The 56,942-nt window shown below is 61.9% G+C and carries 52 protein-coding genes, 3 tRNA genes and 1 pseudogene (2 of these 56 running past the window's edge); 8 read left to right on the forward strand and 48 right to left on the reverse strand.

The features are described from left to right. Position 1 carries a 1-nt sliver of a phospholipase D-like domain-containing protein gene (locus CDV44_RS00490; RefSeq protein WP_087686252.1) on the forward strand. The gene continues 1,223 nt to the left of window position 1, outside the view, so only 1 of the gene's 1,224 nt is visible here; its start codon lies off the left edge, out of view; its stop codon straddles the left edge of the window (only 1 of its three bases is visible, at position 1). A gap of 10 nt (positions 2-11) precedes the next feature. Next, positions 12-1,619, forward strand: coding sequence for an alkaline phosphatase (locus tag CDV44_RS00495; protein WP_170935811.1), 1,608 nt, complete (start codon positions 12-14; stop codon positions 1,617-1,619). A 145-nt stretch (positions 1,620-1,764) separates the two neighbouring features. Here the strand turns inward: CDV44_RS00495 and CDV44_RS00500 are convergent. The 3 genes from CDV44_RS00500 to CDV44_RS00510 all read right to left on the reverse strand — a co-directional run bounded on the left by CDV44_RS00500 (position 1,765) and on the right by CDV44_RS00510 (position 3,899). Further along, a tRNA-Glu gene (locus tag CDV44_RS00500) sits at positions 1,765-1,840 on the reverse strand. 17 nt (positions 1,841-1,857) lie between these two features. Continuing rightward, positions 1,858-1,933 (reverse strand) — tRNA-Ala (locus CDV44_RS00505). Between the two features lie 58 nt (positions 1,934-1,991). Next, positions 1,992-3,899: a sigma-54-dependent Fis family transcriptional regulator gene (locus CDV44_RS00510; protein ID WP_087686253.1), complete on the reverse strand. Its 1,908-nt coding sequence runs from the start codon at positions 3,897-3,899 to the stop codon at positions 1,992-1,994. 340 nt (positions 3,900-4,239) lie between these two features. On the opposite strand from CDV44_RS00510, the gene CDV44_RS00515 reads away from it, so the two are divergent. Both CDV44_RS00515 and yiaY read left to right on the forward strand, forming a co-directional pair. After that, entirely contained in the window at positions 4,240-5,760 is a 1,521-nt protein-coding gene (locus CDV44_RS00515; protein ID WP_087686254.1) for an aldehyde dehydrogenase family protein, read from the forward strand. 231 nt (positions 5,761-5,991) lie between these two features. Then, positions 5,992-7,140: an L-threonine dehydrogenase gene (gene yiaY / locus CDV44_RS00520; RefSeq protein ID WP_087686255.1), complete on the forward strand. Its 1,149-nt coding sequence runs from the start codon at positions 5,992-5,994 to the stop codon at positions 7,138-7,140. Positions 7,141-7,287: 147 nt separating this feature from the next. On the opposite strand, the gene CDV44_RS28640 is transcribed toward yiaY, so the two are convergent. From CDV44_RS28640 to CDV44_RS00570, 9 genes are all read right to left on the reverse strand, one after another. Then, positions 7,288-11,439, reverse strand: coding sequence for an autotransporter outer membrane beta-barrel domain-containing protein (locus tag CDV44_RS28640; protein ID WP_170935812.1), 4,152 nt, complete (start codon positions 11,437-11,439; stop codon positions 7,288-7,290). A gap of 1,102 nt (positions 11,440-12,541) precedes the next feature. Next, the gene (locus tag CDV44_RS00535; RefSeq protein ID WP_087686257.1) at positions 12,542-13,483 is read right to left on the reverse strand and encodes a COG2958 family protein; all 942 of its coding nucleotides are present in this window, start codon (positions 13,481-13,483) and stop codon (positions 12,542-12,544) included. Between the two features lie 26 nt (positions 13,484-13,509). Then, positions 13,510-14,868, reverse strand: a complete 1,359-nt coding sequence (locus tag CDV44_RS00540) for an McrC family protein (protein WP_087686258.1) — start codon at positions 14,866-14,868, stop codon at positions 13,510-13,512. Next, positions 14,868-17,252 carry an McrB family protein gene (locus CDV44_RS00545; RefSeq protein ID WP_087686259.1) on the reverse strand — a complete coding sequence of 795 codons (2,385 nt, stop codon included), beginning with the start codon at positions 17,250-17,252 and terminating at the stop codon, positions 14,868-14,870. The genes CDV44_RS00540 and CDV44_RS00545 overlap by 1 nt, the downstream gene beginning before the upstream one ends. Positions 17,253-17,258: 6 nt before the next feature. Continuing rightward, on the reverse strand, positions 17,259-17,891 hold the full coding sequence (locus CDV44_RS00550) for a M48 family metallopeptidase (protein WP_249277355.1): 633 nt from the start codon (positions 17,889-17,891) through the stop codon (positions 17,259-17,261). Between the two features lie 124 nt (positions 17,892-18,015). Beyond that, positions 18,016-21,333 carry a type I restriction endonuclease subunit R gene (locus tag CDV44_RS00555; RefSeq protein ID WP_087686260.1) on the reverse strand — a complete coding sequence of 1,106 codons (3,318 nt, stop codon included), beginning with the start codon at positions 21,331-21,333 and terminating at the stop codon, positions 18,016-18,018. Further along, positions 21,333-22,646 (reverse strand): restriction endonuclease subunit S, encoded by a 1,314-nt coding sequence (locus CDV44_RS00560; RefSeq protein ID WP_087686261.1) that lies wholly within the window; start codon positions 22,644-22,646, stop codon positions 21,333-21,335. Before CDV44_RS00560 ends, CDV44_RS00555 begins: the two co-directional genes overlap by 1 nt. After that, on the reverse strand, positions 22,639-25,143 hold the full coding sequence (locus tag CDV44_RS00565) for a class I SAM-dependent DNA methyltransferase (protein ID WP_087686262.1): 2,505 nt from the start codon (positions 25,141-25,143) through the stop codon (positions 22,639-22,641). Before CDV44_RS00565 ends, CDV44_RS00560 begins: the two co-directional genes overlap by 8 nt. Before the next feature lie 48 nt (positions 25,144-25,191). After that, the gene (locus tag CDV44_RS00570; RefSeq protein WP_087686263.1) at positions 25,192-26,103 is read right to left on the reverse strand and encodes a YafY family protein; all 912 of its coding nucleotides are present in this window, start codon (positions 26,101-26,103) and stop codon (positions 25,192-25,194) included. A gap of 660 nt (positions 26,104-26,763) precedes the next feature. On the opposite strand from CDV44_RS00570, the gene CDV44_RS00575 reads away from it, so the two are divergent. Next, a complete protein-coding gene (locus CDV44_RS00575; protein ID WP_087686264.1) occupies positions 26,764-27,042 on the forward strand; it encodes a hypothetical protein in 279 nt (92 codons plus the stop codon). Between the two features lie 5 nt (positions 27,043-27,047). On the opposite strand, the gene istB is transcribed toward CDV44_RS00575, so the two are convergent. From istB to petA, 9 genes and pseudogenes are all read right to left on the reverse strand, one after another. Beyond that, a complete protein-coding gene (istB, locus tag CDV44_RS00580; protein WP_087686265.1) occupies positions 27,048-27,845 on the reverse strand; it encodes an IS21-like element helper ATPase IstB in 798 nt (265 codons plus the stop codon). Further along, positions 27,838-29,316 carry an IS21 family transposase gene (istA, locus tag CDV44_RS00585; protein WP_371328715.1) on the reverse strand — a complete coding sequence of 493 codons (1,479 nt, stop codon included), beginning with the start codon at positions 29,314-29,316 and terminating at the stop codon, positions 27,838-27,840. Before istA ends, istB begins: the two co-directional genes overlap by 8 nt. A gap of 134 nt (positions 29,317-29,450) precedes the next feature. Further along, positions 29,451-29,918, reverse strand: a pseudogene (locus CDV44_RS00590) (tyrosine-type recombinase/integrase); the annotation flags it as partial. A gap of 226 nt (positions 29,919-30,144) precedes the next feature. Further along, positions 30,145-30,220 (reverse strand) — tRNA-Thr (locus CDV44_RS00595). Between the two features lie 126 nt (positions 30,221-30,346). Then, on the reverse strand, positions 30,347-30,808 hold the full coding sequence (locus CDV44_RS00600) for a ClpXP protease specificity-enhancing factor (RefSeq protein WP_058376311.1): 462 nt from the start codon (positions 30,806-30,808) through the stop codon (positions 30,347-30,349). A gap of 99 nt (positions 30,809-30,907) precedes the next feature. After that, positions 30,908-31,519, reverse strand: coding sequence for a glutathione S-transferase N-terminal domain-containing protein (locus CDV44_RS00605; protein WP_058376312.1), 612 nt, complete (start codon positions 31,517-31,519; stop codon positions 30,908-30,910). 83 nt (positions 31,520-31,602) lie between these two features. Continuing rightward, positions 31,603-32,322 carry a cytochrome c1 gene (locus tag CDV44_RS00610; RefSeq protein WP_058376313.1) on the reverse strand — a complete coding sequence of 240 codons (720 nt, stop codon included), beginning with the start codon at positions 32,320-32,322 and terminating at the stop codon, positions 31,603-31,605. 29 nt (positions 32,323-32,351) lie between these two features. After that, positions 32,352-33,737, reverse strand: a complete 1,386-nt coding sequence (locus CDV44_RS00615; protein WP_087686266.1) for a cytochrome bc complex cytochrome b subunit — start codon at positions 33,735-33,737, stop codon at positions 32,352-32,354. 2 nt (positions 33,738-33,739) lie between these two features. Beyond that, positions 33,740-34,354 (reverse strand): ubiquinol-cytochrome c reductase iron-sulfur subunit, encoded by a 615-nt coding sequence (petA, locus tag CDV44_RS00620; protein WP_087686267.1) that lies wholly within the window; start codon positions 34,352-34,354, stop codon positions 33,740-33,742. 306 nt (positions 34,355-34,660) lie between these two features. Here petA and mscL point away from each other — a divergent pair, with 306 nt between their 5' ends. After that, on the forward strand, positions 34,661-35,107 hold the full coding sequence (gene mscL, locus CDV44_RS00625; protein WP_058376316.1) for a large conductance mechanosensitive channel protein MscL: 447 nt from the start codon (positions 34,661-34,663) through the stop codon (positions 35,105-35,107). A gap of 87 nt (positions 35,108-35,194) precedes the next feature. Here mscL and CDV44_RS00630 read toward each other — a convergent pair whose 3' ends face one another. Then, positions 35,195-35,944, reverse strand: coding sequence for a Nif3-like dinuclear metal center hexameric protein (locus CDV44_RS00630; protein ID WP_087686268.1), 750 nt, complete (start codon positions 35,942-35,944; stop codon positions 35,195-35,197). Positions 35,945-35,962: 18 nt separating this feature from the next. Here CDV44_RS00630 and CDV44_RS00635 point away from each other — a divergent pair, with 18 nt between their 5' ends. Continuing rightward, positions 35,963-37,180, forward strand: a complete 1,218-nt coding sequence (locus CDV44_RS00635; RefSeq protein ID WP_058376318.1) for a Do family serine endopeptidase — start codon at positions 35,963-35,965, stop codon at positions 37,178-37,180. Between the two features lie 217 nt (positions 37,181-37,397). Here CDV44_RS00635 and tatC read toward each other — a convergent pair whose 3' ends face one another. From tatC to CDV44_RS00765, 26 genes are all read right to left on the reverse strand, one after another. Next, the gene (gene tatC, locus CDV44_RS00640; RefSeq protein WP_087686269.1) at positions 37,398-38,183 is read right to left on the reverse strand and encodes a twin-arginine translocase subunit TatC; all 786 of its coding nucleotides are present in this window, start codon (positions 38,181-38,183) and stop codon (positions 37,398-37,400) included. 65 nt (positions 38,184-38,248) lie between these two features. Further along, positions 38,249-38,791 (reverse strand): Sec-independent protein translocase protein TatB, encoded by a 543-nt coding sequence (gene tatB / locus CDV44_RS00645; protein ID WP_087686270.1) that lies wholly within the window; start codon positions 38,789-38,791, stop codon positions 38,249-38,251. A 12-nt stretch (positions 38,792-38,803) separates the two neighbouring features. Continuing rightward, the gene (gene tatA, locus CDV44_RS00650) at positions 38,804-39,049 is read right to left on the reverse strand and encodes a Sec-independent protein translocase subunit TatA (RefSeq protein ID WP_058376321.1); all 246 of its coding nucleotides are present in this window, start codon (positions 39,047-39,049) and stop codon (positions 38,804-38,806) included. 268 nt (positions 39,050-39,317) lie between these two features. Continuing rightward, complete coding sequence (locus tag CDV44_RS00655) at positions 39,318-39,692, reverse strand: histidine triad nucleotide-binding protein (protein WP_058376322.1); 375 nt, start codon at positions 39,690-39,692, stop codon at positions 39,318-39,320. A gap of 96 nt (positions 39,693-39,788) precedes the next feature. After that, positions 39,789-40,202, reverse strand: coding sequence for a hypothetical protein (locus tag CDV44_RS00660; RefSeq protein ID WP_249277356.1), 414 nt, complete (start codon positions 40,200-40,202; stop codon positions 39,789-39,791). Between the two features lie 126 nt (positions 40,203-40,328). Beyond that, positions 40,329-40,685 carry a phosphoribosyl-ATP diphosphatase gene (locus CDV44_RS00665; RefSeq protein WP_058379937.1) on the reverse strand — a complete coding sequence of 119 codons (357 nt, stop codon included), beginning with the start codon at positions 40,683-40,685 and terminating at the stop codon, positions 40,329-40,331. 5 nt (positions 40,686-40,690) lie between these two features. Then, the gene (gene hisI, locus CDV44_RS00670; RefSeq protein WP_058376323.1) at positions 40,691-41,089 is read right to left on the reverse strand and encodes a phosphoribosyl-AMP cyclohydrolase; all 399 of its coding nucleotides are present in this window, start codon (positions 41,087-41,089) and stop codon (positions 40,691-40,693) included. A 17-nt stretch (positions 41,090-41,106) separates the two neighbouring features. Further along, a complete protein-coding gene (hisF, locus tag CDV44_RS00675) occupies positions 41,107-41,880 on the reverse strand; it encodes an imidazole glycerol phosphate synthase subunit HisF (protein ID WP_058376324.1) in 774 nt (257 codons plus the stop codon). 38 nt (positions 41,881-41,918) lie between these two features. Further along, positions 41,919-42,668, reverse strand: coding sequence for a 1-(5-phosphoribosyl)-5-[(5-phosphoribosylamino)methylideneamino]imidazole-4-carboxamide isomerase (hisA, locus tag CDV44_RS00680; RefSeq protein WP_087686271.1), 750 nt, complete (start codon positions 42,666-42,668; stop codon positions 41,919-41,921). A 188-nt stretch (positions 42,669-42,856) separates the two neighbouring features. Then, positions 42,857-43,495, reverse strand: a complete 639-nt coding sequence (gene hisH, locus CDV44_RS00685; protein ID WP_058376326.1) for an imidazole glycerol phosphate synthase subunit HisH — start codon at positions 43,493-43,495, stop codon at positions 42,857-42,859. Next, complete coding sequence (locus CDV44_RS00690) at positions 43,492-44,118, reverse strand: MarC family protein (RefSeq protein WP_058376327.1); 627 nt, start codon at positions 44,116-44,118, stop codon at positions 43,492-43,494. Before CDV44_RS00690 ends, hisH begins: the two co-directional genes overlap by 4 nt. Before the next feature lie 92 nt (positions 44,119-44,210). After that, positions 44,211-44,798: an imidazoleglycerol-phosphate dehydratase HisB gene (gene hisB, locus CDV44_RS00695; protein ID WP_058376328.1), complete on the reverse strand. Its 588-nt coding sequence runs from the start codon at positions 44,796-44,798 to the stop codon at positions 44,211-44,213. A gap of 27 nt (positions 44,799-44,825) precedes the next feature. After that, complete coding sequence (hisC, locus tag CDV44_RS00700; protein ID WP_087686272.1) at positions 44,826-45,890, reverse strand: histidinol-phosphate transaminase; 1,065 nt, start codon at positions 45,888-45,890, stop codon at positions 44,826-44,828. 110 nt (positions 45,891-46,000) lie between these two features. Continuing rightward, positions 46,001-46,615, reverse strand: a complete 615-nt coding sequence (locus CDV44_RS00705) for a hypothetical protein (RefSeq protein ID WP_087686273.1) — start codon at positions 46,613-46,615, stop codon at positions 46,001-46,003. 1 nt (position 46,616) lies between these two features. Beyond that, positions 46,617-47,939 (reverse strand): histidinol dehydrogenase, encoded by a 1,323-nt coding sequence (gene hisD / locus CDV44_RS00710; RefSeq protein ID WP_087686274.1) that lies wholly within the window; start codon positions 47,937-47,939, stop codon positions 46,617-46,619. Then, entirely contained in the window at positions 47,936-48,616 is a 681-nt protein-coding gene (gene hisG / locus CDV44_RS00715) for an ATP phosphoribosyltransferase (protein ID WP_058376332.1), read from the reverse strand. Before hisG ends, hisD begins: the two co-directional genes overlap by 4 nt. Next, the gene (murA, locus tag CDV44_RS00720; protein ID WP_249277357.1) at positions 48,613-49,953 is read right to left on the reverse strand and encodes a UDP-N-acetylglucosamine 1-carboxyvinyltransferase; all 1,341 of its coding nucleotides are present in this window, start codon (positions 49,951-49,953) and stop codon (positions 48,613-48,615) included. The genes hisG and murA overlap by 4 nt, the downstream gene beginning before the upstream one ends. After that, complete coding sequence (locus tag CDV44_RS00725; protein ID WP_087686275.1) at positions 49,950-50,189, reverse strand: BolA family protein; 240 nt, start codon at positions 50,187-50,189, stop codon at positions 49,950-49,952. The genes murA and CDV44_RS00725 overlap by 4 nt, the downstream gene beginning before the upstream one ends. 20 nt (positions 50,190-50,209) lie before the next feature. After that, on the reverse strand, positions 50,210-50,965 hold the full coding sequence (locus tag CDV44_RS00730; protein WP_058376334.1) for an ABC transporter permease: 756 nt from the start codon (positions 50,963-50,965) through the stop codon (positions 50,210-50,212). Next, positions 50,962-51,888 (reverse strand): ABC transporter ATP-binding protein, encoded by a 927-nt coding sequence (locus CDV44_RS00735; protein ID WP_087686276.1) that lies wholly within the window; start codon positions 51,886-51,888, stop codon positions 50,962-50,964. Before CDV44_RS00735 ends, CDV44_RS00730 begins: the two co-directional genes overlap by 4 nt. 350 nt (positions 51,889-52,238) lie before the next feature. Then, entirely contained in the window at positions 52,239-52,496 is a 258-nt protein-coding gene (locus tag CDV44_RS00740) for a lipid asymmetry maintenance protein MlaB (protein ID WP_058376336.1), read from the reverse strand. A gap of 4 nt (positions 52,497-52,500) precedes the next feature. Further along, positions 52,501-53,121, reverse strand: a complete 621-nt coding sequence (locus CDV44_RS00745; protein ID WP_058376337.1) for a phospholipid-binding protein MlaC — start codon at positions 53,119-53,121, stop codon at positions 52,501-52,503. A gap of 191 nt (positions 53,122-53,312) precedes the next feature. After that, positions 53,313-54,194 carry a VacJ family lipoprotein gene (locus tag CDV44_RS00750; RefSeq protein WP_087686277.1) on the reverse strand — a complete coding sequence of 294 codons (882 nt, stop codon included), beginning with the start codon at positions 54,192-54,194 and terminating at the stop codon, positions 53,313-53,315. Between the two features lie 5 nt (positions 54,195-54,199). After that, a complete protein-coding gene (mlaD, locus tag CDV44_RS00755; RefSeq protein WP_058376339.1) occupies positions 54,200-54,742 on the reverse strand; it encodes an outer membrane lipid asymmetry maintenance protein MlaD in 543 nt (180 codons plus the stop codon). A gap of 54 nt (positions 54,743-54,796) precedes the next feature. After that, positions 54,797-55,564, reverse strand: coding sequence for a lipid asymmetry maintenance ABC transporter permease subunit MlaE (gene mlaE, locus CDV44_RS00760; RefSeq protein WP_087686278.1), 768 nt, complete (start codon positions 55,562-55,564; stop codon positions 54,797-54,799). After that, complete coding sequence (locus CDV44_RS00765) at positions 55,561-56,373, reverse strand: ABC transporter ATP-binding protein (protein WP_087686325.1); 813 nt, start codon at positions 56,371-56,373, stop codon at positions 55,561-55,563. The genes mlaE and CDV44_RS00765 overlap by 4 nt, the downstream gene beginning before the upstream one ends. A gap of 338 nt (positions 56,374-56,711) precedes the next feature. On the opposite strand from CDV44_RS00765, the gene CDV44_RS00770 reads away from it, so the two are divergent. Beyond that, on the forward strand, positions 56,712-56,942 hold the 5' end (the start) of the coding sequence (locus CDV44_RS00770) for a GNAT family N-acetyltransferase (protein ID WP_087686279.1). The gene runs 255 nt beyond the window's last position; 231 of the gene's 486 nt are visible here — the first part of the coding sequence; the start codon lies at positions 56,712-56,714; the stop codon falls past the right edge of the window.

A 56,942-nucleotide genomic window follows, 5' to 3' on the forward strand; every position in this document is an offset into this window, starting at 1 on the left:
AGTGACGCATCATGATGCCGGTCGATATTGCTTCGCCCGATCGCGCACGCCGCACGCTGCTCAAGGGCGCGGGTGCCCTCGTCGCCGTGCCGCTGCTCGGTCCGTTCTCGCGGGCGCTCGCTGCTAATTCAAGCGATCCGTTCACGTTGGGTGTGGCCTCTGGCGACCCGGTGTCCGATGGCTTCGTGCTGTGGACGCGCCTCGCGCCCGCGCCCATTTCGCCCGACGGTCAGGGCGGCATGGCCGGCATGCCGGCGCAGGTGCCCGTGCAGTGGGAGATCGCCAGCGACGAGGCCATGCGTGACGTGGTGCGTCGTGGCGTCGCCTATGCACCGGCAGTGTTCGCCTACAGCGTGCACGTCGAGGTGAGCGGCCTCGCGCCGCATCGACCGTACTGGTATCGCTTTACGGCACTCGGCGCACAAAGCCCGGTGGGACGCGCTGTCACCGCACCGCTCGCCAACGCGCCGGTGGATCGTCTTCGCTTTTCGTTTGCATCGTGCTCGCACTGGGAGCTGGGGTATTTCAGCGCCTATCGTCACATGGCGCAGGAGAACCCCGATCTCGTCATCTTCCTCGGCGACTACATCTACGACTATTCGAACGATCAGAAGAAGAAGGATGCCAAGCCGATCGTGCGCGCGCACGACGGCCCGGATGCGAAGGATCTCATCGGGTATCGCAATCGCTACGCGTTGTACCGCACCGACCCCGATCTGCAAATGCTGCACGCCGCCGCGCCGAGTCTGATGACGTGGGACGACCACGAAGTCGAAAACGACTACGCCAACGCGTGGTCGCAGAAGGTCGACGTCTCGGCCACGGACTTTCTGAAGCGGCGGGCAGCCGCCTATCAGGCGTATTACGAGCACATGCCGCTACGTGCGATGTCGATTCCGCGCGGGCCCGATATGCGCGTGTACGACCGTATCGGGTACGGCGCGCTCGTCGACTTCCACGTGCTCGACGGACGCCAGTACCGCACGCCGCAACCCTGCGCATTACCGAACACTCGCGGTGGCCATGTCACGCCCGACAGTTGCACCGAGCGCACCGAAGCGCGCCGCACCATGCTCGGCTTCGAGCAGGAAGCGTGGCTGGCCGATGGATTTCGGCAATCGCGTGCGCAATGGAATGTGATCGCACAGGATCTGCTGTTCGTGCCGCTCACGCAGAAGGATCGCAAGACCGGTGTCGTCGGCCATTGGACCGACGGCTGGGACGGTTATCCGGCGACACGGGATCGCATGTTGCAGGCGATGACGCAGTCGCGCCCGAACAATCCTGTGCTCATCGGTGGCGATATCCACTCGTACTGGACGAACGACGTGCATGCGAACGCGCGTCCCGATTCGCCGGTGATTGCGACGGAGTTCGTCGGCACGTCGATCACGGCGAATCCGCCGCCGTACGAGGCATTTGCCGAGATGCTGCCGGAGAATCCGCACGTGAAGTACTTCGAGAGCCGGCATCGCGGTTATGTATCCGTCGATCTGACGCCGCAGCGGATGCAAACGCGCTTTCAGGTGATCTCGGACCGGGCCGACAAACAGGCGGCAGTCTCGACGTTGAAGCAGTTTGTGGTGGAATCGGGCGTACCCGGCGCGAAGGTGGTTTGACGTTACCGTTGCCCGTGTTGCCACAGTGATGCGTTAACGCAAAAGGCCGGATGTCGTTGAAGACATCCGGCCTTTGTTCATGCGATTCGTCGAATCTGACGCCGACGCGGTATCGATGTGTTGCTGCCACATCGACGCCGTTAGATGGCGTCCCCTAGGGGATTCGAACCCCTGTACTCACCGTGAAAGGGTGATGTCCTAGGCCTCTAGACGAAGGGGACAAAAACAGTCATTCGTTTGGTGGAGGTAAGCGGGATCGAACCGCTGACCTCTTGCATGCCATGCAAGCGCTCTCCCAGCTGAGCTATACCCCCGCGCGAAGAGGCGTGACTATAGCGTGTTTGACGGCGTCGGGCAACTGGTTTTGACCGGCTAGCGCAATAAGCCGAACCGCTTCAGCTTCCGGTACAGCGTGTTGCGGCTCACGCCAAGCTTGCGCGCCGCCGCGCTCACCTGCCCCTGACAGGCATCGAGTGTCTCGCGCAACGCCTGCCGTTCCGCCGCTTCGAGCGGGGCCTCGCGGGGCGCATCGCCATCGACGGCCTGCGCCTGTCGCACTTCGCCGGGCAGATCCTCTGCGTTGATGACGCCGTCGTCGCTCAGCGCCACCAGTGTGCGGATCACGCTGCGCATCTGCCGCACGTTGCCGGGCCAGTCGAAAGCACATAGGGCTTCGCGCGCGGCGTCTGTCACGACCACGCGATTGTCTGCCTGCGTCTGACTCAACAACCGCTGGATCAGATCGAGTTTGTCGTCGCGCTCGCGCAGCGGCGGCACCACGACGGCCAGCCCACTGAGGCGATAGAACAGGTCTTCACGGAATTGCCGCTCGACGATGCGCGCCTCCAGATCCTGATGCGTCGCGCTGAGCACGCGGATATCGAGCGCCACCGGTTCTCCGCCGCCTAACGGCAACACCTCGCGCTCCTCCAGCACGCGCAACAGCCGCGTCTGCATCGCAAACGGCATGTCGCCGATTTCATCGAGGAACAGCGTGCCGCCGTTGGCTTGCCAGAGCTTGCCGCTCATGCCCTCCTTGCGCGCCCCCGTGAAGCTGCCGCCCACGTAGCCGAACAATTCGCTCTCGATCAGCGCTTCGGGAATGGCCGCACAGTTCAGCGCGACAAACGGGCCGTTCGCGCGCGCACTGGCCGCATGCACGGCGCGGGCGAAGACTTCTTTCCCGCTGCCGGTTTCGCCACGAATCAGCACCGGCACGTCGTGCGCGAAAACACGGCAGGCACGCGAGAATTCGCGTACCAGATGTGCGTCGGTGAAGGGCGCGACGTTTGTGTCCTGACGCGGTGCGGGTTGCGACGGCATGCGTGGCGTTGGCCGCGCGGCCCGTTCGGGCGCGCGCAACATCGCCAGCAACGCCTCACCTGCTTGCGTGCGAACCGGCCAGCAAGTCTGCGGTTGCGGGTGCGCACGCGCCATCAGTGCATCGAGCGATTGCGCAAACCACTGGTCAACCCGCGTGCCGATGATGTCGTCACGCGTGACGCCCAGACGATTCAATGCACTCTGATTCGCGGCAAGCACGCGGCCGTTGTCGTCAAAGGCCAGCAACGCCTGCGCGAACCCGCCCAGATGGTCGGCTTGCTCCTGCAATTGCAGCAGCCATTCGTCGCGATAGTGCAGAAAGAAGTATTCGCTCTCGACCACCTTCGCGCTGAGATTGACGAGCGCGAGTGTGTGGAACTGGCTTTGCCTTGTGACGTCCGCACTGGTCGACGACACGTCGATCACGGCGAGCAATTCGCCGTGCGGCGCGAACACCGGACTGGCCGTGCAGGTGAGCGGCGTATGCAGCGCGCGGAAGTGGTCCTGCTGGCAGATGATCACGGGGGCCCGTTCGACCACGCACGTGCCGATCCCGTTGGTGCCCTCGCACGATTCGCTCCAGTCGGCGCCGGGCCGCAGGCCGGCACGCAGGAAGTCGTCGCGCGTGCCGTCATGCAACTGACAGTCGACGATCACACCTTCCGGGTCGGTCAGCAGCACCGCCTGGCGCGGATTCATCAACTGGCGTTGCAGACGCTCCAGCACGTGCGCCGATACATGCCGCAGTTGCTCCATCGCGTTACGCCGCTCGGTCAGTTGTGACGATCCGATGACATGCGGCGCCATGCGCGCGCCCGGGTCGAGATCGTGCGTGTCGAGACAGCGGCGCCAGGAGCTGGCAATACTCGGGTCGGTCGCCGCCGCGACGGCGGGCAGGTGACCTTGTACAACATTCAGCACACGGCGCGCGTGTGCTGATTCTGTATTCGCTGGCATTGGTTGTCTCCCCGTGCCGGATGACCTTGAAGTCGTCCCCGAAGCATGTCGCAAGCCGCAGGTGATTGCAATGAGGTATGTCAGCCATGCCCGTGGCCGGTTCGCGACCCCGCCTATCGGCAGCGCGATGCCATTAGCCATCAGTGTCACGGCGGTCGCGCGCCCGGTGTCCCGCCCGCGAGACAAGGGGTGACACACGTGTCACGGTTTCGGCGCATCGGCGAGCGCGGCTCACGCGTGTCATGCCCGTCAGGCAACGATCTGCCGGGCTGGCCCGCGACTTGCTTACCGACGTGCGTGGCCTCGATGCCACCGACACGACAATATCCGGAGACACAACATGCGTTATGCCCCGCCCGGCACCCCCGGTGCCCTGCTGACCTTGCAGCCGCGTTACGAAAACTACATCGGCGGCAAGTTCGTCCCGCCCGTCGAAGGACGCTACTTCACCAACACGTCGCCGGTGACGGGGGGAGTCATCGGTGAGTTTCCGCGCTCCGGTGGCGCCGACATCGAACTGGCACTCGACGCGGCCCACGCTGCTGCGGCGAAATGGGGCAAAACGCCGGTGCAGGCGCGCTCGCGCATTCTGCTGCAAATTGCCGACCGGCTCGAAGCCAATCTGGAGAAATTCGCCGTCGCCGAGACGTGGGACAACGGCAAACCGGTGCGCGAGACGCTCGCTGCCGACATGCCGCTGGCCGTCGATCACTTCCGGTATTTCGCCGGTTGCATTCGCGCACAGGAAGGCACCAGCGCCGAGATCGACGAGCACACGGCCGCTTATCACTTCCATGAGCCGCTGGGCGTCGTCGGCCAGATCATTCCGTGGAATTTCCCGTTGCTGATGGCCGCGTGGAAACTCGCGCCTGCCCTCGCTGCGGGCAATTGCGTGGTGCTCAAACCTGCCGAGCAGACGCCGCTCACCATCACGCTGTTCGCCGAGCTGATCGGCGACCTGCTGCCGCCGGGCGTGCTCAACATCGTGCAGGGTTTCGGGCGCGAAGCGGGTGAAGCGCTGGCGTCGAGCCGTCGCATTGCCAAGATCGCCTTTACCGGGTCGACGCCGGTCGGCGGACACATTCTGTCGCGCGCGGCCGCCAACCTGATTCCGAGCACGGTCGAGCTGGGCGGCAAGTCGCCGAACATCTTCTTTGACGACATCATGCGTGGCGAGCCGGAGTTCATCGAGAAGGCCGCTGAAGGGCTCGTGCTGGGATTTCTGAATCAGGGAGAGGTGTGCACCTGCCCGTCGCGCGCGCTGGTGCAGGAATCGATCTATGAGCCGTTCATGGAAGTGGTGATGACCAAGGTCGCCCGCATCAAGCGCGGCGATCCGCTCGATACCGATACGGCGGTCGGCGCGCAAGCATCGGAGCAGCAGTTCGACAAGATCCTGACGTATCTGGATCTCGCTCGCAAGGAAGGCGCTCAGGTGTTGACCGGTGGCGGTATCGAGATGCTCGACGGGCCGCTTGCGTCCGGGTTCTACATTCAGCCGACGCTGCTCAAGGGCGAGAACCGCATGCGCGTGTTTCAGGAAGAAATCTTCGGGCCCGTGGTCGGTATCACCACGTTCAAGGACGAAGCCGAAGCGCTCGCGATTGCCAACGACACCGAGTTCGGTCTGGGCGCGGGTGTATGGACACGCGACATCAACCGCGCCTATCGCATGGGCCGCGCGATTCAGGCCGGTCGCGTGTGGACGAACTGCTATCACCTGTATCCCGCGCACGCCGCGTTTGGCGGCTACAAGAAGTCGGGCATCGGGCGCGAAACTCACAAGATGATGCTCGATCACTACCAGCAGACCAAGAATCTGCTGGTGAGCTACGACATTCATCCGCTGGGTTTCTTCTAAGCATTCGCAGGCATTGTTAAGCCCGATTTGTAGAGTCCTTCGACGCTTTGTGCATTTGCGTCCCTGTTTGCCGCAGATCAAAGACGCGGCCCGCCGATAGGCGGAAGCTGTCTTTAATGCCTGCGAGAAGATCCCGCATTCCCCCCTGCGACGACGCGACCGGCAGTGTTGAATTTGCCGGCCGCGTGGTCGTGGTGCGCCCCTCACAGAACAGATATAAGGAGCATAACCATGAGCACGACTTTCTTCATTCCCGCCGTCAACATGATGGGCATCGGCAGCCTCGACGAAGCGATTGCCGCCCTGCCTCAATACCATTTCCGTCGTGCGTTGATCGTGACCGACGCTGGCCTCGCCAAGGCCGGTGTCGCCGAGAAAGTGGCAAAGCTGCTCACGCAACAGGACATTCAGGCGGTGATCTTCGACGGCGCCAAACCCAACCCGACGGTGTCGAACGTGGAAGCGGGTCTCGCGCTGCTCAAGCAGAACCATTGCGACTTTGTGATCTCGCTGGGCGGCGGCTCGCCGCACGACTGCGCGAAGGGGATTGCGCTGTGCGCGTCCAACGGCGGCAAGATTGCGGATTACGAGGGCGTGGACCGGTCGGCAAAGCCGCAGTTGCCGCTGATCGCGATCAACACCACAGCAGGCACCGCGAGCGAAATGACGCGGTTCTGCATCATCACGGACGAGGCACGTCACGTGAAGATGGCGATTGTCGATCGCAACGTCACGCCGTTGTTGTCGGTCAATGACCCGGCACTGATGGCGGCGATGCCCAAGGGGCTCACCGCCGCCACGGGTATGGACGCGCTGACGCATGCGACCGAGGCGTATGTCTCGACGGCTGCCACGCCGATCACCGACGCGTGCGCACTCAAGGCCGTGACGCTGATTTCAGAAAATCTGCGTCGTGCGGTGTCGCATGGCGACGATATGACGGCACGCGAAAACATGGCGTATGCGCAGTTCCTCGCGGGGATGGCATTCAACAATGCCTCGCTGGGCTACGTGCATGCGATGGCGCATCAGTTGGGCGGTTTCTATGACCTGCCGCACGGTGTGTGCAACGCGATTCTGCTGCCGCACGTGGAAGAGTTCAACGCGAGCGTCAGCGCCGCACGCCTGAAAGATATCGCGCAAGCCATGGGCGAGAAGGTCGACGGGCTGAGCGATGCGGAAGGGGCGAAGGTGGCGATTGCTGCGATTCGCCGTCTCTCGAAAGACATCGGCATCCCTGCCGGTCTGACGGAGTTGGGTGCGAAGAAGGAAGATATCCCGACGCTGGCCGCGAATGCGATGCAGGATGCCTGCGGATTTACGAATCCGCGTCGCGCCGAGCAAGCGGAGATCGAGGAGATTTTCGCGCGGGCGTTTTAACGGGTAGCGCGATTCGGACGAGTCTCGCCCGGCGCATGATCGGGTGATCATCGTCCGGATATATCTTGATGAAAAAAAGGGAGCCGCGAAATCGCGGCTCCTTTTTTATGCTTCGGATGACTTAGCAATCAGAATGTCTGAACAGCACTACCAGCTCAGACGGACCCCGGCATTGCCTTCCGCCGTGCTCCGGTGCGAGCCGCCCAGATTGAACCAGTAGCCGCCCGTCAGGTAGAGACTGACACGTTGATTCAGCTTGGCATAAACGCCAGCGCCCACGTGCCCTTGTGTCGACCCGACTGACGAATCGATCTTGGTGGTGTCGGAGAAGTTCACGGTGTCGGTGCCGCCGAAGTAGCGCAGCACGTCCAGACGCAGATACGGTTTCCAGTTGATGCCATTCGCCTGAAACTGCGTCTGAAGTCGCAAACCGAGCCGCCCGATCAGTTCGTTGGCGCTCTTGAACGACACGGTCGCCGCCGGATCGGTCAGGTCGTTGATGTGCGTGTACTGATAGATCAACTGGGCTTGCGGTTCGAGCGACAAGCCGTAGGGCAGCGGCAACGGCAGCCCGCCTTCCAGCGACGCCGTGAACGCATTCGCCCGTGTCGTTGCGGTATTGCCTTGCAGCGACGACGGATTCACCGACATGGTCGAGCCCATCAACACAGTGTCGACATACCAACCGCTCGGTGCGATACGTGTCCAGTAGGCGCCAAGGCTGTAAGAGTTGATGGCGAGGCTGCCGGCGGCCAGATCCTGCGTGGCCAATGCGAAGCCCTTCACGTCGCCACTGCCTCGGGCGAAGCCGAAGAAGAGACCGGCGTGGTCGCGGTAGCCGCTATCGGTCGTGTTCGAATAGACGTCCTGCCCGACCTGCAACCCGAAGATCGTGCCGCTGAACGACTGATTCACCGTACCCGTGTGGTCTTGAGACATATGGTCGCCCCACACACGGCCCCAGCCACCGCCCCACTTGCCGTTTTCATCCAGCAGGTCCTGCCCGCCCATACGGTCGTGGAACGTGCCGATCTGCTGCACGGCGATCTCGCGCGCCAACGCCGAAATCTGCGAGTAGACCGGGACTTCGGTTCGATACAGCGGCGTTTCGGGATCGACGGGCGGGACGGGCACGATCGGGTCGATCGGCGGACGGGTCGGGTCGAGCGTGGTCGAGCGCAGATACCAGTTGTCTTGCGTGCCGGGGGTAATGCCACCGCGGTACAGGTAGTAGGTATAAGCGCCTGCATTCGCCGTGCCGCCGGTAAATGCCGAGCCCGCCGTTGACGCCCCGTTCACCGTCTGCACGACCTGAATACCGTCACCGGTGGTTTGCCCGCCCTTGCCACCCGCGTTGGCGATCTTCAGCGTCGTGCTGCCGGTCGCCGTTCCGCCATTGATGATGATCTTGTCGGTCGGAGAATTGTCGGTGCCCAGTTGCGTGCGAAGCGATGCCGTCGCTTGCTGGCCGACGTAGTTACCTGCGACGGTCAGCGTGTTGCCGACGCCCGGGCCTGCCAATTGAAGCAGCGCGGCGTTGGTGAACGTGCCGTTGACCGTCAGGTTGCCCGTGGCACCGGAGGCAAAACCCGGCGTGGCGTTGGCAACTGCGACGGTGCCGTTGTTCTGCACTGAACCCGTGACGCTGCCGTAGCCGCCCAGCGTTGCGCCACTGGCTACCGTGACCGCGCCGCCACCGGAGAGCGCCGCCCCAGAGGACGTGGGATCGCCCACGGCCAGTACCCCGGCATTGATGCTCGTTCCCCCCGTGTAGGTGCTGTTGCCGTTGAGCACGAGCGACCCGGCGCCGATCTTGGTCAGTGCCCCGGTGCCGGTGATGCCCTGCGTGATCGTCGAGTTGAACCCGTTCGTATCGATCGTGCCGCCGGCGGTATCGAGTGCGACTGCACGACCGGCAGCGAGATTGAAACTCGCGCCGAGTTGCAACGTGCCGCCGTTGAACGTCAGCGCGCCGCCGGGGGCACCAAGGCTGCTGTCTTGGCTAACGACCAGCGTCCCGGCGTAGAGCGTCCACGGCGTGAGTGCGGTGGTACTGCCGGTGAGTGTCCAGACACTGGTGCCCGTCTTATGGAAGGCCGAGAAACCTTGGTACTGTGCTGTCGGACCGATCAGCGACGTATTGAAACTGCTGTTGGCATTGCCGCCGAGGATGAACGTGTTGGTGCCGACATTCGCGTCGACGGTGCCGGTGATGGCAGACCCGGCGCGCAGTTCGAGCGAATTGGTGCCGGCACTGAATTGAATGGCGTCGGCGACGGTGCCGTCCGCACCGGTGCCGCCGGTGATGGTGCCGCTATTAATCACCGCCACGTTCTGGCCCTGCACACCGATCCCACCCGCGCCTGATGCACCAGCGGTACCGCCGGTCCCGCCCGCACCGCCAGCGCCGCCGCTGATCGAGCCCGTATTCGTGATAGTGCCGCCGTTGTTGGTCACCAACACACCTGCGCCACCGGCGCCGCCCGCACCGCCAACACTACTGGTGCCGCCGCCACCGCCCCGGTTGCCAACACCGCCGGTAATCGTGCCGGCGTTATTCATGGAGCCTCCGGCGGTGACTACCACCCCGGCACCACCGCCACCGCCTGCGCCGCCCGCCGATGTGGCGTTCCCGCCGCCGCCGCCGGTACCGCCATCGCCGCCGGTAATCTTGCCGCTGGTGGCGTTGGTCACCGTCCCGGTCCCGGCGACGCGTACACCCGCACCGCCTACGTCACCATGACCACCGGTTGTGTTAGCGCCGTTGCCGCCATTGCCGCCATCGCCACCCGTGACGACACCGGAATTGCTGACAGTCCCGTTGCCGCTGAGGGAAATGCCGTCGCCGCCCACGCCGCCTCCGCCGCCGCCGCCCGCACTGTCGTCACCGCCTTGACCGCCCTTGATGACACCGGTCGACGCGTTGGTGACCGTTCCGGCGCCCACGAGGCTGACCCCGTTGCCGCCGGCCGCCGCCTCACCGCCCACGCCGGTCCCTGTACTGTTGCCAGCGCCGCCGCCGCGATTGCCCACGCCACCGAGGATAGTGCCGGCGTTCGTCACGACGCCGCCGCCGTTGAGCCGGACACCGTCGCCGCCCTGCCCGCCGTCGGCGCCGACACCGCCGGTAACGGTACCGGTGCCTGTACCACCGACGAAGGTCGCGCTTTGTGCGCTGCCGCCACCGCCTGTGCCGCCGTTGCCGCCGACAATCGTGCCGGTCGTCTGGTTGTTGAGTCTGCCGCTGCCGTCGATGAGCACGCCGACGCCGCCCGCGCCACCGAGCCCGCCGTTGCCGGAAACCGCAAGGGCGCCAGTGGCGAGTGCGGCGCCGCCATTTTCCCCGTTGCCACCGTTACCGCCGGTGATCATGCCGCTATTCGTTACGGTACTGCCGCCGGAAAGGGTTGCCCCATTGCCGCCCACGCCCGCGTCGCCACCGCGTCCGCCATAGGGGACCACGGCACCGTTGGCGCTGACTGACCCGCTGCCGCCACCGTTGCCACCGGCACCGCCGGTGACAACGCCTGAGGTGCCGTTCACGAACGTGCCGCCTTGTGCCGAGACGACGGCGTCGCCGCCTGAGCCGCCTGCGCCGCCGTTCCCTGCGATGAAATTGGTGCCGTTGCCGCTGCCCGGAGAGGTCGCGTTGCCAAAGCTGCCGCCGCCACCGCCGTTACCGCCTTGGCCACCGACGACGGTGCCGGTGTTGGTGGATTGCTGGCTGGTGGTGAGTTGCACCCCGACGCCGCCTGCACCGCCGCCGCCGCCATTGCCGCCGCCGCCGGTACCCGTGCTGTCGGTGCCGCCACCGCCGCCGCCGTTACCACCGCGTCCGCCCGCGATCGCGCCGCTGTTGGTTTGTCCGCCGGGGAGCTCGATACCGACCCCGCCCGCGCCGCCACCGCCGCCGCCCGCGCCGTTGCCGAGTGCACCGGTGACGTTTGTCGCGCCGCCGGTGCCACCGGTACCGCCGGTGCCACCCGAAAGCCCGGGTACGCCGGAGCCGGCCTGACCTGCGTCACCATTGCCGCCACCGCCGCCACCGGTGCCACCCGCACCGCCATTGCCGCCACTGCCTGCGGCGCCCGTGCCATCCACGCTCCCGCCGCCACCGCCGTTGCCGCCGGTGCCGTTGGTATTGCTCGCATCCGTCCCGGCGCCACCGTTCGGTGCGCCGGCGCTACCGCCTGCGCAGGTAACACCCGGCGCGGCGGTGCAACCACCGGTGCCGCCTGCGGCGAACGCTTGTGACATCGGGAAGGTGACTAGCGCAGCGGCGCTGAGCGCGGCCGCCATTGCGGTGCGTACGGGAGATGCTGAAGGGGAGGATTGATGCGAGAGGTTTTGACTGGGTGCCACACTCATCCGCATTCGGACCGCGCGAGCGATAGCGGTGGGGGAATCGTTACGTTCGGTGCGGTCAATGCGATACGACATATCGGTTCGGCCTCCAACGTAGTTTGGATGAAAAAGTCTACCAAATTTCATTCCCTTACCGATACGTCATTTCATTCATATACAAACACTCGGATGCAGTCCGAATTTGTTTTTTCCTTTGATCGTTTTTCTTAAGATTCCAGTGATGGAAAGGCCTTAACTCCGCTAAATAGAGGCAAAAATGAACGCCGAGATTCGGCATGAATCATCAGGGCGTTGAGGCGACATGAGGTCTTGTAGGAAGGCGCCTACAGGGAATCCCCTCTCAGAATTGGCGGGTTGTCAGTTTCCATGCTCTGTAGTCCGAACGTTTATTCATATCGATAATATCGAATGATGTTCGGATTTTATTTTTGAAGGGAGTAATGCGACCGAGACTCCTACATCATTCGATGCAGGCGGAATATGTAGGTTAGATGTAGGGAGTGGCGACCATTGCGGCACACTTGATATTTGATTTAATCGAGGCTTAATTAGTGTGAAGACCAACGTTCTATTTTTTTGAGGTCCACAAAAGCAAAAGGCCCACATGCGAACATGTGGGCCTTGCTTGTTTGGTGCGGCTGCAGGAATGGAATTCCTCCGGCATATTCTTGACACACAAGGCTTTTAAAAATTCCAGGATTCCCCCATGCCCCCAAATGTGCCCCCCAATTCCCAGGAACACTTTGGTTCGATTGCCCACCCGCCTTCAACGCTCTAGCGGAACCAAGCACGGCTCGCGGCAACACCTGACTATTGGACGCAATAGTAGCGTATCAGACGGCGCTGGACGGACGAACTTACAGCTGCCGACTGGGGCATCGCCATCCTCCATGCATGGACCGGCGCGATCCAAGCCCTGTGGGCCGTCGTGCTGAACTTCTGGCCCATCGGACGCGTGTTCGACCGGGTGATACCGTGCCCCAGATTCCCGGGCCGCCATCGCCCTCGCGAATCGCTTCGAGAGATTCCACACAACTTACTCGGCCTCTTTGGGCACATCCCAGTCGGCCAGCCGCGCTTCGCCGGTCTGATAAAACTGCTTCACCAGTTTCACGTACCCCAGGAAGTCCTTGTTCTCGGTCGTCAGCCGGTTGGCAGTGTCCCAGTCGATCTCCCCGCGCTCTCTGGCCGGGATCAGAACCTGACTCTCGGACGAATTTTCGACATCCAGCTTGATCAAGCCAATGCCATGAGCCGCGAACAGCATACGCAGCTCCTTCAATGTGTCCTGCCCCTCAATCTCGGCAGCCACCAGGTAGCCAAAGTTGGACCACGATGAGTTCGAGACGGACTGGAAAAAGCACTCTCGGACGTTCGACCGGTTGATCAGAAGCTTGACCTCGAACGACCACAGCTTGGTGCGCTTGTCCGAATACTGATTGACGCAATCCTTGACCTCTTGGTGCCAGTCCGCGCCCAGGTCTTCCATGCCGACCAGATCCGGGTAGAGCCAGCGGTTGCCGTTGGGCCCACGCTTGTTGGTCGAGCGCTTCTCATCGATGCGTTTCGAGTACACCCCGAATTCTGCCCAAAGATAGCTGCTCAGCAACGGGTACAGGCCGTGCTCCCCGAGCTTGGTCTCGTCCTTGCCGACTGGAGCAATGACGCCAACGCTCTCCACCGCCGCGATCTCAGCGCTGTCCGACTTCTCTGAGAAGTAGTACTTTCGGGGGCGGCCTTCAGTCGTTTTCAGGTTGGGGTGCTTTTTCTGCAGGCGTGGGCGCTGCGAGCCGATCTCCGCCACCAATTGCTGTAGCAGGTCTGCGTCGGTATCCAACGCTGAGCTGCTGGCTTTTTTAGCGTGACACTCGTCCGGGAAGGTCGCGAAAATCCACTCAGCAATCTGTCGGGCCGAGAATTTCTCATCAGGATGCGCGGTCAGGTAGTCGACGACCGATTTGCCAAGATTAAGCGCCATTTTTCTATCTTCCGTCCGTATTGTTCTCAGGCCGGTACCGCATTGAAATCCTCGGCCTGGGTTGCGTTGCTGTTCTCCACGACAAAGATCGACTGCAGTTGCAAGAAAGCTGGCAGCTTCAGACTACGCTCCTTGAGGCAAAACGGCAGCACCCAAAGGCGCATCCCGCTGGCCTTCGGAAAATCAAATACAGGCAGGGGGTTGGCGAATGCATCCGTTTTTGGGTAGATCAAAACAACATCCCCAGTGCCGTCCAGATAACTCAGCCCATAAGCTTGCAACTGGTAAAAATCGCTCTGGGACAAACCGTATTTGTCCGTTCCGTTCGCCTTCAAACCATCAAGTAACTTCCACTTAGTGTCGAGCACCAGTAAATCTTGATCTGAATTTCGAATCAGCAAGTCCGGCTTCAACCGAAACCAATTCTGTTCGCGATGGCGAACCAGGTGGTGACTGCGTGCCTGAGTCTTCAAAATGAGAGGTGGTGTCAACTGCCGCGCAAGATGCTTGGCCACATACGCTTCAAAGACGGCCTCCATCGGAAACAACAATGATGGAGCTGTGTGGCGCCCCGAGCCCGTCAGCGGTGACTCCTCGTTCAAGATAAGGCGTGCCCAAGCAAGGGCATCAACGTAGTAGCCCATGCCTCTGTCCAGTCTCACCTGCTGGAAATCGATTCGTGTTTGCGTGGAAGGAGAAACGTCCGCAAAAACGAAATCCAGCTCTCGGGCCAGTTGCTGGTTGGCCTGCGTTCCTGTTAGAAGCAATGCGCGACGTAACGCCGCATGTATTAGTCGGTTTTCTGGTCGGTCCGTCGAAAACTCATCGTGCTCTGTGAAGAAGCGGTCTGCCCGGAACAGGTTCTGCCGCAAGTGTGGCGACATCAGGAGCTTGCCGCGCAAGGCAAACAAGTTGTCCTGACGCAGGCGATAGTCGCTCCGAAGCCCTCGCTTGACGATGTGCTCGACAGCGCACAGAAACTCGCTGATGAAAATTTCCAGTAGGGGCATCCGCGCCGCAAAAAGCAGGGCGCTATTGGTAAGGACATGCCGAAAGCCATGCAGACAGCACAGCATTTCAATCAGCAACTGGCGCGCCTCGACGGCACCGCCACCGATGGCCTTGCCTACTTTCGGCAGCACCTCTATCTGGTATCCGTCCGGCGCACGAATGACGCCGACAAAGCTGGTCACCTGAATGACACGACGCCCACGACGCTGGGCCCACCGCAGCCAGGCGGCATCTCCTGTGTCCGCAGCCCGCAGGCATTGCTCTTCGAGCCAACCAAATACGGTGGCCGGAACCAGGTGCACGCCATCGATACCCGAAAAGTCCGCCCCAGCTGCTGCCAATGCGTCAAATTCGTAAATCGTCAAGCCATTCATCAGGCTGGCAGCGTCTGGTAGATGCCAATGTAGGCATCCGGGTTGTTGAACGACGCGTCCCGAACCACGTAGCGCTGCTTGGTGGCAAAGGTGTCAAGGCCGTGATCGATGCCGAACAAGCTCGCCAGATCCTCTTCGTGATCCTGGCTCTCAATCACAAACCGAGCCGCCTCGGGCTTCTGGTTGTCTGCCAACACAAGACGGATTTTTTGCCAGTCTTCGAAAAAGTATTCCTCGAGCAAGGGGACAATGCGGTTACTGAAGACCTGTGACAACGCCACCAGTCTTTCATCGCCATCCGGCACCTGTGCAAGCGCTGTGAAGTAAGCATGGCCTATGCAGTGGTCGCGATCGTAGAGTGCCTCGACGCGCTGATTGATGACGGATAGCATTCGTGGAATGTCGATCACCTGCCCACCCAGTGTCACCCGAAGGCCAAAAAGTGGCGCACCCGCCTCATCTCGCGCATCTGGCAGAACAGGCACAAAGTCGAACCTGCGACGCAGCGCCGTATCAAGCAAGGCCAGCGACCGGTCCGCTGTGTTCATCGTGCCGATGATGTCAAGGTTGGTTGGTACCGAGAATGGTTCGCCAGAGTACGGCAACGTGACCGAGATTGCGTTTTCTGCCCCCTCCCGCTTGTCGGGTTCGATCAAAGTGATCAGTTCGCCGAAGATTTTGCTGATGTTGCCCCGATTGATCTCGTCGATGACCATGGCAAATCGCTGCTCCGGTGCGAGACGCGCCTTGCGGCAGAGATCCTTGAACGCGCCTGGGCGTATTTCGTACTTGATCGCACCAGAATCAGTATCGTCATCCAGCACCGGACGCAGGCCTTCCACGAACTCCTCATAGCCATACGACTGGTGGAACGTAACAAAGCTGTAGTGACGAAGGAATCCCGAAGACTCGGTGCCAGCTCGGTACTCCTTGACCAACGCAACGAGGTCGGCGCAGGCCTCTTCCCATTCACCGGCTAGTTGCCAAACAGACTCCTCACGCTTGTCGAATACCTGCGGGCTAAAGCGCAGCTTCTGTTTGACGGTCGCGGATTCGTCAACCGTGCGTTCCTGCAGCGTCGTCCAGATCGTCTGCCGCAAGTTGTCCTTGCGACCTTTGGTAATGGCGATGGCATCGATGAAGGGGTGCGCCAACAGCTGGCTGACATTCGCCTTGCCGCCCAGATCGACCAGGGCCAGGACAGCACCTTCCCACCACTTCAGCGGGGCAATCCTTTCAGCGACAAACTGGCCACGCCATTCCTCAGCAGACACCGAGGTCATTGCCTGCTCATAGTCCCGCCGCAGCAACTTGGATACTTCGTAAGTCTTGCCTGTCCCGGGCGGCCCGTAGTAAATGCGATTGAAGGCTTGCATGACGGCTGCATCTATCGGCGGCTCCTCGTCATCGGATTCCTCGTCGGACTCCGTGGGGTCATCCCGAAGTTGGTCAGGCCACAGAGCAGGGCGTTCGGTTTCCAATACCAACCAGTCGTCCAGGGCTTCGCGTTCGGCGACCAAGGCGGCTTCAATTTTCGCCACCAAATCATCAGTCAGTGGTTCCCGATTCAACTTGGGCACCGCACCAACTTCGCGTGTCCAGGAAATCTTTCGGGTGCGAGTGCCACGGATCACGCCGAGCACGGCGATCGCACGCTCACTGCCAGGGTTCTTGCGGCCAAAGCGAACCTGAATCCCTTTGCCCATGTGCCACCAATCCAGCCCGGCCGCGTGAACGGCTCTGGCCAGCCTGCAAAAGGTGGCTTTGTCCTGCGCCGTCCAAGAGGCCCGGAAGGTTTTGAAGGCGGGCTTGCCATCGAAGTGCTTGAGCAGATCTTCGTCGCTTAGCTTTTCCGCCAAATCCAGCTTGGTCACCACCTCGTCATAACGGACGCGGAATTTGCGAATGGCCTCTACGCTCCAATCGACCAATTCAGCCAGCGATGATTTGCCGAGCCCGTCCGAGGTCGGAAGCATGGCGACGATGGGCGAAGCGTTGTCATAGCGGCCCCGCAGCGCAAGGTAGTCACGACGCGCCGGGGCGCCATCTTCAAGCCCGACCGTATCGATCTTGACCACAAAGCCATCGTCAGCCCCAATCCCAACGGTATAAGCCAGTTCCTTCGGTGAATCCGCTGCAGGATAGATGCGCGCCCAGTTATACGGCAGGAAGGAATTCGCCTGACTGGTCGGGCGCTTGCGAACCTTGACCACCCCCGTCGGAAACAGCTTGGCCTTTACCTCGTTGGCCCACGCCTCGGTGACCTCGTAGGCCTTCTTCAATTCATCGTAGGCGCGGTTCTGCTCGGGGTTGGATTCGTCGCGCTTTTGGCCCTTCCACTTGTTCAGCAGCTTGAAGTGGTCACTGGTGAAATAGTCCGCCATGTTTTTCTATATCCCCTCAACATCAATTCCGTGTTCCGCCAGCCAGGCCCTTCGCTGCGCATAGTCGGGCATTGCGCGCTCAACGCGCAGCCAGAAGGCAGGGGTGTGGTGTGGCTCGTGCAGGTGGGCAATCTCGTGCACCACCACATATTCCGCGATACGGGCTGGCAGCAAGATGGCTTTCCAATGGAAGTACAGCCAGTCGCCCTTGCCGCAAGAACCCCAGCGATACCCAAGGTCCTGCACCTTCACGCCAGCCGGAGCCACCTCCATGCGTGACTGGTAGTCGGCCACGCGGCCCGACAGCCAAACACGGGCCCTTTCGCTATACCAGCGGATGAAGTGCTCCCGTGCGCCTGCCTGCGCATCGCGGCGCAGTGCAAAGCGGCCGTTCACCAGCTTCAAGGGCGTGTCTTGGTCATCGACCAATTTCAGTCGATGGCTGCGCCCCAGGTACAGGAAACCCTCACCACCGACGAACTCTTTACGCGGCACCTTGCGTTGCAACCGGTCCTTCTCGGCCAGCTTCGTGTAGATCCAGAAGCGCTTCTCGCTGACAAAGCCACGGAGTTGGTCGATGCCAACTTCTGGCGGCGCGCTCAGAACCAGCTCCCCAGTTCGTTCCACCGTGATTTGCATAGTCCGGCGCCTGGCACTGCGCCGTATCGTGAATTGCAAGTCGTCCACCTGGATGCAAGCCTCTGCCTCAAAAGAGGGGCTGTCCGTTTGATGGTCGGTAGATTTCAAGGGCGCAAGCATTGCTTTACACCTGCACCAACTTGTCGTGACTCGCGCGCGCCTGTTCCATCAACTTGTCAGCGAGCACGCCCGCCTTGTCGGCGTCCACCAGGGGAGGTCGAAGGCGCATCAAATGCTCGAACAGTTGCGTGTTCAAGTCTTCCTGTGCTGCACGTTTATGGGGGCTCCAGATATCGCGGTTGCCTTGCAGCTCCTGCACCAGCAGGTCCACCAGTTCCACGGTCACATCCTTCAGACGCAGCAACTCGGCTGCAGTGGGCATCTGGCCAGCACAAACCACATCCAGAACGGTGCGTAGGAACGGCGCGCAATGCTCGGGCAAGTCGCTCGGTGCATCGGCATTCCCCGCCGTGCCCGTGCGCAGTTCGTCGATGATCGTCTGCAGTTGCGAGATCACCTCGCTCCACTTTTCACCCAGCGTTTTGAGAATATCGTTCAAGTGCTCCGAGAGCTTGCGATAAAGCACGGGGTCTTCGTCCGTGTGCTTGCGGATGTGCGAGCGAATCGCGTGCTCCATCTCGGAAGCCTTGGCGCGCTCGTTCGCAGCACGCGCAAGGTGTGTATCAAACTCGGCATCGGTCAGCTGAATCGGCGGGATCTTGGGGTCGATGCCCAGCGAGATCACATGGTCGTCGATCAGCTTGCGTACCTTGGCGCCGACATCCTTGCCCAGTACCGGTGTGTCCTTGTAGCGGTTGCGGGCGCGGGCATAGATGTAGGCCAGGCGCTTGGCGTCGCCGGAATAGGGCAACCCTTCCGGTCGCGGCAGTACCGTGTCCAGTGACCCCAAGAATGCCTTGAGCTTGACGGCGAACTCGGCGCGCAACTTCTGGCTGCCCAATGCCTCGACGCAGGCTTCGGTGTCGTCCAGCGACTCGATTCCCCGCTGGCGGAACAAATCCACCACGCGCAGATGGCGGTCGCGCAGCACCGGCACCTCGTCCTTCAGGCTGCCCAGCGCGCCTTCCACGTCCTCATCGGCGTAGGCCGCCAGCGCCTCCTTCAAATGCTGGGCCACGCCGTAGTAGTCCACCACGATGCCGCAGCGCTTGCCAAAGCCGGTGCGGTTGACGCGGGCAATCGCCTGCAGCAACTCCGCCTCGCGGATCGGGCGGTCGAGGTACATCACGCCCTCAATCGGCGCATCAAAGCCGGTGAGCAGCATTGACTTCACGACCAGAAAGGCCAGTGAGTCGGTTTTCTCTGGCTTGGCATTGAACAGCGGTTTCTTGAAGCGCTTGATCAGTTGCTCGTGTGCCGCGCCGTCTGTCCACTGCTTCCACGCCGGGTCGTCATTGTTGCTGCCCGAAATGATGGGCGCGAATTCGATGCGCGCCAGGGTGTCGTGGTAGCGCCAGGCCTGCACCACCGCCTGCACGCTCATAGGACGCTGACACAACGCCTCGTCATCCAGCGCCTTGTCTTCAGGGGAAAGCGCCAGGGTGTCGGCAAGCAACTCATCGCGAGCGACACGCAAGGCCTCGAAATAGCGGATCGCTGCCAACCGGCTGTACGCCACCACCTGTGCCTTGTAGCCGTTGGGCAGAATGTTGGTCACATAGTGGCGAATGATGTCGCGGGCCTTGTCCGCGATCAGTGCCGGGGCATCAAAGATGTGGCCTTTGGTGGCGTACTTCTTCTTGATCGCCTCCAGCTCTTCCGGCGAGTGCTGGCGGAACAGGTCCTCGAACAGCTCGTCCAGGCTAGCGCCGTCCTTGATAGCGCCGTTGGCCGTGCGGCCCTCGTAAAGCACCGGCACCGTGGCGCCGTCGGCCTCGGCTTCCTTGATGGTGTAGCGGTCAATGAACTCGCCAAAGATCTCATGGGTGCGCTTCTTGTCGCCCATGATGATCGGTGTGCCGGTAAAGCCGATGCGCACGCAGTTGGGCAGGCCCGCCAGCAGGTTGGCGTGCAGGTCGCCGGCCTGGGTGCGGTGCGCCTCGTCCACCAGCACGAGGATGTTGTCGTCCTCGTTCAGCACCTCAAACTTCTCGTCGCCTTTGTAGCTGGCCTTCGTATCCTCGACTTTTGGCAGGTCGTCCGCAGTCAGCGGCGCATCACCAGCGCTGTCCGGGTCACGGTATTTCTGGATCGTGGCAAAGATCAGCCCCGGGCCCTTGCGCCGCGCCAGCGCCTTCACACCCGCCGTGCTCTCGGCGACGTCCACCACCTCGCCGGTCAGCGTGGCGGTGACGGACAATTGACCCTGCAGGTCCTTACGGTCGGTCACGACAATGACCTTGAAGCGCCGCAGCTGGGCGTCTGCGCGCATCTTGCGCACCAGGAACACCATGGTCAGGCTCTTACCCGAGCCTTGGGCGTGCCAGATGATGCCGCCGCGGTTGTCGTGTTCGCCGTGCTGCAGCCGTGTCTGACCGGTCTTGAGTCGCGCAATCGCCCGGCTCACCGCCCGGTATTGCGGGTAGCGGCACACCGTCTTGATGGTCTGGCCGCCTGTCTGCATGAACAACATGAAGTTCTTCACCACATCCAGCAGATGCGAAGGCGAAAGCAGCCCGGCGATCAAGCGTTCTTGCTCGGATAGTGCAGACTTGTCCAGCGTCTGCGCCACCTCAATCTCGCTACCCGCGCCATCAGGGCCGACCACCGTCTTCCACTGAGCGTAGTGTTCAAAGGCCGCGCCGACACAACCCACGCGTGCCTCGTCGAAGCTGGTGGCCACCAGCAACTGGTTGGTGGCAAACAGCGCCTCGTTGCCCTCGTTGTCGTCCACCTCAAACGCGGCCTTGCGCTGATTGGTGTAGCGCCGCAGTTGGTCAACGGCCTCGGCCAACGGCTCAGGGACGGACGGGCTCTTGCACTCCGCCACCACGAGCGGGATGCCATTCACCAGCAGCACAAGGTCAGGCACGATGAAGGCCTTGCCGCTATTGAAGCCGGGCGGGCAATCGACGCGGTATTGGTTGATCACCGAGAAGCGGTTGTTCGCCGGGGACTCCCAGTCGATGTAGCGGATCGTCTGACCCCGCCCGCCGTCCCAGCCGGGCAGACCCTCCACCGTCAAGCCTCGGATCAACATGGTGGTGGCCTTCTCATTGGCCTCCATCAGCTTGTGCGTTCCCAGGCGGGTGATGGCCGCCACGGCTTCGCACAGCCGCGCATCGTCCAGCCAGGGCGCGCCGTCAGCACCGGGGTTCAGCGCGCGCAACTGCTCGCGCAGCAACCCCTCCTGAATCACCTCGGCAAAACTGGTTCGACCCGTGACTGCCGGATCGTCGAGACTGCCTTGGTTATAGGACCAGCCGAGTGCCTCCAACTGGGCTACGAACGGTTTTTCGACGTCATCGAGTTCCCAGCCCATCAGGCGCTCCCTTTTTGTTGTGCTGCTTCGGCCAGCAATGGCGTGACGCGGACTCGGCCAGTGAGGAGGTCGTCCATGAGGCCAGACTTCTGGAGCGTCAACTTGGTAAGCAGCTGCTCATTTCCCTCGATGTCATTCCCAATGGACTCCACGCGTTCAGCGATTGCGATCGCCTCTTCAGGCGAAGGGATTGGAACGGGGAGGCACAGCACGTCACTGCCTTTGATATTCTTCTGCACTCCGCCTACTGCAAGACGTTCCAGATATGGCCGACCCAGCGAGGAGTTGAAGTACCGGCGGTAGAAGCGGTTCAAGCGAATATCGCGCATCCGGAATCGAATTAAGAACGCACCCGGGACGACTGGAATGTTGTGGCCGGCGAAGACGCCGGTCACTCCGCACGTCCCGCTTCGCGAGATAACGATGTCTCCGGGCCGAAGCAGGTGATCAGCGAACACCGATGGTGCGATCGCCGCCCGAGGCATTGTGGACAGCGTGATGTTCCCTTCGTCGTCCATGTCGGTCGTGCGAAGGGTTGCAAGCGGCCCGTTCTCATCATAGGCATCAGACGGGAAGCGAGGACCGAACGCACTCGACTCACAAAGGTCACCAAATGGTTTGCACGCCCAGTCCTTCGGAATCCCCCCCAGAGGCGACTCCTTGTAGAGATGGGGCACCTCGGCCTGGGCCGGGCGCAATTCGCCGTTGGCGCCTATGCCGCGCGTCAGCAGGTCGTGTAGCAGACCCTGTTTGACGGCCTTGAGCTTGGCGATGATCGCCTCGGTTTCGTGGATGGCGGTGTCGAGGGTATCGAAAATCTGCGCGATTTTTTGCTGCTGGACTGATGGCACCTCAGGAACAAGCCACTTCAATGTCTCTTTCGGTGCCGCGCGTGTATGGCTGTTAGTCGAACCGACGGCCACACGTGCAAGTCGTGCTGAGAAGTCAGTTGAGGCAAAGTAAGCAGCCCAGAAGCTCAAGTTTTCATACGACTGCTTTGGTTGGTAGCAAATAAATTCAGTCGAACAACACGTACGTTCTGCAGGTGTCGGCACTACCGCGACACGTGGCTTTCGGGGATTCAACTTCGACACCAAGACCGCAGGGCTAAAGATGGCGGTCTTGTTGCTTTCAATCTGAGCGCCAAGCTCGATAGCTGGTCCGCCAGTGGCATCCCAAGCAGGGATGCTGTAGTGCACGAACTCCGCCTTCAAGGATGCCATCGGCACAACTTGGTCTCCATTAATTCGGAACAAATCACCAAGTCGCCTTGCAGGCCATGCCACTGCCTTTGTTTTGGCGATCTCAGACATAACGCAACCCCTTCAAGAATCCCTGCAACGCTTTTGCAGCCTCATCCCGCTTGCCTTCGATCTCGGTCAGCGTCACCCGGTACTTGTCCCACCAGTTCTCGAACGTGGCCACGATCTCCTTGCGCTGCGCGGCCATGTAGCGCTCGACGATGGCCTGCATGTCGTTGTGCAGGATGGTCAGCAGTAGGTCGCCGGCGGCGTCGGGCGTCAGTCCTTCAACGGCGGCGCCGATGTGCTGCTTGAAGCTGTCGTTCTTGGCCTTGAGTTGCTTCTTGACGGCGGTGAGTTCCTTTTTCCAGGCTTTGAGCTGGGCTTCGTCCACGGCGCTCTCTTCGTCGGCATCGTCCTCCGCCGCCTCGGCGGCTTCGCCGTCCTCACCCTCGGCATCCTTGGGGCTGGCCGCTTTGATCTGACTGTCCAGTTCTGCTTTCTTGGCTTCCAGCTCGGTGATGGCCTCGACGAAATCACTCATCAGGAACTTGACCAGCTTGTGCTCCAGCGGGCTTTCCTTGCTGGCCTTGTCTTCCAGCGCGGTAACGATGCTGGTGCGCCAGGCGTCGGCCACGCCCTTGGCGCCGCGCGCCATCAGGGTGAGGAAGTCGTACTTGGTCTGGTACCAGAAACCGGCGACGATACCGCGTACCTGAAAGGGGTCGAGCAGGCCGATGGCCTCCAGGCTTTGGCTGAAGCTAGCCAGCAGGTCGTCGCGCAGGGCGACGAGGCTGGCGGCGTTGTCCATTTGCCCGGACAGTGCCGTGATGCGTGCGCTGTGGTCTTGCCACCATTGCTCGAATGCGACCCGGATGGCCGCTTCCTTGGCAACCAGACCAGCATTGCTTTCGATGGTCGGCTTGAGGGCCTGCCGTTTGTCGAGGGCAGGCGCGAAGTCGTAATACTTGGCGTCGCGTTCCACCAGAAGATCCATCGGGTTCAGACCGTGGGCACTGAACAAGCTGGCTTTGTTGGCCACCTCAGCCTTGGGGATACCGCCCACCAGATGGGCGCGCACGTCGTGTGGCTCGGGTGGCGGTGCGTTGTCCGCGTAGCGGCGGATGTTGAGGTTGTAGTCGTTGGCCTTGAGCGTGGCGTTGTCAACGATGGCCGAGAAGCCGTCGATGGTGCGGAATTCGTCGAAGGTGGTGACGATCTTCTCAATGTGCTCGGGTAGCAGGTAGCTCTGCGCTCGGCCTTCGAAAAACTCGCGATCGGCATTGATGAACAACACCTTGCCCTGGCGCTCAGCAGGCTTGCCGCTGACGCGGTTGGCACCGTTCTGCACCCGCTGGCGCAGCACCAGAATGCAGGCCGGAATGCTGGTGCCGTAGAACAGGTTTGGCGCGACGCCAATGACGGCTTCGAGTAGATCGTCCTCAATGATGCCGGCACGGATGGTCCTTTCCTCGCCGCCCCGGAACAGCACGCCGTGGGGCAGAACGGTGGCCACCATGCCACCGTCGCGCGTGACGGCCAACATGTGCTGCAGGAACATCAGGTCGGCCTTCTTGGCGCCCAGTGGCACCTGGCCGTAGGGGAAGCGCTCAGCCTCGAACTTGGGCTTCCAGGCGGGCTTGTCGTCGGCATCCTTCTCGGTATTGCCCCAGTGGATGGAGAACGGCGGATTGGTGAGCACGCGGTCGAAGTGCATCAACTCGCCACCCTCGACGTGCTGCGGCTCGGCTAGGGTGTCCTCGTTTTGCAGGTTGGCGGTGCTGATACCGTGCAGCAGCATGTTCATCTTGGCAATGGACCAGACCGTGCCGTTGAACTCTTGCCCGAACAGGTTGGCCTTGCGGCCATCTTCGCCGTGCTCGTCGATGTATTCCTTAGCAGCGATTAGCATGCCGCCGGAGCCACAGCAGGGGTCGTAGATGTCGTGCTTGAGCTCGGGCTTGATCAGCCGCACCATCATTCGCACCACCGAGCGAGGCGTGTAGAACTCGCCGCCTTTCTTGCCGGCCGAATCGGCGAATTCGCCAATCAGGTATTCGTAGGCCGCGCCGAGCAGGTCGGGGAACTCGAAGTCTTCGTTGCACAGGCGGTACAGACTGAAATGCGTGATGAGCTGCTGCAGCTTGATGTCAGGGATCTTGCTCTGGCCGATCTTCCGGGTGAAGTCGATGTGCTCCAGAACGTCGTACAGGCTGACGTTGTCGCCTTCAATCCCGGCGAGTGCCTTGCTCAAAAGGCTTCCGACGTTGGCCTGACGCGAGTTGTCGACCAGGTAGCTGTAGCGCGACTCTTTCGGCACCCAGAAATAGCCATCCTTCTTGTACCAACGTTTGTTCTCGGCCGAGAATTCAGCATCGGCAGGGGTCTTGCCCGCATCGATTTCGAGCTTGATCACTTCGGCGCGGCGCTGTTCGAAGACGTCGGAGCAGCGCTTGAGGAACAGCATCCCGAAGATGTATTCCTTGAACTCGGAGGCATCCATCTTGCCGCGCAGGATGTCGGCGGCTTTGAAGAGGTGGCGTTCTAGCTGTGGCAGGGTTAAGGGCATTTAGAGGGAATCCATTCTAGTTCGGTTGTTCTTTTTCGGCGCGGCGCATCAGTCAGCCTTGCTCGAGGTTTTTTGTGAGTCTGGCGAGCTGTAACCCGGGGCCAACAGCGCGTTCTTCACGCCGTAAAGTGCTAAATGGTCTTTGAGCCACAGGCGGTATTCGGGGCCACGCAGACGGTGGTCGGGGGAGCAGTCGACGCTCCAGCGCCGGAGCATGTATCCAGCCGTAGCAGCCCGAAGCTTTAGCGCCAGCACGCCGCCCATGAAGCTATAGTCGCGTGCAGTGATTTCAGGTCTAGGCTGGTCTGGATGCGGAACCAGTTCGATCTCGACAATCCGTGTCCACTGGATGTCGTCGTCAGGGCGTTCGCCAGCCTTTGGGTCTTCGTCGAGTGTCCTGGGCGCTTCGATCCGGGTGATGACGAAGTCGCGGAACTCTCCGGTTTTGCGGTCGAACGCTCGGACGTGCCAACGTAGGCCGCTGTCCACGAGAGCGAAGGGAACGATCACCCGCTCGGACTCTCCGCTGCTCAATGAGTGGTAGCGAATGGCTACCGGACGCTTGGTGTGGATGGCTCGGCAGATAGGTGCCAGCACATCCATGCAGGGACTGCTCAGTGCAGCAGGGGACTCGCAAGGCAAGAGCGGCTGCAAATCACCGTTCACCCCATCACCAAATCCCAGCGAGAGCGCAGACAGGACGCGCTGCGGCGAGTGTTCGAAGATCGGCGTAAAGCCAATACCGATACGGTAAATTTTGCTACTGCCGTCGAATTCGATGTTCTGCGGAGCGATCTCTCGATAGAGAGCCAGATCCCGTGTTGCCCCAGCAGGGGCCACCCCGAATCGACCTGCCAAATCGGGCCGTCCGATCTCTCCCAGGAAGTACAGTCGGAAGTCGATATACGCCAGCCGCTCTCGCTGGACGTGGCTCAGGCTCTCGACGCGCTGGGGGTGCATAGTCAGATAATCCTCATCCAGGAAAGACGAAGAAACGACCGAAATAGCGTGCGATACTACTCACCACTGGTCAGATCATGTCATCAAATTGATTACATTATGCACTTGGACTGGGCTTTGAGCAAGCAGGCAAATGGGCGTTGGATGTGGGCAGCGCTGGTCGCAGTCCAAGCGGCGGCGCCCTCAACACCGAGGCTGTTGGGTTCAGAAACGGCCAAATCACCGAATCCACGATCTCAAGTCTGAGATCGCAAAGCTGACGTGTGTCGGGTTCCGTGTTCCGCTCATCGGTAGTCACGCGAACGCTCTTGAGGCCACTTCCTTTGCTGGCGCAGGGTTGAAGGCAATCCGTTGTGGTACCGAAGACGCCCAGTGACTATCGATGTTTGCTCAATATCCGCAGGGATATTCGACGAATGCTGAGAAGCAGCAATTTCCCGTCTTTTGATTCAAAGAATTTTTGACCACATATCACGCCATAGAGAGTGGTGGAATGCCGCCACTCCTATCCGCCATTTGTCCCATCCATGGAGCCATCGTGATACCCAACAATTCTCCCCTCGAATACTTGCTCGTATTCACCCTGATCTTCCTGGTCGGCGCGCTCTGGGCCCACTTTCGTTACAGCAACCGTGATGCTTGCCGACAGGAGCAAGCGGCATGATGACAGCCTGTCCACATTGCCAGTCGTCGCAGGTTGTGACCCGTAACCACGCACGCAAAGTTGGCGGCATCCTTGGCGCTATTGCGGGGGCGGCCAGCGGTTTTACCGCCGCCATGAACGGCGCACGCATCGGCGGCACGCTCGGCGGCCGAATCGGACTCATCGCCGGCCCTCCCGGCGCCGCCCTGGGCACGGTCGCCGGTGCCATTGTTGATTTTCACGGAGTCGTAACCCACCGTTTTCATCTAAATTTGACCCACCTCGAGACAGCGTAGTACATCTATTCCGGTGTGGATAACTCTTCGTTTCCGGTCGGTTTTGCTGCTTTTTTTCTTGTTGCCTTTGCCTTGGCAGAGCTGGTCCTGAAACGCCACGATTCATTGCCGGTCTCGACGATGTGGCAGTGATGCGTAACCCGGTCCAGCAGCGCTGTCGTCAGCTTTGCATCCCCGAACACGGTCGCCCATTCGCCGAAGCTGAGATTGGTCGTGATCGCGACACTCGTGTGCTCGTATAGCTTGGAGAGCAGATGGAACAGCAATGCGCCGCCGGTCTGGCTGAACGGCAGATAGCCGAGTTCATCGAGAATGACCAGATCGACGTACATCAGCTTGTGTGCGATCTGGCCTTGTTTGCCCGTCGATTTCTCCTGCTCCAGGGCGTTGGTCAGCTCGACAGTTGAGAAGTAACGCACACGCTTGCCGTGGCGCTGTACGGCCTCGATTCCGATGGCCGAAGCGAGGTGCGTCTTGCCGGTGCCCGGGCCGCCGATGAACACGACGTTGTGTGCGCTCGCGAGAAACGACAGTTCGCTGAGTTCACGAATCAGCGCTTCATCAACTTGTGCCTGTGCGAAGTCGAAGCCTTTCATGTCGCGGTGAGCCGGGAAGCGTGCGGCGGTCATCTGGTAGGCGATCGAGCGTACCTGCCGCTCGGCGGTTTCTGCCATCAACAGCTGCTTCATGAATCGCTCCGGCTCGAAGTCAGTGTGACGCGCCTGTGCCAGTAGCTCCGGCCAGGTACTCGCCATGCCGTGCAGTTTGAGACCCTTGAGCTGGGCAATGATGTCGTTAGACATGACGATCTTCCGGTGGGTTGGCGCGTAGCGTCTCGTAGCGATTCACGTCAGCCGCCGGTTCTTCCTTGAGCTGGAGTTTCGTGGTGGCGAGACTGGCACTCGTGACAGGCGCCTTCAGCCGGCTCAGCACGTTCAGGACATGCTCCCCACTGGGGCGCCCTGAATCCAGCGCAGCCTGCACAGCGAGGAGCACCGCATCGAGTCCGTGTTCGCGCACCGCGGCGAGCAACTGCGTCATGATGCGATCGCCGCCCGGGTGTTTGAGCAGGTGCCGATGCAATAGCTGCAGCGGTTGCGGCATCGTGATGAAGGGCGCACCGTTGCGCAGTGCGCCGGGTTTGCGCTCGACCAGCGTGATGTAGTGTCGCCAGTCGTAAAAGGTCATGTGCCGCTCGAAGCTGCGTTCGTGGCGGGCGATCTCGTGCGCGTCGGCGACGACGCTGAGATACGCCGGATAGCAGCGCACGCTCACCAGCTGGTTCGTGTACTCGGTAGGCACGCTGTAGCGGTTGCGCTGGACGTGGATCAGGCTGGTCGACGAAACCCGCAGGGTCTGCTCGACGTAGCCGTCGAACGGCCGTGGGTTGGGCATCAGCCGGGTGCGCTCGTCCTGCAACACGTCCTCGACTGTCAGCTCGGGCCATTGCGGGTGCCGCATGTGCCAGGCTTCGCGACACTGGCCGGCGACCCATTCGTTCAGAATCTCCAGCGTCTCCCAGCGCCGTAGCGCCGCTTCGTGCCAGATCTGCCGTCGGCGGTCCTGAACATTCTTCTCGACGATGCCTTTCTCCCAGCCTGCCGCCCGGTTGCAGAACTCTGGCTCGAACAGATAGTGGCTGCACATCGCTTCGAAGCGTGCGTTGACCGCGCGCTCCTTGCCGCGGCCAACCTTGTCCACGGCGGTCTTCATGTTGTCGTAGATGCCGCGCCTGGGCACACCGCCGAATGCGGCGAATGCGCGGGCGTGCGCGTCGAACAGCATCTCGTGACTCTGGGAGGGATAGGCGATGAGCCAGAACGCGCGGCTGGCGTTGAGTTTGACGTGGGCAACCTCGAGGCGCCGCCGCAGCCCGCCGATGAAGGCGTATTCGCAGCTCCAGTCGAACTGGAAGGCTTCGCCGGGCTCGAAGGCGAGCGGCACGTAGGCCTTTCTGCGTGGCGCTTCGGCCTGTTCCTCATGCCAGCGCCTCACGAACGCGCTGACGCGGCCGTAGCTGCCCGCGTAACCCTCGCCGCGGATCGCCTCGAACATGAAACGCGCGGTGCGCCGGTCGCGCTTCGGGCGATGACTGTCCGCCCGCAGCCAGCCCGTCAGCTGTGCGGCCCACTCGTCAACAACGCTCGGACTGACGCGCTTTGGATACTTCGGCTCGACAGAATCGGTCTGCCGCAGCCAGCTGCGCACCGTGTTTCGGGACAGGCCCGTACGCCTCGCAATCTCGCGCAGCGGGACCTGCTCGCGGAAATACATCCGCCTGATCTTGGCCAATATGCCCACCGTGATCACCTCTGTATCCCCTGCTCAAAGATTGAGCAGGACATTCAATCACGTGGGTCAAAATTCGATGAAAATTACACCCCTTAGTGGGTCAATTCTGCGTGAACATCAACACGCTTAAGGACCGTCAGAACTTCAGGGGCATCTATTTCCGCTACCGGTCGCTTGCCGATCCATGGAAAAACATCCTTTTCAAAGCGAGTCTTGGTCTTCACCATCGACCCAGCCGTCACGTACGGCTTGAGCTCATCCATCCAGCCAAGCGCAACTGCCTCGAAGGAATTGGTCGCTGCCAGACGAGCGGCCCGCTTATCGGCTTTCTTCGATTCTCCGGGATCGACGCCAGCCGCAAGCTTCTTCCGGGCGTCCTCGCGCTTTTCCCGGGCAGCGGCCAACGGCACGTCCGGATAGACGCCCAAAGCCAGACGCTTTTCTTTACCCAAGAAACGGTATTTGAGCCGCCAGTATTTCCCGCCAGACGGCGAGATTTCGAGGTACATGCCGCCGCCATCAGCAAGCCTGTACGGCTTTTCACGGGGAGCGGCTTTGCGAATCGCGATGTCAGTCAACGGCATAAGGCACCTACCTTACAGCGCTTGGGGGCACTTTTCCCGAGGGCATTTGCGAGATTGCTGAGATTCCCCCGGTGGTGCCCCCACATGCCCCCGGATTCAGACGGGCACCGTTGGACAACATCGGAATAAAAAAACCCGTGAAGCCTTATGCTATCACGGGTTTCAGGACTTCCAAGGACTTCCAAGGACTTCCAAGGACTTCCAAGGACTTCCTCGGATAGGTATATGGTGCCGGCTGCAGGACTCGAACCCGCCACCTGATGATTACAAATCAACTGCTCTACCAGATGAGCTAAGCCGGCGAAGTCGCACATTGTAACCGATCCATTGGCTATTGCGACTACCTGTTAGTGCAAAATTCCTCACAACCGCGTCCGTTTGGGGAACCGCTCAAAGAGCACTTCCCCATCCGCACACGACGCCGTGAATTACTTCACCACTTTCAGGTGTCCACGCGGGGCATTGCTGCCAGCCGCGCCATTGCCGCCAGGACGTGGCGGCTCCGGATCGTCCTCGTCAGACTCCGGTGACGACGGTACCGATTCCAACTCCGGGCCCGCATCCGCCTGTGCCTGCTTGTCGACCGGGAAGGCCATTCCCTGACCATTCTCACGGGCATAAATCGCCAGCACGTTCGGCACCTGCACCTCAACCTTCTGCGAGATGCCGCCGAAGCGGGCGCTGAATTCAATCCAGTCGTTGCCCATCTGGAGTCCGCTCGTGGCATCGAAGCTGATGTTCAGCACGATCTCGCCATCTTTCACAAACTCGCGCGGAACTCGCGTCTTGGCATCGACATGCACGGCCAGATACGGCGTGTACCCGTTATCGGTACACCACTCGTACAGCGCGCGCAGTAAATAAGGCTTGGTAGACGTTTCAGGAGGCATAAGACATTTCGTCCCCCCTTGGCCAGCCAGCCCGCCAACTTCGGCAGGCCGGCCCGCGCCAGCGGGGTATCGACGCATTCGCGACGTAATAACGCCGTATTAACGACGCATGACCTTTTCGGACGGCGTCAGCGCTTCAATGTACGCCGGACGGCTGAAAATACGCTCGGCATACTTCATCAGCGGGGCAGCATTCTTCGACAACTCAATGCCGTAGTGATCCAGACGCCACAGCAGCGGCGCAATCGCCACGTCGAGCATCGAAAACTCTTCGCCCAGCATGTACTTGTTCTTCAAGAAGATCGGTGCAAGCTGCGTCAGACGATCACGAATCGATTGGCGAGCGGCCTGATGGGCCTTCTCGGCCGCACGGCCCTTGTCGTTCTCAAGCGTGCTCACGTGCACGAACAACTCTTTCTCGAAGTTGAACAGGAACAGGCGCGCACGCGCACGCTGCACCGGGTCTGCCGGCATCAATTGCGGATGCGGGAAACGCTCGTCAATGTACTCATTGATGATGTTCGATTCGTACAGAATCAGGTCGCGTTCAACAAGAATCGGCACCTGACCGTACGGATTCATCACCGCAATGTCTTCCGGCTTGTTGAACAGGTCGACGTCACGGATCTCAAAATCCATGCCTTTTTCGAACAGAACCAGCCGGCAACGCTGGGAGAAGGGGCAGGTCGTGCCCGAGTACAAAACCATCATAGCGCGTCTTCCTTAAAAACCAACGGGGCCGGGGTGGGAAACCGACGCTTCCCTGACCCTGGCCCCGTCGTACAGACGTTATTTTACTTCACGTCCTTCCAATAGGCCGCATTCAGGCGCCAGGCAAGCACCGTAAAGAGTCCCAAGAACAACAAAACCCAGACGCCAAGCTGCCTGCGCGTACGCTGCGCCGGCTCCGACATCCAATCCAGATAAGATACCAGATCAGCCATGGCAGAATCGAATTCCACCGGTTTCATCGTCCCTTGAGTGATCTGCACGAACTGTGCCGGGCCATGCTCCGCGCCCTCCACATGCTTCAATCCACGCTGTCCCTGCAACTGCCAGAACGGGTTCGGCATGCCCACATTCGGGAACGCCACGTTGTTCCAGCCGGTCGGGCGCGCATCGTCACGATAGAACGTGCGCAGGTACGTATACAGCCAGTCCGTCCCCCGCGCACGCGCCTCCACCGACAAATCCGGCGGCGCCGAACCGAACCAGTCCTTCGCATCCGCCGCACGCATCGCCACGGTCATCGTCTCGCCAATCTTGTCGGTCGTGAAAAGCAGATTGTTCTTGATCTCCGCTTCCGATAACCCAAGATCCTTGAGACGCGAATACCGCATCGATGCCGCCGAGTGGCAATTCAGACAGTAATTCACGAAAAGCTTGGCCCCACGTTGCAGCGACGCCAGGTCGTCCACGCGGTTGGGCGCCGTATCGAGCGGCCCGCCCTCTTCCGCCATGGCCGGCGCCACAAAACCGCTGAGGAGCGCCAGGATGAGCAACAGTTTTTTCATCTTGATATCCCTAGTCGACTTGAGTGCGCTCAATGCGCCGCGAAGGTTACGCGCTCGGGCACCGGCTTGAACGTGCCGCGTTTGCTCCAGATCGGCATCAGCCAGAAGAATCCGAAGTAATACAGCGCGCCGATTTGCGAGACCGCAGTCTTCACGGGCGTCGGCTCCTGGATACCCAGGTAACCCAGCACAGCAAAGATGACGACGAGGATACCCAACAACACCTTATGAAATCCCGGACGGTACCGGATCGACTTCACCGGGCTCTGGTCCAGCCACGGCAGGAAGAACAGCGTCACCACCGCGCCGCCCATCACCACCACGCCCCAGAACTTGGCTTCGATCAGGAACATCGCCAACAACAGCAACACCACGCCGCCGGAACCCGCCACCTTGGTGGTGGCCGCTGCGCGACCCTTGATCCACCACACCGCCGCGACGATCACCGTCAACGCCATCAGGATGTGCTTGAAGTCATCGGTCGTGGCCCGCAGCATCGAGTAGAACGGCGTGAAGTACCAGACCGGTGCGATGTGCGGCGGCGTCTTGAGCGAGTCGGACGGGATGAAGTTGTTCGCTTCGAGGAAGTACCCGCCCATCGTCGGCGCAAAGAACACGATCGCCGAGAACACCATCAGGAACACACCCACACCCATGATGTCGTGCACGGTGTAGTACGGGTGGAACGGAATGCCGTCGAGCGGCCGGCCGTTGGCGTCCTTCTTGTCCTTGATCTCGATACCGTCGGGGTTGTTCGAACCCACTTCGTGCAACGCAATGATGTGCGCCACGATCAGGCCGATCAGCACCAGCGGAATCGCAATCACGTGGAAGGCGAAGAAGCGGTTGAGCGTTGCGTCCGACACCACGTAGTCGCCACGAATCCACAGCGACAGATCGGGGCCGATGAACGGAATTGCCGAGAAGAGGTTCACGATCACCTGTGCGCCCCAGTACGACATCTGACCCCACGGCAGCAGATAACCGAAGAACGCCTCAGCCATCAGGCACAGGAAGATCAGACACCCGAACACCCACACCAGCTCACGCGGCTTGCGGTACGAACCGTACAACAGCCCGCGGAACATATGCAGATACACCACCACGAAGAACATCGACGCACCCGTGGAGTGCATGTAGCGGATGAGCCATCCCCATGGCACCTCGCGCATGATGTATTCGACCGACGCAAACGCAAGGTTGGCGTCCGGCTTGTAGTTCATCACCAGGAAAATGCCGGTGACGATCTGAATCACCAGCACCAGCATCGCCAGCGATCCGAAGAAATACCAGAAGTTGAAGTTTTTAGGGGCGTAGTACTCGGAAGCGTGATCTTTCCAAAGCTGTGTCAGCGGGAAGCGGCGATCGATCCAGCCCAGCAAGCCCGTCGTGTCGACCTGTTTGTCGGCGGCCATGGTTACGCTTCTCCTTTTTCGTCTTTACCGATCACGAGCCGGGTGTCGTTCACGAACATGAAACGAGGAACGTCGAGATTCTTCGGTGCCGGCTTGTTCTTGAACACGCGGCCCGACATGTCGTACGTGGAACCATGGCACGGGCACAGAAAGCCCGGGTCGTGCCCCAATGCTGGGATGGTATTGGCGTCGTAAGGACCCGATGGAATGCAGCCCAGATGGGTGCAGATGCCGACCACAACGAGCAGATCCTTATGCTCGGCACGCGCCCGGAACGCGTTCTTGCAATACTCGGGCATCGGGTAGGAGAACGTCTCCTTGGAGTCCGGATCAGCGAGTTCGCCCGTCACTTTGGACAGCGAATCCATTTCCGCCGGCGTGCGGCGCACGATCCACACCGGCAGACCACGCCACGCCACGGTCATCTTCTCACCGGGCTTGAGATTACTGATATCGGCCTCGACCGGCGCACCGCCCGCCTTGGCTCGCTCAGAGGGTTCCAGAGAACTGACGAAAGGAACAAGTGTTGCAACGCCGCCCACGCCTCCAGCTACGGACGTTGCAATCAGCAGATTCCGGCGGCTACTGTCGACGGCCTTTTCTTGATTGTCACTCATCACAAGCCCCACACGGTTGATTTGATATTTCCGTCAACCTTAAATCATACGCGAGCGTAAATGCCTGAAACAACGGCAAAACGCCCCAGTCTCCTAGTGGTTTTCGCGTATTTTCAAAGGATTAACGTACCCTGCGGGCGGCTGATGCTCACCCGGGGTTTCGCTTCTGGGATGCTGCACGAGAGTCGCTATGATCGCCGCTTTCGTTGACGCGTGCACGACATTTAGTCATCATTTTCCCTGTCTCACCCCGGTGACAGCTACTGTGCGCGCCCCCGGCCCTCATTAAAACAGCGGAGGAATGGCATGAGCTTCATGTCGGAATTCAAGGAATTTGCCGTCAAAGGCAATGTGGTCGATCTGGCCGTCGGTGTGATCATCGGCGCGGCATTCGGCAAGATCGTCGACTCGGTCGTCAAAGACCTCATCATGCCGATTGTCGGCGCCATCTTCGGTGGCCTCGACTTCTCGAGCAAATTCATTCTGCTCGGCGCCATCCCGCCCGACTTCAAGGGCAACCCCACGTCGTACGCCGATCTGACCAAGGCCGGCGTTGCCGTCTTCGGTTACGGCAACTTCATCACGGTCGCCATCAACTTCATCATTCTGGCGTTCATCATCTTCATCATGGTCAAGCAGATCAACCGCTTGAAGCGCCCGGCCCCGGAAGCCCCGGCGGCACCGGCCCCGACGCCGGAAGACATCGTTCTGCTGCGCGAAATCCGCGACAGCCTCAAGAAGCAGAACGGCTGAGCTTTCTTGCCCTGTCTGCCAGCCACCCGCGCAGCGCGGTGGCTGGCCTTCGACACTGCCCCAACGCCGCCCTCGATTCAGACCGACTCAGACCGGATTAGGCATGTCGAAGAATTTGTGTTCGAGGCCGAAGCGTTCGGCGACATGTTCGCCAACCGCTCTCGCCCCGCCGCGCTCCGTGGCGTGGTGCCCTGCCGCCAGATAGCCCACGCCGCTCTCGTGTGCGAGGTGGGTGGTCGGTTCGGACACTTCGCCGCTGATGTAGACGTCCGCCCCTGCTGCAATGGCGGCGTCGAAGAAGCCCTGCGCGCCCCCAGTGCACCACGCGACGCGATGGACCACGCGATCGGGCGCCCCCAGCATGAGCGCTGTGCGACCCAGTGTCGCTTCGACATGCGCGGCGAGTTCGGCCAAAGTCGTGGGCTGCGCGGGCTTGCCGAGCCATCCGAGCTGATCGGGGCCGAAACGCCCGCCATCGTCGGCGAATCCCAACAGTTTGCCGAGCTGCGCGTTGTTGCCCAACTCCGGGTGTGCGTCGAGTGGCAGATGGAAGGCGAACAGGTTGATGTCGTTGCCGATCAGCAAGCCAAGGCGACGGCGTTTCATCCCCACAACACGCGCATCTTCGTTCTTCCAGAAGTAGCCGTGATGGACGATGACCGCGTCAGCGCCCCAGTCACGTGCCGCTTCGAGAAACGCCAGGCTGGCGGTCACGCCGCTGGCGATTTTGCGGATCTCATCGCGCCCTTCAACCTGTAGGCCGTTGGGGCAGTAATCGCGAAATTGCGCGATTTGCAGGGTATCGTTCAGATACAATTCGAGTTCAACACGATTCATATAAGGTCTCGCTCTTTCATGCTCAGACGCTTCTGGCTACTGTTCGCGCAAGCGGTCACCGTGCTGCTTGCGTTGCTCTTCATCATTGCCACGCTCAAGCCGCAGTGGTTGCAACGCCAGGGTTCGTTCGGCAAACAGTTGGCCAACCCGATCATCGCCCTTCAGGAAGTCGCTCCCAGCCTGTCGGACAAGCCGGCTACCGGCTCTTACGCCGACGGCGCGCAAAAGGCCATGCCCGCGGTCGTCAGCATTTTTTCCAGCAAGGAACAAAAGCAGAATCGCGACCCGCGCCTTGATGACCCGCTGTTCCGTTACTTCTTCGGCGACGGCGGCGGCACGGTGCGGCAAGACCCGGTCTCGAGCCTCGGCTCGGGCGTGATCGTCAGCAGTGAAGGCTATATTCTCACGAATCATCACGTGGTGGACGGTGCCGACGAGATCGAAGTCGCCCTCGCCGATGGCCGCAAAGCCCGCGCGAAACTCGTCGGCAGCGACCCCGAGACCGATCTGGCCGTGCTCAAGATCACGCTGGACAACCTGCCCGCCATCACGCTCGGCCGCATGGATCAGGTGCGCGTCGGCGACGTGGTGCTCGCCATCGGGAACCCGTTCGGCGTCGGCCAGACGGTGACAATGGGCATCATCAGCGCGCTCGGCCGGAATCACCTCGACATCAGCACGTTCGAGAACTTCATCCAGACGGATGCGGCGATCAACCCCGGTAACTCCGGTGGCGCACTGGTCGACGTGAACGGCAATCTGCTTGGCATCAACACCGCGATTTACTCGCGCAGCGGCGGCAACATGGGGATCGGCTTCGCCATTCCGGTGTCGACGGCGCGCACGGTGCTCGAGAGCATCATCACCAGCGGTACGGTCACGCGTGGCTGGGTCGGTGTCGAGCCGCAGGACATCACGTCCGACATCGCCGAGTCGTTCGGCTTGCAGCAGGACTCGGGCGTGATCATCGCCGGCGTTGTGCAAGGCGGGCCGGCGGACAAGGCTGGCGTGCAACCGGGCGATATCCTGACCAAGGTCAACGACGAGTCGATCCGCGACACGACCGAGTTGCTCAACGTGATCGCGCAGATCAAGCCGGGTACGCAGGCAAAGATCCACGTCACACGCAAGAAGAAGGATATGGACCTGACCGTGACCATCGGCAAGCGTCCGCCGCCGCCCAAGCGCCCCGCGCAGGACGACGACGACAGCAACGACGAGAACGGCGCCGACTGACGGCAAGCTGGGGTCCACGCCCCGGCGTTGGAAGGACAAAACGGCTGCGCTTCGGCGCGGCCGTTTTTGTTTGGCCGACGCGTTTGTCCGACGCGTCTGTCCGCCGCGTTTTGCATCGCCACGGGCTTCGCACCGGATTGGCATGGGCAATAAAAAAGCACGGGACGCAGCCCGTGCTTTTTTATTACTCGTGGGGACTCACACCTTCGTCACGTCGTTACGGCGTTGCCTGCCCGTTCTCTTTCTCTTCGTTCGGGTGTCCTTGCTTGACGAAGATCCGTGCGGCGATCAGGCCAAGTTCGTAGAGGATACAGAGCGGGATGGCCAGCATCAGCTGCGAGAGCATGTCCGGCGGCGTCACCACGGCGGCGAGCACGAAGGCACCGACGATCACGTACGGGCGAATCTGCTTGAGCTTCTCGATGCTCACGACGCCCATGCGCGCCAGCACCACCACGACCACCGGCACTTCGAAGGTCACCCCGAAGCATAGGAACATGGTCAGGACAAAACTCACGTAATTGTCGATATCGGTATTCATCTCCGCGCCCAGCGGCGCGTTGTAATGCGCCATAAAGTGGAACACGGTCGGGAACACCAGAAAGTACGCGAACGCCATGCCGATCAGAAACAGCGAGTAACTGCTCACTACCAGCGGAAACACCAGCTTCTTCTCGTGCTGATAAAGCCCCGGTGCGACAAATGCCCACGCCTGATACAGCACGATGGGGAGCGCGATCACGAACGCGACCATCATCGTGACCTTCATCGGGACGAAGAACGACCCGGTGATGTCGGTGACGATCATCTTGCCGCCAGCGGGCAGCGATTGCGTCAGCGGGCGCGAGAGCAGGCGGAAGATGTCCGGCGCCCAATACACCAGCGAGAGGAACACCACGATCACCGCCGCACCCGCGCGAATGATGCGGTTGCGCAGCTCGATCAGGTGCGAGATGAAAGTCTCTTCGGTGCCCCCGTCAGGGGTTTGCTTGTCGTCGCTCACGTCGACTTATCCAGGAATGAGGCCGGTACGGCGCAAGGTGGCGGGAAGTAAGGTGCGCACGCGCCTCAGAAGAACTTGACGGGCCGGCGCAGCTTGGCCGGCGTATGCCGCGCGACCCGCGCCGCGCCCGACTGCACTTTCGTGCGCGTGGCGCTGGCCTGCTTGAACCACACCGGCGTTGCATTGCGGCGCACGCGCCAGTTGCGGCGCTTGGTCGACGCACGAATGCCGGACGTGACGACCGGCTCGGCGAGGTAGCTGTCGGAGTAGCCGGTCGCGGCATCGGTGCCACCCCCGGCCATCTCGCTGGACGACGTGCCCGTGGCGCTGGCCCAGGCCTCGTTGAGCGAGGACTCCTGCTCATTCAGATGTTTCTGAACCGTGCTCTGGGCGCTGCGAGCCGCGTTCTCGAACTCGCTTCGCATGTTGCGAAGTTCGTCGAGCTCCATCTCGCGGCCCACCTCGGCCTTCACATCGTTGATGTAACGCTGGGCGCGGCCAAACAGCGCGCCCGCCGTGCGTGCCACCTTCGGCAGACGCTCGGGACCGATCACGACCAGCGCCACAACGCCGATCAACATCAGTTTGGAAAGGCCGAGATCGATCATGTCGACGCCGACTTAGCCTTGCTTGTTGTTGCTCGCGTCCTTGGCCTGCACGTCGATGGTCGTCGAATCGCGCAGTTCCTTGGCCGTCATCGGGTCTTCCTTGGCAGCCGGGGCGCTTTCGCCTTCCTTCATGCCGTCCTTGAAACCCTTGACCGCACCGCCCAGATCGCTGCCCATGTTACGCAGCTTCTTGGTGCCAAAAACCATCATCACGATCACCAGCACGATCAGCCAGTGCCAAATACTCAACGAACCCATGACCACTCTCCTTGCGTGATTCGCCCTCGTCGCCTGGCGGCGAGGGTCTTATCGGACGATCCCGCCCGATGCATTGTATTTGCCCGTGTGAGCGCGGCAATGTGCCCCATTGTGGCACATCGGGCGTCACGTCCAGCATCGTAACCGCGTCAGACGCCGGGTAGAAATAAATGTTTCGTGAAACCTTTCCCGATGCGGCACTAGCGCACTGTGAACCGGCGATCTGCGGCAATTTTCCGCATCCCGCCGGAGCTTCACGTCATTTGCCTCACATGCGCTTCCACGGCCGCGGCCCGGCCAGAATATGCATGTGAAGATGATAAACCTCTTGTCCGCCGCCCGGGCCGTTGTTCACGACCACGCGGAAGCCGTTGCCGTCGACGTTCTCAGGGTCGCCGTCGTAGGCGTAACCCTGCTCGGCAGCGAGCTTCGGCGCGAGCAGCAGCATCTTGCCGAGCAATGCCTGGTCTTCCGGCTGGGCATCCTGCAACGTGGCGATGTGCTTGCGCGGCACCATGAGCAGGTGCAGGTCGGCAGCCGGATTGATGTCTTTGAACACAATCACGTCGTCATCGGCGTACACCTGCGTGCTCGGGATCTGCCCGGCGACGATTTTGCAGAAGATACAGTTGTCGTGCGTCATGCGGATGTCTTCCTCTCCAATGTCTCAAAGGGAGTGACCCAAAGGGAGTGCCCCAAATCGACGGCCTCGATCAATCGGGGCCGCCTGCGTCAGCGATCAGATGCGCGCCGCGTACATGGGCTTGTTGTCGTTCAGGTAGAGCCAGCCCTTCACGATCCGGTACAGCGTCCAGATGCCGAGCACCCAGAGAATCGCGAAGCCGACCATCACCACCGCCAGCGCCACGCCCAGCACGCCCCACAGCACCGACCACCAGAAGGTGCGGATCTGCCACGTGAAGTGCGACGCGTAGAGCGTGCCGACGGCATCGTCACGCTTGATGTAGTTGATGATGATCGCCACGATGGCTGTGACGCCGCCGGTGAGCCAAAACAGGGCGTACAGGGCGTAGAGCACGTGCGTGAGCTTGCGCAACGCGCGCTCCTGCTCGGTCGTGGGCGAATTGACGACGTAAGGATTGCCGGTGCTGCCGGAAGGGTTGGTCGTACCGGGGGTCTGCGGATCGTTCATGGATGGTCTCCCTCGCGTCTGCCGGCGTGATGCGCCGGCATGTCGAATCGGTACAGTGTGTGCGGCGCTCGGTGCAGGTGTGCCGGCGTGCAGGCCGTTGATGCCGGCACGCCAGACTGCCCCGGATCAGTCGGCGTGTTCGCCGCGCGTGCCCCGCTGGGCCTTTTCCGTCAGCCCCGAGAGGCCTTCACGGCGCGCCAGCTCGGCGAGCACTTCGTCCGGGCTCAGGTCGTGGTGCGCGAGCAGCACCATGCAGTGGAACCACAGATCGGCCGTCTCGTTGACCAGCTTCTGGCGCAGATTGTCTGCGCCGCCGATGCGGATGTCCTTGGCGGCGAGCACCACTTCGGTGGCTTCTTCGCCGATCTTCTTGCAAATCGCGTCGTCACCCTTGTGGAACAGGCGCGCGACGTACGATTTGTCCGGATCGCCGCCACGACGCGAGGCGATCACTTCGGCAACACGCGCAAGCGTATCGTTCATGGTGCTCACTTATAGATCTTGTGCGGGTCTTTGAGCACCGGCTCGACGGTGGCCCATTGGCCGTCGTCGACAGTGCCCTCGAACTTCTGGAAGAAACAGGAGTGGCGGCCGGTATGGCACGCAATGCCGTCGATCTGCTCAACCTTGAGCAGCACCACATCTTCGTCGCAATCGAGGCGGATCTCGTGCACCTTTTGCACGTGGCCCGACTCTTCGCCCTTGTGCCACAGGCGTTTGCGCGAGCGCGAGTAGTAGACGGCTTCGCGGGTCTCGACCGTGCGCGCGAGCGCTTCACGGTTCATCCACGCGAACATCAGCACGTCGTTGCTGCCGACTTCCTGCGCGATCACGGGCACGAGGCCCTGCGCGTCCCAACTTACCTTGTCCAGCCAGTCTTGCGTCATGATCCGTTGATTCCCGTTCAGAGCCGCACCGAAATGCCCTTGTCGGCCATGAAGCGCTTGGCTTCGCCGACGGTGTGCTCGCCGTAATGGAAGATGCTGGCGGCGAGGACGGCGTCGGCATGGCCTTGCGTCACGCCGTTGGCCAGATCGGCCAGCGAACCCACGCCGCCCGAGGCGATCACGGGGATGCTCACGGCGTCCGACACGGCGCGCGTGAGCGCCAGATCGAAGCCGCTCTTGGTGCCGTCGCGGTCCATGCTGGTGAGCAGAATCTCGCCCGCGCCCAGCTCGGCAATCTTCTTCGCCCAAGCCACGACATCGAGCCCAGTGGCCTTGCGGCCGCCGTGCGTGAAGACTTCCCAGCGCGGCGTTTCGCCGTCCGCCGAGACGCGCTTGGCGTCGATCGCCACGACGATGCACTGCGCACCGTGCTTGGCCGACGCGTCGGCGATCAGTTGCGGATTCGCCACAGCCGACGAGTTCATGCTGACCTTGTCGGCACCGGCGTTGAGCAGCCGGCGCACGTCGGCGACTTCGCGCACGCCGCCACCCACCGTCAACGGAATGAACACCTGCGCCGCCACCGATTCGATGATCGGCAGAATCAGGTCGCGCCCGTCGGAGGTGGCCGTGATGTCGAGAAACGTCAGTTCGTCGGCGCCCTGCTCGTCATAGCGGCGGGCAATTTCGACGGGGTCGCCCGCGTCGCGCAATTCAACGAAATTGACACCCTTGACCACTCGGCCAGCCGTCACGTCCAGGCACGGGATGATGCGTTTAGCGAGAGCCATGATGTTGGCACACGAGACGGCCTCAGCCGTGAGCTCGCTTATGCCGCTCCTTGGGAAAGCTCGTCTGCGCGCGTTTGCGCCGACGAGAAATTCAGGTCGCCCGAGTAGATCGCGCGACCGCAGATGACGCCTTCGACGCCCTCGTTCTGCACGTCGCACAGCGCATCGATGTCACCCAGATTCGACAGACCGCCGCTGGCGATCACCGGCACCGTCACAGCCTGCGCGAGACGCACGGTCGCTTCGATGTTGATGCCTTGCAGCATGCCGTCACGGCCGATGTCGGTGTAGATGATCGACTCGATGCCGTAGTCTTCGAACTTGCGCGCGAGATCCACGACTTCGTGACCGCTCAGCTTGCTCCAGCCATCGGTCGCCACTTTGCCGTCCTTGGCGTCGAGGCCCACGATGATGTGCCCGCCGAAGGCGCTGCAAGCGTCCTTGAGGAAGCCGGGGTCCTTCACCGCCGCCGTGCCGATGATCACGTACGACAGACCGTCGTCGAGATAGCGCTCGATGGTGTTCAGGTCGCGAATGCCGCCGCCCAGCTGGACGGGGATGTCTTGACCCACTTCCTGGATGATGGAGCGGATGGCAGCCTCGTTACGCGGCTTGCCAACGAATGCGCCGTTCAAGTCCACCAGATGGAGGCGGCGTGCACCCTGCTCGACCCAATGTCGGGCCATGGCAGCGGGGTCCTCCGAGAAAACAGTGGCTTGATCCATGTCGCCTTGTTTAAGGCGTACACATTGACCGTCTTTAAGGTCGATGGCCGGGATGAGCAGCATAGGCAATCGTGAAACGTCGCTAGTGGGAAGTAAAAGGAATTCGCGAAAAACGCGGACAACGCAAAACCGATCCCTGCCCTGCAAGGCGCCGGCACGTCGGGATCGGAATATTCAACATGACACAGTATAAGCTGGCTCAGCCGAGAGGCCCGGGCGCCAAAGCGCCGCACGGGTCCCGCTCAGGCGGGTTAAGGTTTCCACTGTGCAAAATTGCGGTAAAGCGCGAGCCCTGCGTGGGCGCTCTTTTCCGGGTGGAACTGGGTGGCAAAGATATTATCTTGGGCCACTGCACAGGTAAAGGGCACCCCATAGACCGTCTCGCCCGCCGTCAGTTCGGCGCTCGCAGGGACGACGTAGTAACTGTGCACGAAATAAAAGTAGCTGTCGTCGGGCACACCGGCCCAGATCGGGTGGGCCCGGGACTGACGCACGCGGTTCCAGCCCATCTGCGGCACCTTGAAGCGCGAACCGTCGTCCTGCAACTGGCCTTCCAGATCGAAGCGCACCACGCGGCCCGGCAGCAGCCCAAGCGCAGGCGTGTTGCCCTCGTCGGAAATGTCGAACAGCATCTGCTCGCCCACGCACACGCCGAACATCGGCTTGGTGGCGGCGGCTTCGACAACGGCTTCACGCAGGCCCGACTCGTTCAGGCAGCCCATGCAGTCGCGCATGGCGCCCTGACCCGGCAGCACCACGCGGTCGGCGGCGCGAATCTCGGCGGCGTCGCTGCTGATGCTCACGTCGGCTTCCGGCGCGGCAGCACGCAGCGCCTGATAGACCGAGCGCAGGTTGCCCATTCCGTAGTCGACAATCGCAATCTTATTCATCTCAAACCCGGCAGCAGTATTTTCAAACCATCGATAATGAATTCCACGGCCAGCGCCGAGAGGATCAACCCCATCAGGCGCGTGCCGATGTTGATACCCGTGCGGCCCAGCCAGCCTTCGATTCGCCCGGCACTGCGCAGCGCCACCCAGCACACCGCGCCGACACCCACACCGATCGCCATCAACGCCAGAATCTGCGTCCACCCGGCAGCGCGGCCCGAGTAAATGATCACGGTACTGATCGTGCCCGGCCCCGTGAGCAACGGAATGGCCAGCGGCACCACGGCGATGTTCGGCCGCTCTTCCGCCTCATGACGCTCTTCGGCGGTCGCGCGCGTGTTGCCGGTCTGCGCGTTGATCATGTTCACTGCCATAAGCAGCATGATCACCCCGCCGCCGACTTCGAGCGACGCAATCGAGATACCGAAAAAACGGATGATGTGCTCGCCGAACAGGCCCGAGCCCGCCACCACCAGTGCCACCGCAATCGCCGCCACATTGATCGTATGGCGTTTCTCTTCGCGCGTCTGCGTGGACGTCAGGCTGATGAACAGCGGGATCGCCCCCAGCGGGTTGATCAGGGCCAGCAGCGAAATAAAGAACTTGAAGGCGTCGAGCGTCATCGTGGGCACGCGGCGCCGGCATTCCGCCGGGGCAAAGAATCGTCGCAGGGGCCGCCAGCCACATAGGCCGGCGGGCTATCTCGCTGGCTCGCTTACAGGCTGCCCTTCGTGGACGGCACGACACCCGCCGCACGCGGATCGATCTCGACCGCCATGCGCAGCGCGCGTCCGAACGCCTTGAACACCGTTTCACACTGGTGGTGGGCGTTGATGCCGCGCAGGTTGTCGATATGCAGCGTCACGCCGGCATGATTGACGAAGCCACGGAAGAATTCGATGGTCAGGTCGACGTCGAAGCTGCCCACGCGCGCACGCGTGAACGGCACATGAAATTCGAGCCCCGGACGTCCGGAGAAGTCGATCACCACGCGCGAAAGCGCTTCGTCGAGGGGCACATAGCTGTGGCCGTAGCGCACGAGGCCCTTCTTGTCGCCCACGGCCTTGGCCACGGCCATGCCCAGCGTGATGCCGACGTCTTCCACCGTGTGGTGGTCGTCGATGAACGTATCGCCCTTGGCCTCGACTTCCATGTCGATGAGGCCATGACGCGCGATCTGGTCGAGCATGTGGTCCAGAAACGGTACGCCGGTGTCGAGCGTCTTCCGGCCGGTGCCGTCCAGATCGATCTTGACGCGTATTTGCGTTTCGCTGGTATCGCGAACGACTTCCGCAATGCGCATGATGGTGAGTTCTCGTCTTGTAGCTTGTTAGAGTGATGCGGCCAAGGCTTCGACCATCGCCGCATTCTCCGTGGGGGTGCCGACCGTCAAGCGCAGGCAATTGGCCAGCAATACGTGCATTTTACCCACGTTTTTGATCAACACCTTGCGGGCGAGCAGGCCCGCGAAGGTTTTGTCGGCATCCGGCACCCGCACGAGCAGGAAATTCGCATCGCTCGGGTACACGCTCACCCCGGGCAGCGCCGCCACGGCAGCCGCCAGCCGGCTGCGCTCGGCCCGCAATTCGGCCGCCTGCGCATCGAGCACGTCCAGGTGATCGAGCATGAATTCGGCACACGCCTGCGTGAGCACGTTCACGTTGTACGGCGGACGCACCTTGTCGAATTGGTCGAGCCACTGCGCACTGCCGGCCAGATACCCCAGCCGGATCCCGGCCAGCCCCAGCTTCGACACCGTGCGCATGACGACGACGTTCGGGAAATCCGCCAGACGCGGCATCCACGTCTTGCCCGCAAACGGCTGGTAAGCCTCGTCGATGACCACGAGGCCGCCGCTGGCGGCGCGCACCAGCGTCTCGATCTCGTCGTCGGCAAACAGGTTGCCGGTCGGGTTGTTCGGGTACGCCAGATACACCACCGCGCCCGGATGCGCCGCAATGGCGTTCAGCATGGCCGGCATATCGAGCGAGAAGTCAGCCTTCAGCGGCACGCCCACGAACTCGATGCCCGCAAAGCGCGACGACATTTCGTACATCACGAAACCCGGCATCGGTGCGATCACTGCTGCGCCCGGACGGGCCGTGGCGGTCGCGATCATGCTGATGATTTCGTCAGATCCGTTGCCCAGCAACAGCTTCGCCCCGGCCGGCACACCCATCGCATGCGAGAGCTTGGCGAGCAGCGCAGCGGGGCGCGGCGCCGGGTAGCGATTGAGGGCCACCTCGGCCAGACGATGACCCAGCGCGGTGCGCAGGGCTTCGGGCAGCCCGTAGGGGTTCTCCATCGCGTCGAGCTTCAGCAGGCCGCTGGCATCGGGCACGGGATAGGTGCTCATGGCGAGCACTTCGGGGCGAATCACTTGATCGACAGACATGAGGGTCGGACCACCTGAATGGATAACGCGCGAATCGGTTTGAAGGACTGAAGCGTGTGAATCTACGAAGTCTACGAGCCGCCGAGGTCTACGACGCCAGCCGCGGCAAATCAGTTGAAAGCGAACGTCAGCAGTCCGGCATCGGCCCCGTCGATCTTGACGGTGCAGCGGCGCCCGGTCTCCACGCTGCCGAGCGCATCGGTGATGCGCTGCACGCGCACGCCGGTTTGCCACGACAGCGCCTGCGCCACCGCCGGGCTCACGCGCGCGGGCGATTCCTCGGCTTCGCAACGCATGGCCACCAGCCGGTTGCCCACGCGGCCGAACACACCGTGCGCGACTTCGTCGTCGGTGCCGCGCAAGGCCGTCTTGCCGTCCAGACGCAGCACGTAGACGTCGTTATCGAACGCCTGCCGGCGCACGCATACGGTCATGCGCTCGACAGACGCGCCTTCGAACGTCGCGTGCTGGCAGTAATTCCCGGCAGCATGCGCCGCTGAGCCGGCCGCCGCGCCGAGCGCGAACAGCGCGGTAACACGCACAACGAAGCGCATGACAAAGCGCGTGAAAAAACGCACGGCAGCACGCCGCCCGGCCAGCACGGGGCGGGCAGGCAGCATGACTGACGATGCAGGGGATAGGGCGAGCGATGCGCGAGCCCGACGCCGGGACGTAGCCGGCGCCGAAGCGATTTGCACGGCGGGCCACAGGGCGTCGTCGCGCATGTCAGGACTCGTGATGCAGACGGAATTCGGCGCTGCGCGCGTGGGCTTGCAGGCCCTCGCCGTAGGCCAGTTCGGCAGCGATTTCGCCGAGCATGCGGGCACCGCCTTCGCTCACTTCGATCAGGCTCGAACGCTTGATGAAGTCGTACACACCCAGCGGCGACGAGAAGCGTGCCGTGCGCGAGGTCGGCAGCACGTGGTTCGGCCCGGCGCAGTAATCGCCCAGACTTTCGCTCGTGAACTTGCCGAGGAAAATCGCACCGGCGTGGCGAATCTTGTCGCCCCACTGCTGCGCGTTTTCCGTCGAGATCTCAAGGTGTTCCGGCGCGATCACGTTAGCGATCTCGCAGGCTTCGTTCATGTCGCGCACCTTGACCAGTGCGCCACGGCCTTGCAGCGACGCCGCGATCACATCGCAGCGCGGCATCTCGTCGATCTGACGCTCCATCGACTGGTGCACGCGGGCGAGATACGCCGCATCCGGGCACAGCAGAATCGACTGCGCGAGTTCGTCGTGCTCGGCTTGCGAGAACAGGTCCATCGCCACCCAGTCCGGGTCGGTCGTGCCGTCGCAGATCACGAGAATTTCCGACGGGCCGGCGATCATGTCGATGCCGACGGTGCCGAACACGCGACGCTTGGCCGCGGCCACGAACGCGTTGCCCGGGCCGACGATCTTGTCGACCGCCGGCACGGTCTCGGTGCCATAAGCCAGTGCGCCCACAGCTTGCGCGCCGCCGATGGTGAACACGCGGTCCACGCCTGCGATGTGCGCAGCCGCCAGCACCAGCGGGTTCTGCACGCCGTCGGGCGTGGGCACCACCATGATGATTTCCTTCACGCCAGCCACACGCGCGGGAATCGCATTCATCAGCACCGACGACGGATACGCCGCCTTGCCACCCGGCACGTAGATGCCCACGCGATCGAGCGGCGTGACCTTCTGACCGAGCACCGTGCCGTCCGACTCGGTGTACTGCCAGCTATGGCTGCCGCATTCGATGCGTTGCTTCTCGTGATAGGCGCGCACGCGCGCAGCGGCCGCTTCCAGCGCCGCACGGCGCTTGGGCTCCAGACTCTCCAGCGCCGCTTCGAGTGCCGTGGCCGGCAGCTCCAGCGCGGTCATGCCGGAAGCGCTCAGGCGGTCGAACTTGTTGGTGTATTCAATGACGGCTGCATCGCCGCGCGTCTTCACGTCGGCGAGGATCTCGGCAGCCGCGCGATCGATGGCGGCGTCTTCGCTCGCCTCGAACGCCAGCACGTCGCGAAGCTGCTTCGCGAAGCCGTCGGCAGAGGAATCGAGTTTGCGAATATCGAGTTTCATGCTGTTTGGCGGGAGGCCTGCTCGAAGGCATCCAGAATAGGCTGCAACGACTCGCGCTTCAACTTGAGCGCAGCCTGGTTGATCACGAGGCGGGACGAGATCTCCATGATCTCCTCCACTTCCACCAGATTATTGGCCCGCAGCGTGCCGCCGGTGCTCACCAGATCGACAATCGCGTCGGCCAGGCCCACCAGCGGGCCCAGTTCCATCGAACCGTACAGCTTGATCAGGTCGACGTGCACACCCTTGGCCGCAAAGTGCTCGCGCGCGGTCTGCACGTACTTGGTGGCCACCCGCAGGCGGGCGCCCTGACGCACGGCGTTCGCGTAATCGAAGCCCTTCGGTACAGCAACAGACATGCGGCAACGGGCAATGTTCAAATCGATCGGCTGATACAGGCCGCCACCGCCGTGCTCGATGAGCACATCCTTGCCGGCCACGCCGAAGTCGGCAGCACCGTATTGCACATACGTCGGCACGTCGGTTGCGCGTACGATGATCACGCGCAGGTTCGGGTCCGTGGTCGGCAGAATCAGCTTGCGCGAGGTCTCGGGATCTTCCGTGACTTCGATACCGGCAGCAGCGAGCAGCGGCAGCGTTTCCGTAAAGATACGCCCTTTCGAAAGCGCCAGCGTCAGCGGTTGGCTGAGCGGCTGGGCAGACTTGGCGGAACTCATGCAATCTCTCCCTGGCGTGCTTGCACACGACGGATTCGCGCGCCCACGGCGCACAACTTGGCCTCGATACGATGATAGCCGCGATCGAGGTGATGAATACGGTCGACGAGCGTGCGGCCATCGGCCGTCAGGCCCGCCACGATCAGGCTGGCGGAGGCGCGCAGGTCGGTTGCCATCACATGCGCACCCGACAGGCGTTCCACGCCGGCAATACGCGCGGTATTGCCTTCGATGCCGATATTCGCGCCCAGACGCAGCAATTCCTGCACGTGCATGAAGCGGTTCTCGAAGATCGTCTCGACGACCTGCGATGCACCTTCTGCAATGCAGTTCAGCGCCATGAACTGCGCCTGCATGTCGGTCGGGAACGCCGGATATTCCGACGTCTGAAAACTCACGGCCTGCGCGCGTCGATCCATCGACACACGCAACCAATCCGCACCCGCAGTCACATTCGCGCCGGTCTCGCGCAATTTCGCGATCACGGCATCGAGCGTGCCCGGCACCACGCGACGCAGCGTGATATCGCCGCGTGTGGCCACGGCCGCGCACAGGAACGTGCCGGCTTCGATGCGATCGGGCACGACGTCGTGCGTTGCACCATGCAAGCGCGCCACGCCGGTCACCACCAGACGCTCGGTGCCGATGCCTTCGATCTTCGCGCCCATCTTCACCAGCAGGTTCGCCAGATCGGTCACTTCCGGCTCACGGGCGGCGTTGGCCAGCACGGTCACACCGTCGGCCAGCGTCGCTGCCATGAGCAGGTTTTCGGTGCCGGTCACGGTGATCATGTCGGTCACGAGCGTCTCGCCGCGCAGGCGCGCCGCCTTCGCCACGATATCGCCATGCGTGAGTGTGATCTCGGCGCCCATCTTTTGCAGGCCCTTGATGTGCTGATCGACCGGACGCGCACCAATGGCGCACCCGCCCGGCAGCGACACACGCGCCTCGCCGCAACGTGCAAGCAACGGCCCGAGCACGAGGATCGACGCCCGCATGGTCTTCACCAGTTCATACGGGGCGGCCGCCTCGGTGATCTGCGACGCGTCGAGCGTCACCGACTCGCCATCGCGTTCGACCTTCACGCCCATGCGCGCGAGCAGCGTCAGCATGGTGCGCACGTCGTGCAGATCGGGGACGTTGCCAAGCACCAGCGGCTCGGCCGTCAGCAGACTTGCACACAGAATCGGCAGCGCGGCATTCTTCGCGCCCGACACGGTAATTTCTCCCGCCAGCCGCTCGCCACCTTCGATTTCCAGATGGTCTGCGGCCACACGCTCGCCGGCGGCGGACTCGCCGTTACCGGCTGCGCCGGCGCTTTCTTGCGTAATCCTCATTGCGCCTGATACTCCGCCGGCGTCAGCGTCTTCATCGACAACGCGTGAATTTCTGCCTTCATGCGATCGCCCAAGGCGGCGTACACCAGTTGATGGCGTGCGATGAGGCGCCGGCCTTCGAACTGCGCGCTCACGATGGTCGCGTAGAAGTGCTGGCCATCGCCTTCGACGGCGACGTGCTCACAAGCCAGTCCGGCTTCGATGTACTGTTTGATTTGTTCTGGGGTGGGCAGCATTTTGCCGATCCTAAGAAAGTTCAGTGACGCAGTTTGTAGCCGCGGCGCAGCAGATTCAGCGCCACGGTTGCGAGTATCAGGAACGTCGCGCCGACGACCGCCAGGCTCGTGGCCGGCGAGACATCGGAGACGCCGAAGAAGCCGTAGCGGAACCCGTCGATCATGTAGAAGAACGGGTTGAAGTGCGACACGGCTTGCCACAGCGGCGGCAACGAATGAATCGAATAGAACACGCCCGCGAGGAACGTCGCCGGCATGATCAGGAAGTTCTGGAACGCCGCGAGCTGGTCGAATTTCTCGGCCCAGATGCCCGCAATCAGTCCGAGCGTGCCGAGAATCGCCGCGCCCAGGAACGCGAAACCGAGAATCCACAACGGCGCGGCAAACGTCAGATGCGTGAACGTCACGGTCACGAGGAACACGCCGAAGCCGACGCACAGTCCACGCACCACGGCGGCCAGCACGTACGCACCGAACATCTCCCAATGCGAGAGCGGCGGCAGCAGCACGAACACCAGATTGCCGGTGATCTTCGACTGAATGAGCGACGAGGAACTGTTCGCGAACGCGTTCTGCAACACGCTCATCATCACCAGACCCGGCACCAGAAACGACGTGTAAGTGATCTGGTCGTAGACCTTCACACGGTCTTCGAGCACGTGGCCGAAGATCATCAGATACAGCAGCGCGGTAAGCACCGGCGCCGCCACCGTCTGGAAGCTCACCTTCCAGAAGCGCAGCACTTCCTTATAGAACAGCGTACGAAAACCGATCATGCTGCCACCTCCTGCGCGCGCGCACCGGACATGATCTGCACGAAAACGTCTTCGAGATCTGCCTTCTGAATTTCAATGTCTTCGACGATGCCGCCGGCCGCACGGCAGGTGGCGAGAATCGACTCGACTTCGTCACAGCCCGCCAGACGCAGTGCGAACTGACGCCCGCCGGTGTCTTGTCCGTCCACGAGGAGCGGACGCAGCGAATCGGGCAACGTGCCCTGACGGAAGCGCAGCACCAGCCGCGTGCCCGCAAAACGCTGCAACAGCGATGCCGTGCGTTCCAGTGCGACGACTTCGCCGCGCTTGAGCATGGCAATGCGGTCGCACAGCGCTTCGGCTTCTTCGAGATAGTGCGTGGTGAGAACGATGGTGTGACCTTCGCGGTTCAGGCGCGAGATGAACTTCCAGAGCGTCTGACGCAGTTCGACGTCGACCCCGGCGGTCGGCTCGTCGAGCACGATCACCGGCGGACGATGCACGAGCGCCTGCGCCACCAGCACGCGGCGCTTCATGCCGCCCGAGAGCTGGCGCATGTTCGCATCAGCCTTGTCGGTCAGATCGAGATTGGCCATCACTTCGTCGATCCAGTCGTCGTTGCGCGTGAGGCCGAAGTAGCCCGACTGAATGCGCAGCGTCTCACGCACCGAGAAAAACGGATCGAAGACGAGCTCCTGCGGCACCACGCCGAGCTTGCGGCGGGCGTTGCGGTAGTCGCGCACGACATCGTGACCAAGTACGCTGATGCTGCCGGCGTCGGCACGGGCCAGACCTGCGAGGATGCTGATGAGCGTCGTCTTGCCGGCGCCGTTGGGGCCGAGCAGACCGAAGAATTCACCTTCTTCGATCGAGAAGCTGACGCCCTTGAGCGCCTGCAACGCCTCATAGCGTTTTTTGACGTTACGGATTTCGATGGCGGCCATGGGCTGCACGCGCCCGGCTTGGCGGACGCGCCATTTTTTGTAACTCCGGACACGGCGCGCCGAGCGCGCAAACCGGGGAGGATGGCGGCAATGACGGCGTCGGTGCCCCGAATGGGGGGTTACCGCTCAATAGACGGCGGAAAACCCCTGATTATAAAGGAAGCGGGAGTCCGCCGTGGTTTTGGCCGACGGGTCAGCCCGCCAGGCCCCGCCCTGCTGGATTCGACAGGCATCGGCGCTCCGTGCCGGAACAAACACCGGAACAAAAAAAGCGCCGTCGTGGGACGGCGCTTTTTCTGGATTCCGAGGGCTTGGTGGGCTGGCCACCCCGCCGACAGGGCACCGGCCGATCAGCTCGAGAGCAGATGGTCGACGCCGTACACCAGCGCGAGGCTGGCCAATCCTGTCGGCAAGTTAGTGAACGCCAACGTCAACCCACGTCGGCCGGCATGGCGGCGCAAGGCCAGCAGCACGGCCAGTGCCGATGAGTCGAAGCGCGTGAGCCCCGCGCAATCGACGTGGGTTTCCCCCGCGTCGATGCGATCGATGGCCTGCGCGAGCACCTCACCGGCGGTGTCGTGCGTGAGATCGGTTTGCAAAGCGAGCATGCGCTTACTTGCCGCCCGAGAGCTGCTGGTTGCGCGTCTTCAGGAACTGGATCAGACCATCGATTCCGCTCTTGTTGATCTGCTCGGCAAACTGGCTGCGGTACGTCTGGATCAGCCACGAGCCGAACACGCTCATGTCATACAGTTTCCATTCGCCACTCGCCGTCTTGTACAGGCGGTAGTCGAGCTCGAACGGCTGGCCATTGTTGAGCACGCTGGTGTTGACCGCGACATCGGTATCGCCCGGTTGCGCGCGGAACGGCTTGTACTCGACCTGTTGATCACGAATCGATGCGATAGCACCGGCGTACGTGTACAGCAGCAACTTTCGGAACTCGGTCGTGAGCTGGTCGCGTTGCGCCGGCGTGGCCGTCGCCCATGCACGGCCAGTGGCCAGTTGCGTGGTCTTCGCGAAATCCGCGTGCGGCATGATCTTGGTTTCGATCAGCTTGGTAATGCTGTTCAGGTCACCGCGTTGAATGTTCGGATCGGTCTTGGCAGCGGCCATGACCTCGGACACCGTCTGCTTGACCAGCGCGTCAGGCGCCTGGGCCTGTGCCATCGCCGAGCCCGCAGCGGTAAGCGTCATAAATGCCATGACGGGAATGAGCCAGAACTTCTTCATTGTGGACTTCCTCTTTCGAGTGACGAGTGTTGCGGGTTTTGATACCCGCGTTACGTGTTGAGTTCGCAGATTCCCGCCGGCGCGTTGTAACAAACTGTTGCCTGACGGGCCTGACGGGCACATCCCGCATGGCGGGACGCAGCGAGGTGTTGGTACGACAGGACGCGCGCGAACGCGCGTCCCTCATGAGATCAACGACGGAACGGCAGACCACCCGGCACCATCGTGCCCGGCAGCGGCGAGCCTTGCGGCGAACCCGGTTCCGGCTCGGCCGATGCACCCGATGCCGGCGCCGGCATTGGCTGCGCACCCGCGCCAGCCGCCGCGCCTGCGGCACCCGCACCAGCAGCGCCGTCTTCCTCTTCGTAGTTCGGCAGCGGGGCACTCCCCGATGCGCCGCCGCTGATCAGGTACTTGCGGCGTGCCAGATAGGCGTCACGCGTGAACGAATACGGATCGAGCGCTGCTGCTTCGAGCAGGTTCGAAGCGTCGAGCAGGTTGGCCCGCGTGTTCACCAGACGCACACCATACAGCGAGTAGCTCACCCAATCCGGCTTGATATAGGACGTCGGATCGAGGTACAGATTGGCCGCCATCCCGGCCGTGTCGCGCACCGTGCTCGGGCCGAGCAGCGGCAACACCAGGTACGGGCCGTCAGGCACGCCCCACTTGCCGAGCGTCACACCGAAGTCCTGGCTATGCTTGGGCAAGCCGGCCGGGGTTGCAAAGTCGAACAGACCACCCACGCCCCAGAGCGTATTGATCGTCAGGCGCATCAGATCCTGAACGGCCGCCGTGATCTGCAATTGCAGCAGGTTGTTGGCGAAGTTGTACACGTCGCCGACGTTCGAGAAGAAGTTCGTGACCATGTCGCGCCCGGGTTGCGGCACCACAAAGCGGTAGCCCTTCGCTACCGGGGTCATGACAGCCTTGTCGAGCTTGTCGTTGAACGTGTACATCGAACGGTTGAACCCTTCGATGGGGTCGGTCGGCGTGGGGTTCGTCACAGTGGCGCAGCCGGCCAGCGTCAAGGCGCCGACGGCCAGCACTGCCGAAGTACGGAAGCGGGTCATTTCTTTTATTTTCCTTGGTTAGCCGTTGCCCCTTGTCCCGGCGCGGCAGCCGGTGCAGGCGCTGCCGACGCGCCGCCCGGTTGGGCCCCGCCAGCATCCGCCGCCTTGTTATACAGGAACTGGCCGATCAGGTTTTCCAACACAATTGCGGACTGCGTGAGCGTGATCGTATCACCGGCTTTCAACATTTGATCGTCACCCCCGGGTTCGAGCCCGATGTACTGCTCGCCGAGCAGGCCGGAGGTCAGGATCTTCGCCGACGAATCTTTCGGGAACTGGTACTGCGAATCGATGTTGAGCGTGACGCTGGCCAGATAGCGTTTGTCGTCGAACTGAATCGACGACACGCGTCCGACCACCACACCCGCGCTCTTGACGGCGGCGCGCGGCTTGAGCCCGCCGATATTGTCGAAGCGCACGGTGACCGGGTACGTACTCGAGAACGACAGCGAACTCATGTTACCCGCCTTGAGTGCGAGAAACAGCAGTGCCGCGAAGCCGAGAACCACGAACAAGCCGACCCAGAAGTCGAGAGGGTGTTTTTTCATTGTGTCAGTGTGCGCAATCTGTCTGTAGTTGTCTTAGGCGGGATCGCCTGACGGTTAGCTGAACATCAAGGCCGTGAGCAGGAAGTCGAGCGCCAGCACGGCCAGCGACGCCTGCACCACCGTGCGTGTCGTCGCGCGCGAGACACCCTCGGGCGTCGGCTGAGCTTCAAACCCCTGATACAGCGCAATAAAAGTCACGGCAATGCCGAACACGACGCTCTTGATCACGCCGTTGGCGACATCCGCCCAGACGTCGACGCCGCCCTGCATCTGCGACCAGAACGCGCCGCTGTCGACACCGATCATCTGCACGCCGACCAGATAACCGCCGAAGATACCGACCGCCGAGAAGATCGCGGCAAGAATCGGCATCGCAATCACGCCCGCCCAGAAACGCGGCGCAACGACGCGCGCGATCGGGTCGATCGCCATCATCTCCATCGCCGTTAACTGCTCGCCGGCTTTCATCAGGCCGATCTCCGCCGTGAGCGACGTCCCCGCGCGCCCGGCAAACAGCAGTGCCGTGACGACCGGACCGAGCTCACGCACGAGCGACAGCGCGACGAGCAGGCCGAGGGCCTGTTCCGAACCGTACTTGTTAAGCGTGTAATAGCCTTGCAGGCCCAGCACGAAGCCGACAAACAGGCCCGAGACCGCAATGATCACGAACGAGTAGTTGCCGACGAAGTGAATTTGATCGGTCACCAGACGCGGGCGTCGCAGCAGCGCACCGGTCGACCTCAACATGCGCAGGAACAAGCGCGCGCCATAGCCCAGGCGCTCGACATGCCCGCGGACAAAACCGCCGATCGCCGTGATCATGCGCGGCCTCCCATGCCGAAATCTTCCGCAAGCGGCAACGCGGGGTACTGAAACTTCACCGGGCCGTCCGGTTGCGCGTCGATGAACTGGCGCACGGTCGGGTCCTGCGAGGCCCGCAGGTCCTCCGGCGTCCCCTCGGCACCGATTCGGCCTTCGGTAATGAAATAAATGTAATCGGCGATAGCGAAAGTCTCGGAAACATCGTGCGACACAATGATCGACGTGGCGCCCAACGCATCGTTGAGCTTGCGAATCAGGTTCGCCGTGATGCCCATGGAGATCGGGTCGAGACCGGTGAACGGCTCGTCGTACATGACCAGATCCGGATCGAGCGCAATCGTGCGCGCCAGCGCGACGCGTCGCGCCATGCCGCCCGAAATCTCGGCCGGCTTCATGTCGCGCGCCCCGCGCAAGCCCACGGCGTTGAGCTTCATGAGCACCAGATCACGAATCATCTCTTCATCGAGACGCGTATGTTCACGCAGCGGAAACGCCACATTGTCGAACACCGTCATGTCGGTAAAGAGCGCGCCAAACTGGAACAGCATGCCCATGCGGCGGCGCAACTTGTACCAACCGTCCCGGTCCAGCGACGACACATCGGTGCCATCGAAATCGACGACGCCACGGCTGGCATGGACCAGACCGCCGATCAGGCGCAGGACCGTGGTCTTCCCACAGCCGGAGCCGCCCATGACCGCAATGACCTTGCCGCGCGGAAACCGCATGTTCAGCCCGGAAAGGACGAGGCGTTCGCCATAACCGAAGCTAACGTCGCGCAATTCGAGCAGATTTTCCGTATTCGGGATAGGCACGTTTCGGGTCTTATAGTGCGGCGCAAAACGCCAATTATAGGGGGGAATGCCGATCGATGCCGTCCACGGGGAGGCTGTGACAGGCAGTACTGGCAGTTGCCCGCGGGATTTTACAGGCGGGCGGCCGGCACCGCAGAACCCCGTTCCGATGCGCGTAACGGGGAAAAACGTAACCCCGGCAAGGACTTAGGAAGGGTTTGATCGGCGCAGCTGTTGCGCCGTTGCTACAATATGCCGCTTTGGGCAATAAACCATTGATTGTTATGCAGTCTTCTCCGGCCGGGCCTGACGCCAGCGCGCCTGCGCCCTCGACTCGATTTCAGACGCGTCCGATGCGCCCCGCCGACCTTCCCCAAGTGTTGGTGGTGCAGGCACAGGCCTATGGCGACGTGATGCTGGAATCGGAAGCCACGCTGGGCTCGCGTCTGGCGCTGTCCCCCGCCACCTGCTGGGTTGCCGTGGATGAAGCCGCCGTGGTGGCCGGGTATCTGTTCACGCATCCGTGGCAACTCGCCGCCCCGCCACCGCTCGACATGGCACTCGACGCCCTGCCCGATGCCCCC

The organism is Pandoraea sp. PE-S2R-1, assembly GCF_002179865.1.
Classification (GTDB): Bacteria; Pseudomonadota; Gammaproteobacteria; order Burkholderiales; family Burkholderiaceae; genus Pandoraea.

Excerpts from the sequence above, each read along its gene's own strand:
- CDV44_RS00565 (WP_087686262.1), bottom strand. The coding sequence starts at position 25,143 with ATGCCCTTAACCCTGCCACAGCTAGAACGCCACCTCTTCAAAGCCGCC.
- CDV44_RS00735 (WP_087686276.1), bottom strand. The coding sequence starts at position 51,888 with ATGGCCGCCATCGAAATCCGTAACGTCAAAAAACGCTATGAGGCGTTG.
- tatA (WP_058376321.1), bottom strand. The coding sequence starts at position 39,049 with ATGGGTTCGTTGAGTATTTGGCACTGGCTGATCGTGCTGGTGATCGTG.
- CDV44_RS00690 (WP_058376327.1), bottom strand. The coding sequence starts at position 44,118 with ATGACGCTCGACGCCTTCAAGTTCTTTATTTCGCTGCTGGCCCTGATC.
- CDV44_RS00655 (WP_058376322.1), bottom strand. The coding sequence starts at position 39,692 with ATGACGCACGACAACTGTATCTTCTGCAAAATCGTCGCCGGGCAGATC.
- mlaE (WP_087686278.1), bottom strand. The coding sequence starts at position 55,564 with ATGATCACGGCGATCGGCGGTTTTGTCCGCGGGCATGTCGAGCGCCTG.
- petA (WP_087686267.1), bottom strand. The coding sequence starts at position 34,354 with ATGAGTGACAATCAAGAAAAGGCCGTCGACAGTAGCCGCCGGAATCTG.
- istB (WP_087686265.1), bottom strand. The coding sequence starts at position 27,845 with ATGTCTAACGACATCATTGCCCAGCTCAAGGGTCTCAAACTGCACGGC.
- CDV44_RS00560 (WP_087686261.1), bottom strand. The coding sequence starts at position 22,646 with ATGTCTGAGATCGCCAAAACAAAGGCAGTGGCATGGCCTGCAAGGCGA.
- CDV44_RS00705 (WP_087686273.1), bottom strand. The coding sequence starts at position 46,615 with ATGCGCGACGACGCCCTGTGGCCCGCCGTGCAAATCGCTTCGGCGCCG.
- CDV44_RS00495 (WP_170935811.1), top strand. The coding sequence starts at position 12 with ATGATGCCGGTCGATATTGCTTCGCCCGATCGCGCACGCCGCACGCTG.
- CDV44_RS00550 (WP_249277355.1), bottom strand. The coding sequence starts at position 17,891 with ATGCAAATCACGGTGGAACGAACTGGGGAGCTGGTTCTGAGCGCGCCG.
- hisG (WP_058376332.1), bottom strand. The coding sequence starts at position 48,616 with ATGAGTTCCGCCAAGTCTGCCCAGCCGCTCAGCCAACCGCTGACGCTG.
- CDV44_RS00750 (WP_087686277.1), bottom strand. The coding sequence starts at position 54,194 with ATGACCCGCTTCCGTACTTCGGCAGTGCTGGCCGTCGGCGCCTTGACG.
- murA (WP_249277357.1), bottom strand. The coding sequence starts at position 49,953 with ATGAGGATTACGCAAGAAAGCGCCGGCGCAGCCGGTAACGGCGAGTCC.
- hisF (WP_058376324.1), bottom strand. The coding sequence starts at position 41,880 with ATGGCTCTCGCTAAACGCATCATCCCGTGCCTGGACGTGACGGCTGGC.
- mscL (WP_058376316.1), top strand. The coding sequence starts at position 34,661 with ATGAGCTTCATGTCGGAATTCAAGGAATTTGCCGTCAAAGGCAATGTG.
- CDV44_RS00600 (WP_058376311.1), bottom strand. The coding sequence starts at position 30,808 with ATGCCTCCTGAAACGTCTACCAAGCCTTATTTACTGCGCGCGCTGTAC.
- CDV44_RS00605 (WP_058376312.1), bottom strand. The coding sequence starts at position 31,519 with ATGATGGTTTTGTACTCGGGCACGACCTGCCCCTTCTCCCAGCGTTGC.
- hisD (WP_087686274.1), bottom strand. The coding sequence starts at position 47,939 with ATGAAACTCGATATTCGCAAACTCGATTCCTCTGCCGACGGCTTCGCG.
- CDV44_RS00570 (WP_087686263.1), bottom strand. The coding sequence starts at position 26,103 with ATGCACCCCCAGCGCGTCGAGAGCCTGAGCCACGTCCAGCGAGAGCGG.
- CDV44_RS00730 (WP_058376334.1), bottom strand. The coding sequence starts at position 50,965 with ATGATCGGTTTTCGTACGCTGTTCTATAAGGAAGTGCTGCGCTTCTGG.
- CDV44_RS00725 (WP_087686275.1), bottom strand. The coding sequence starts at position 50,189 with ATGCTGCCCACCCCAGAACAAATCAAACAGTACATCGAAGCCGGACTG.
- CDV44_RS00740 (WP_058376336.1), bottom strand. The coding sequence starts at position 52,496 with ATGCTCGCTTTGCAAACCGATCTCACGCACGACACCGCCGGTGAGGTG.
- yiaY (WP_087686255.1), top strand. The coding sequence starts at position 5,992 with ATGAGCACGACTTTCTTCATTCCCGCCGTCAACATGATGGGCATCGGC.
- CDV44_RS28640 (WP_170935812.1), bottom strand. The coding sequence starts at position 11,439 with ATGGCGGCCGCGCTCAGCGCCGCTGCGCTAGTCACCTTCCCGATGTCA.
- CDV44_RS00630 (WP_087686268.1), bottom strand. The coding sequence starts at position 35,944 with ATGAATCGTGTTGAACTCGAATTGTATCTGAACGATACCCTGCAAATC.
- CDV44_RS00615 (WP_087686266.1), bottom strand. The coding sequence starts at position 33,737 with ATGGCCGCCGACAAACAGGTCGACACGACGGGCTTGCTGGGCTGGATC.
- hisC (WP_087686272.1), bottom strand. The coding sequence starts at position 45,890 with ATGTCTGTCGATCAAGTGATTCGCCCCGAAGTGCTCGCCATGAGCACC.
- CDV44_RS00515 (WP_087686254.1), top strand. The coding sequence starts at position 4,240 with ATGCGTTATGCCCCGCCCGGCACCCCCGGTGCCCTGCTGACCTTGCAG.
- CDV44_RS00540 (WP_087686258.1), bottom strand. The coding sequence starts at position 14,868 with ATGAATGGCTTGACGATTTACGAATTTGACGCATTGGCAGCAGCTGGG.
- CDV44_RS00545 (WP_087686259.1), bottom strand. The coding sequence starts at position 17,252 with ATGGCGGACTATTTCACCAGTGACCACTTCAAGCTGCTGAACAAGTGG.
- CDV44_RS00665 (WP_058379937.1), bottom strand. The coding sequence starts at position 40,685 with ATGAACGATACGCTTGCGCGTGTTGCCGAAGTGATCGCCTCGCGTCGT.
- CDV44_RS00555 (WP_087686260.1), bottom strand. The coding sequence starts at position 21,333 with ATGGGCTGGGAACTCGATGACGTCGAAAAACCGTTCGTAGCCCAGTTG.
- CDV44_RS00535 (WP_087686257.1), bottom strand. The coding sequence starts at position 13,483 with ATGGCGCTTAATCTTGGCAAATCGGTCGTCGACTACCTGACCGCGCAT.
- CDV44_RS00575 (WP_087686264.1), top strand. The coding sequence starts at position 26,764 with ATGATGACAGCCTGTCCACATTGCCAGTCGTCGCAGGTTGTGACCCGT.
- hisA (WP_087686271.1), bottom strand. The coding sequence starts at position 42,668 with ATGCTGCTCATCCCGGCCATCGACCTTAAAGACGGTCAATGTGTACGC.
- hisB (WP_058376328.1), bottom strand. The coding sequence starts at position 44,798 with ATGCGCATTGCGGAAGTCGTTCGCGATACCAGCGAAACGCAAATACGC.
- istA (WP_371328715.1), bottom strand. The coding sequence starts at position 29,316 with ATGTATTTCCGCGAGCAGGTCCCGCTGCGCGAGATTGCGAGGCGTACG.
- CDV44_RS00660 (WP_249277356.1), bottom strand. The coding sequence starts at position 40,202 with ATGAACGATCCGCAGACCCCCGGTACGACCAACCCTTCCGGCAGCACC.
- CDV44_RS00610 (WP_058376313.1), bottom strand. The coding sequence starts at position 32,322 with ATGAAAAAACTGTTGCTCATCCTGGCGCTCCTCAGCGGTTTTGTGGCG.
- CDV44_RS00635 (WP_058376318.1), top strand. The coding sequence starts at position 35,963 with ATGCTCAGACGCTTCTGGCTACTGTTCGCGCAAGCGGTCACCGTGCTG.
- CDV44_RS00510 (WP_087686253.1), bottom strand. The coding sequence starts at position 3,899 with ATGCCAGCGAATACAGAATCAGCACACGCGCGCCGTGTGCTGAATGTT.
- hisH (WP_058376326.1), bottom strand. The coding sequence starts at position 43,495 with ATGAATAAGATTGCGATTGTCGACTACGGAATGGGCAACCTGCGCTCG.
- tatB (WP_087686270.1), bottom strand. The coding sequence starts at position 38,791 with ATGATCGATCTCGGCCTTTCCAAACTGATGTTGATCGGCGTTGTGGCG.
- hisI (WP_058376323.1), bottom strand. The coding sequence starts at position 41,089 with ATGACGCAAGACTGGCTGGACAAGGTAAGTTGGGACGCGCAGGGCCTC.
- mlaD (WP_058376339.1), bottom strand. The coding sequence starts at position 54,742 with ATGAAAAAACACCCTCTCGACTTCTGGGTCGGCTTGTTCGTGGTTCTC.
- CDV44_RS00745 (WP_058376337.1), bottom strand. The coding sequence starts at position 53,121 with ATGAAGAAGTTCTGGCTCATTCCCGTCATGGCATTTATGACGCTTACC.